64 protein-coding genes and 3 pseudogenes are annotated in these 56,718 nt (G+C 33.3%); 17 read left to right on the top strand and 50 right to left on the bottom strand.

The features are described from left to right. Positions 1-64 precede the first annotated feature (64 nt). The 15 genes from ACP5QL_RS06820 to rppA form a co-directional block, all read right to left on the bottom strand. Positions 65-1,564, bottom strand: coding sequence for a glycoside hydrolase family 32 protein (locus tag ACP5QL_RS06820; RefSeq protein WP_273333233.1), 1,500 nt, complete (start codon positions 1,562-1,564; stop codon positions 65-67). Between the two features lies 1 nt (position 1,565). After that, complete coding sequence (locus tag ACP5QL_RS06815) at positions 1,566-2,393, bottom strand: carbohydrate ABC transporter permease (RefSeq protein WP_012582925.1); 828 nt, start codon at positions 2,391-2,393, stop codon at positions 1,566-1,568. Further along, complete coding sequence (locus ACP5QL_RS06810; RefSeq protein ID WP_012582924.1) at positions 2,394-3,287, bottom strand: carbohydrate ABC transporter permease; 894 nt, start codon at positions 3,285-3,287, stop codon at positions 2,394-2,396. 79 nt (positions 3,288-3,366) lie between these two features. Beyond that, positions 3,367-4,647, bottom strand: a complete 1,281-nt coding sequence (locus ACP5QL_RS06805; RefSeq protein ID WP_273333230.1) for an ABC transporter substrate-binding protein — start codon at positions 4,645-4,647, stop codon at positions 3,367-3,369. Between the two features lie 229 nt (positions 4,648-4,876). Then, the gene (locus ACP5QL_RS06800; RefSeq protein WP_272995731.1) at positions 4,877-5,854 is read right to left on the bottom strand and encodes a LacI family DNA-binding transcriptional regulator; all 978 of its coding nucleotides are present in this window, start codon (positions 5,852-5,854) and stop codon (positions 4,877-4,879) included. A gap of 306 nt (positions 5,855-6,160) precedes the next feature. After that, the gene (hepT, locus tag ACP5QL_RS06795; protein WP_012582921.1) at positions 6,161-6,616 is read right to left on the bottom strand and encodes a type VII toxin-antitoxin system HepT family RNase toxin; all 456 of its coding nucleotides are present in this window, start codon (positions 6,614-6,616) and stop codon (positions 6,161-6,163) included. Beyond that, positions 6,613-7,020 (bottom strand): type VII toxin-antitoxin system MntA family adenylyltransferase antitoxin, encoded by a 408-nt coding sequence (gene mntA, locus ACP5QL_RS06790; RefSeq protein ID WP_272995735.1) that lies wholly within the window; start codon positions 7,018-7,020, stop codon positions 6,613-6,615. Before mntA ends, hepT begins: the two co-directional genes overlap by 4 nt. A 48-nt stretch (positions 7,021-7,068) precedes the next feature. Continuing rightward, complete coding sequence (locus ACP5QL_RS06785) at positions 7,069-7,707, bottom strand: class I SAM-dependent methyltransferase (protein ID WP_272995737.1); 639 nt, start codon at positions 7,705-7,707, stop codon at positions 7,069-7,071. 44 nt (positions 7,708-7,751) lie between these two features. Further along, on the bottom strand, positions 7,752-9,761 hold the full coding sequence (gene feoB / locus ACP5QL_RS06780) for a ferrous iron transport protein B (RefSeq protein WP_428126330.1): 2,010 nt from the start codon (positions 9,759-9,761) through the stop codon (positions 7,752-7,754). 16 nt (positions 9,762-9,777) lie between these two features. Continuing rightward, positions 9,778-9,993: a FeoA family protein gene (locus ACP5QL_RS06775; RefSeq protein ID WP_012582917.1), complete on the bottom strand. Its 216-nt coding sequence runs from the start codon at positions 9,991-9,993 to the stop codon at positions 9,778-9,780. Next, a complete protein-coding gene (locus ACP5QL_RS06770; RefSeq protein ID WP_012582916.1) occupies positions 9,990-10,613 on the bottom strand; it encodes a DtxR family transcriptional regulator in 624 nt (207 codons plus the stop codon). Before ACP5QL_RS06770 ends, ACP5QL_RS06775 begins: the two co-directional genes overlap by 4 nt. A 33-nt stretch (positions 10,614-10,646) precedes the next feature. After that, positions 10,647-10,781 carry a hypothetical protein gene (locus ACP5QL_RS06765; protein WP_278007864.1) on the bottom strand — a complete coding sequence of 45 codons (135 nt, stop codon included), beginning with the start codon at positions 10,779-10,781 and terminating at the stop codon, positions 10,647-10,649. A gap of 157 nt (positions 10,782-10,938) precedes the next feature. Next, the gene (locus ACP5QL_RS06760) at positions 10,939-11,247 is read right to left on the bottom strand and encodes a hypothetical protein (RefSeq protein ID WP_012582914.1); all 309 of its coding nucleotides are present in this window, start codon (positions 11,245-11,247) and stop codon (positions 10,939-10,941) included. A 96-nt stretch (positions 11,248-11,343) separates the two neighbouring features. Continuing rightward, complete coding sequence (locus ACP5QL_RS06755) at positions 11,344-12,354, bottom strand: sensor histidine kinase (RefSeq protein WP_273333224.1); 1,011 nt, start codon at positions 12,352-12,354, stop codon at positions 11,344-11,346. After that, complete coding sequence (rppA, locus tag ACP5QL_RS06750) at positions 12,302-12,976, bottom strand: two-component system response regulator RppA (RefSeq protein ID WP_012582912.1); 675 nt, start codon at positions 12,974-12,976, stop codon at positions 12,302-12,304. The genes ACP5QL_RS06755 and rppA overlap by 53 nt, the downstream gene beginning before the upstream one ends. Before the next feature lie 137 nt (positions 12,977-13,113). On the opposite strand from rppA, the gene ACP5QL_RS06745 reads away from it, so the two are divergent. Then, positions 13,114-14,169 (top strand): hypothetical protein, encoded by a 1,056-nt coding sequence (locus ACP5QL_RS06745; RefSeq protein WP_012582911.1) that lies wholly within the window; start codon positions 13,114-13,116, stop codon positions 14,167-14,169. Between the two features lie 104 nt (positions 14,170-14,273). Here ACP5QL_RS06745 and ACP5QL_RS06740 read toward each other — a convergent pair whose 3' ends face one another. The 8 genes from ACP5QL_RS06740 to ACP5QL_RS06705 all read right to left on the bottom strand — a co-directional run bounded on the left by ACP5QL_RS06740 (position 14,274) and on the right by ACP5QL_RS06705 (position 17,760). Continuing rightward, positions 14,274-15,062, bottom strand: coding sequence for an MBL fold metallo-hydrolase (locus ACP5QL_RS06740; RefSeq protein ID WP_012582910.1), 789 nt, complete (start codon positions 15,060-15,062; stop codon positions 14,274-14,276). Continuing rightward, complete coding sequence (locus tag ACP5QL_RS06735) at positions 15,040-15,411, bottom strand: NifB/NifX family molybdenum-iron cluster-binding protein (protein ID WP_012582909.1); 372 nt, start codon at positions 15,409-15,411, stop codon at positions 15,040-15,042. The genes ACP5QL_RS06740 and ACP5QL_RS06735 overlap by 23 nt, the downstream gene beginning before the upstream one ends. A gap of 5 nt (positions 15,412-15,416) precedes the next feature. Then, on the bottom strand, positions 15,417-16,235 hold the full coding sequence (locus ACP5QL_RS06730; RefSeq protein WP_273333220.1) for an Mrp/NBP35 family ATP-binding protein: 819 nt from the start codon (positions 16,233-16,235) through the stop codon (positions 15,417-15,419). After that, positions 16,225-16,440 carry a ferredoxin gene (locus ACP5QL_RS06725; protein ID WP_164930997.1) on the bottom strand — a complete coding sequence of 72 codons (216 nt, stop codon included), beginning with the start codon at positions 16,438-16,440 and terminating at the stop codon, positions 16,225-16,227. The genes ACP5QL_RS06730 and ACP5QL_RS06725 overlap by 11 nt, the downstream gene beginning before the upstream one ends. Next, complete coding sequence (locus tag ACP5QL_RS06720) at positions 16,437-16,757, bottom strand: hypothetical protein (protein WP_272995858.1); 321 nt, start codon at positions 16,755-16,757, stop codon at positions 16,437-16,439. Before ACP5QL_RS06720 ends, ACP5QL_RS06725 begins: the two co-directional genes overlap by 4 nt. After that, entirely contained in the window at positions 16,720-16,920 is a 201-nt protein-coding gene (locus ACP5QL_RS06715) for a hypothetical protein (protein ID WP_272995860.1), read from the bottom strand. Before ACP5QL_RS06715 ends, ACP5QL_RS06720 begins: the two co-directional genes overlap by 38 nt. A 218-nt stretch (positions 16,921-17,138) precedes the next feature. Then, positions 17,139-17,372 carry a DUF5320 family protein gene (locus tag ACP5QL_RS06710; protein ID WP_428126315.1) on the bottom strand — a complete coding sequence of 78 codons (234 nt, stop codon included), beginning with the start codon at positions 17,370-17,372 and terminating at the stop codon, positions 17,139-17,141. Between the two features lie 4 nt (positions 17,373-17,376). Continuing rightward, positions 17,377-17,760 carry a PadR family transcriptional regulator gene (locus ACP5QL_RS06705; RefSeq protein ID WP_428126312.1) on the bottom strand — a complete coding sequence of 128 codons (384 nt, stop codon included), beginning with the start codon at positions 17,758-17,760 and terminating at the stop codon, positions 17,377-17,379. Between the two features lie 166 nt (positions 17,761-17,926). Here ACP5QL_RS06705 and ACP5QL_RS06700 point away from each other — a divergent pair. Continuing rightward, positions 17,927-18,316, top strand: a pseudogene (locus ACP5QL_RS06700) (redoxin domain-containing protein); the annotation flags it as partial. 3 nt (positions 18,317-18,319) lie between these two features. Here ACP5QL_RS06700 and ACP5QL_RS06695 read toward each other — a convergent pair. The 4 genes and pseudogenes from ACP5QL_RS06695 to ACP5QL_RS06680 all read right to left on the bottom strand — a co-directional run bounded on the left by ACP5QL_RS06695 (position 18,320) and on the right by ACP5QL_RS06680 (position 21,203). Next, positions 18,320-18,721, bottom strand: coding sequence for a DUF86 domain-containing protein (locus ACP5QL_RS06695; protein ID WP_273333216.1), 402 nt, complete (start codon positions 18,719-18,721; stop codon positions 18,320-18,322). Positions 18,722-18,736: 15 nt separating this feature from the next. Continuing rightward, positions 18,737-19,196, bottom strand: a pseudogene (locus ACP5QL_RS06690) (arsenate reductase ArsC). A 2-nt stretch (positions 19,197-19,198) separates the two neighbouring features. Continuing rightward, the gene (locus ACP5QL_RS06685; protein WP_428126308.1) at positions 19,199-19,540 is read right to left on the bottom strand and encodes a DUF4388 domain-containing protein; all 342 of its coding nucleotides are present in this window, start codon (positions 19,538-19,540) and stop codon (positions 19,199-19,201) included. A 49-nt stretch (positions 19,541-19,589) separates the two neighbouring features. Continuing rightward, a complete protein-coding gene (locus ACP5QL_RS06680; protein ID WP_428126305.1) occupies positions 19,590-21,203 on the bottom strand; it encodes an alkaline phosphatase in 1,614 nt (537 codons plus the stop codon). Between the two features lie 136 nt (positions 21,204-21,339). Here ACP5QL_RS06680 and ACP5QL_RS06675 point away from each other — a divergent pair, with 136 nt between their 5' ends. Beyond that, positions 21,340-22,458 carry a glycoside hydrolase family 18 protein gene (locus ACP5QL_RS06675; protein WP_424662347.1) on the top strand — a complete coding sequence of 373 codons (1,119 nt, stop codon included), beginning with the start codon at positions 21,340-21,342 and terminating at the stop codon, positions 22,456-22,458. Positions 22,459-22,460: 2 nt separating this feature from the next. Further along, positions 22,461-23,624, top strand: coding sequence for a GNAT family N-acetyltransferase (locus tag ACP5QL_RS06670; RefSeq protein ID WP_272995946.1), 1,164 nt, complete (start codon positions 22,461-22,463; stop codon positions 23,622-23,624). 182 nt (positions 23,625-23,806) lie between these two features. On the opposite strand, the gene ACP5QL_RS06665 is transcribed toward ACP5QL_RS06670, so the two are convergent. From ACP5QL_RS06665 to ACP5QL_RS06610, 12 genes and pseudogenes are all read right to left on the bottom strand, one after another. After that, the gene (locus ACP5QL_RS06665; RefSeq protein ID WP_012582899.1) at positions 23,807-24,619 is read right to left on the bottom strand and encodes an ABC transporter permease; all 813 of its coding nucleotides are present in this window, start codon (positions 24,617-24,619) and stop codon (positions 23,807-23,809) included. Positions 24,620-24,629: 10 nt separating this feature from the next. Next, positions 24,630-25,487 (bottom strand): ABC transporter permease, encoded by an 858-nt coding sequence (locus ACP5QL_RS06660; RefSeq protein WP_273333209.1) that lies wholly within the window; start codon positions 25,485-25,487, stop codon positions 24,630-24,632. 3 nt (positions 25,488-25,490) lie between these two features. Beyond that, positions 25,491-26,597, bottom strand: a complete 1,107-nt coding sequence (locus tag ACP5QL_RS06655; RefSeq protein ID WP_272995943.1) for an ABC transporter ATP-binding protein — start codon at positions 26,595-26,597, stop codon at positions 25,491-25,493. Positions 26,598-26,660: 63 nt separating this feature from the next. Next, entirely contained in the window at positions 26,661-27,818 is a 1,158-nt protein-coding gene (locus ACP5QL_RS06650; RefSeq protein WP_012582896.1) for an ABC transporter substrate-binding protein, read from the bottom strand. A gap of 236 nt (positions 27,819-28,054) precedes the next feature. After that, on the bottom strand, positions 28,055-28,549 hold the full coding sequence (locus tag ACP5QL_RS06645; RefSeq protein WP_272995941.1) for a hypothetical protein: 495 nt from the start codon (positions 28,547-28,549) through the stop codon (positions 28,055-28,057). Between the two features lie 113 nt (positions 28,550-28,662). Then, on the bottom strand, positions 28,663-28,965 hold the full coding sequence (locus tag ACP5QL_RS06640) for a hypothetical protein (RefSeq protein WP_272995939.1): 303 nt from the start codon (positions 28,963-28,965) through the stop codon (positions 28,663-28,665). A 736-nt stretch (positions 28,966-29,701) separates the two neighbouring features. Continuing rightward, positions 29,702-31,093, bottom strand: a complete 1,392-nt coding sequence (gene lpdA, locus ACP5QL_RS06635; protein ID WP_428126294.1) for a dihydrolipoyl dehydrogenase — start codon at positions 31,091-31,093, stop codon at positions 29,702-29,704. Between the two features lie 14 nt (positions 31,094-31,107). Then, positions 31,108-31,386, bottom strand: coding sequence for a sulfurtransferase complex subunit TusB (gene tusB / locus ACP5QL_RS06630; RefSeq protein WP_428126290.1), 279 nt, complete (start codon positions 31,384-31,386; stop codon positions 31,108-31,110). A 14-nt stretch (positions 31,387-31,400) separates the two neighbouring features. Further along, positions 31,401-31,760 carry a DsrE family protein gene (locus ACP5QL_RS06625; protein ID WP_272995934.1) on the bottom strand — a complete coding sequence of 120 codons (360 nt, stop codon included), beginning with the start codon at positions 31,758-31,760 and terminating at the stop codon, positions 31,401-31,403. Positions 31,761-31,774: 14 nt separating this feature from the next. Then, positions 31,775-32,130: pseudogene (locus ACP5QL_RS06620) on the bottom strand (DsrE/DsrF/TusD sulfur relay family protein). A gap of 12 nt (positions 32,131-32,142) precedes the next feature. Then, positions 32,143-33,135, bottom strand: a complete 993-nt coding sequence (locus tag ACP5QL_RS06615) for a YeeE/YedE family protein (protein WP_012582889.1) — start codon at positions 33,133-33,135, stop codon at positions 32,143-32,145. 30 nt (positions 33,136-33,165) lie between these two features. Continuing rightward, on the bottom strand, positions 33,166-33,402 hold the full coding sequence (locus tag ACP5QL_RS06610; RefSeq protein WP_272995931.1) for a sulfurtransferase TusA family protein: 237 nt from the start codon (positions 33,400-33,402) through the stop codon (positions 33,166-33,168). 231 nt (positions 33,403-33,633) lie between these two features. Between ACP5QL_RS06610 and ACP5QL_RS06605 the strand changes: the two genes are divergently transcribed. The 7 genes from ACP5QL_RS06605 to ACP5QL_RS06575 all read left to right on the top strand — a co-directional run bounded on the left by ACP5QL_RS06605 (position 33,634) and on the right by ACP5QL_RS06575 (position 42,852). Next, positions 33,634-34,641, top strand: a complete 1,008-nt coding sequence (locus ACP5QL_RS06605; protein WP_012582887.1) for a LacI family DNA-binding transcriptional regulator — start codon at positions 33,634-33,636, stop codon at positions 34,639-34,641. Positions 34,642-34,722: 81 nt separating this feature from the next. Beyond that, positions 34,723-35,988 (top strand): ABC transporter substrate-binding protein, encoded by a 1,266-nt coding sequence (locus ACP5QL_RS06600; RefSeq protein WP_428126284.1) that lies wholly within the window; start codon positions 34,723-34,725, stop codon positions 35,986-35,988. 52 nt (positions 35,989-36,040) lie between these two features. After that, positions 36,041-36,940, top strand: a complete 900-nt coding sequence (locus ACP5QL_RS06595; RefSeq protein WP_012582885.1) for a carbohydrate ABC transporter permease — start codon at positions 36,041-36,043, stop codon at positions 36,938-36,940. Beyond that, on the top strand, positions 36,937-37,752 hold the full coding sequence (locus ACP5QL_RS06590) for a carbohydrate ABC transporter permease (protein ID WP_428126280.1): 816 nt from the start codon (positions 36,937-36,939) through the stop codon (positions 37,750-37,752). The genes ACP5QL_RS06595 and ACP5QL_RS06590 overlap by 4 nt, the downstream gene beginning before the upstream one ends. A gap of 74 nt (positions 37,753-37,826) precedes the next feature. Beyond that, complete coding sequence (locus tag ACP5QL_RS06585; protein WP_272996384.1) at positions 37,827-39,878, top strand: beta-galactosidase; 2,052 nt, start codon at positions 37,827-37,829, stop codon at positions 39,876-39,878. 413 nt (positions 39,879-40,291) lie between these two features. After that, positions 40,292-40,978, top strand: a complete 687-nt coding sequence (locus tag ACP5QL_RS06580) for a FadR/GntR family transcriptional regulator (protein WP_012582881.1) — start codon at positions 40,292-40,294, stop codon at positions 40,976-40,978. 20 nt (positions 40,979-40,998) lie between these two features. Continuing rightward, positions 40,999-42,852: a glycoside hydrolase family 127 protein gene (locus tag ACP5QL_RS06575; protein WP_428126275.1), complete on the top strand. Its 1,854-nt coding sequence runs from the start codon at positions 40,999-41,001 to the stop codon at positions 42,850-42,852. 23 nt (positions 42,853-42,875) lie between these two features. Here ACP5QL_RS06575 and ACP5QL_RS06570 read toward each other — a convergent pair whose 3' ends face one another. Genes ACP5QL_RS06570 through ACP5QL_RS06555 form a run of 4 tightly spaced genes read right to left on the bottom strand, consistent with a single transcriptional unit; the run spans position 42,876 to position 46,742 of the window. Further along, entirely contained in the window at positions 42,876-44,186 is a 1,311-nt protein-coding gene (locus ACP5QL_RS06570; protein WP_012582879.1) for a DUF3887 domain-containing protein, read from the bottom strand. 21 nt (positions 44,187-44,207) lie between these two features. Next, positions 44,208-44,978 (bottom strand): hypothetical protein, encoded by a 771-nt coding sequence (locus ACP5QL_RS06565; RefSeq protein ID WP_012582878.1) that lies wholly within the window; start codon positions 44,976-44,978, stop codon positions 44,208-44,210. Positions 44,979-44,994: 16 nt separating this feature from the next. Further along, positions 44,995-45,990 carry a hypothetical protein gene (locus tag ACP5QL_RS06560; protein WP_428126270.1) on the bottom strand — a complete coding sequence of 332 codons (996 nt, stop codon included), beginning with the start codon at positions 45,988-45,990 and terminating at the stop codon, positions 44,995-44,997. Positions 45,991-46,034: 44 nt separating this feature from the next. Next, a complete protein-coding gene (locus ACP5QL_RS06555) occupies positions 46,035-46,742 on the bottom strand; it encodes an SDR family NAD(P)-dependent oxidoreductase (RefSeq protein ID WP_012582876.1) in 708 nt (235 codons plus the stop codon). A gap of 442 nt (positions 46,743-47,184) precedes the next feature. On the opposite strand from ACP5QL_RS06555, the gene phoU reads away from it, so the two are divergent. Continuing rightward, positions 47,185-47,841: a phosphate signaling complex protein PhoU gene (phoU, locus tag ACP5QL_RS06550; RefSeq protein WP_012582863.1), complete on the top strand. Its 657-nt coding sequence runs from the start codon at positions 47,185-47,187 to the stop codon at positions 47,839-47,841. Here phoU and pstB read toward each other — a convergent pair whose 3' ends face one another. Genes pstB through ACP5QL_RS06515 form a run of 7 tightly spaced genes read right to left on the bottom strand, consistent with a single transcriptional unit; the run spans position 47,842 to position 55,177 of the window. Further along, positions 47,842-48,600, bottom strand: a complete 759-nt coding sequence (pstB, locus tag ACP5QL_RS06545) for a phosphate ABC transporter ATP-binding protein PstB (protein WP_012582862.1) — start codon at positions 48,598-48,600, stop codon at positions 47,842-47,844. It abuts the gene before it with no gap. Positions 48,601-48,620: 20 nt separating this feature from the next. Continuing rightward, positions 48,621-49,451: a phosphate ABC transporter permease PstA gene (gene pstA, locus ACP5QL_RS06540; RefSeq protein ID WP_012582861.1), complete on the bottom strand. Its 831-nt coding sequence runs from the start codon at positions 49,449-49,451 to the stop codon at positions 48,621-48,623. Further along, positions 49,448-50,356: a phosphate ABC transporter permease subunit PstC gene (gene pstC, locus ACP5QL_RS06535; protein WP_012582860.1), complete on the bottom strand. Its 909-nt coding sequence runs from the start codon at positions 50,354-50,356 to the stop codon at positions 49,448-49,450. Before pstC ends, pstA begins: the two co-directional genes overlap by 4 nt. 53 nt (positions 50,357-50,409) lie before the next feature. Continuing rightward, a complete protein-coding gene (locus ACP5QL_RS06530) occupies positions 50,410-51,678 on the bottom strand; it encodes a M28 family metallopeptidase (RefSeq protein WP_273334508.1) in 1,269 nt (422 codons plus the stop codon). After that, positions 51,675-53,222, bottom strand: a complete 1,548-nt coding sequence (locus ACP5QL_RS06525) for an MBL fold metallo-hydrolase RNA specificity domain-containing protein (RefSeq protein ID WP_012582858.1) — start codon at positions 53,220-53,222, stop codon at positions 51,675-51,677. Before ACP5QL_RS06525 ends, ACP5QL_RS06530 begins: the two co-directional genes overlap by 4 nt. A 16-nt stretch (positions 53,223-53,238) precedes the next feature. Continuing rightward, positions 53,239-54,012 carry a 4Fe-4S binding protein gene (locus ACP5QL_RS06520; protein ID WP_012582857.1) on the bottom strand — a complete coding sequence of 258 codons (774 nt, stop codon included), beginning with the start codon at positions 54,010-54,012 and terminating at the stop codon, positions 53,239-53,241. 43 nt (positions 54,013-54,055) lie between these two features. Next, positions 54,056-55,177, bottom strand: a complete 1,122-nt coding sequence (locus ACP5QL_RS06515) for a hypothetical protein (protein ID WP_012582856.1) — start codon at positions 55,175-55,177, stop codon at positions 54,056-54,058. 114 nt (positions 55,178-55,291) lie between these two features. On the opposite strand from ACP5QL_RS06515, the gene ACP5QL_RS06510 reads away from it, so the two are divergent. The 5 genes from ACP5QL_RS06510 to ACP5QL_RS06490 are packed head-to-tail and all read left to right on the top strand — an operon-like array spanning position 55,292 to position 56,552. Beyond that, positions 55,292-55,513 (top strand): DUF1659 domain-containing protein, encoded by a 222-nt coding sequence (locus ACP5QL_RS06510; protein ID WP_012582855.1) that lies wholly within the window; start codon positions 55,292-55,294, stop codon positions 55,511-55,513. 35 nt (positions 55,514-55,548) lie between these two features. Beyond that, a complete protein-coding gene (locus tag ACP5QL_RS06505) occupies positions 55,549-55,779 on the top strand; it encodes a DUF2922 domain-containing protein (protein ID WP_012582854.1) in 231 nt (76 codons plus the stop codon). A gap of 56 nt (positions 55,780-55,835) precedes the next feature. After that, on the top strand, positions 55,836-56,066 hold the full coding sequence (locus tag ACP5QL_RS06500) for a hypothetical protein (RefSeq protein ID WP_012582853.1): 231 nt from the start codon (positions 55,836-55,838) through the stop codon (positions 56,064-56,066). Next, a complete protein-coding gene (locus ACP5QL_RS06495) occupies positions 56,059-56,391 on the top strand; it encodes a YcbK family protein (protein WP_272996270.1) in 333 nt (110 codons plus the stop codon). Before ACP5QL_RS06500 ends, ACP5QL_RS06495 begins: the two co-directional genes overlap by 8 nt. A gap of 2 nt (positions 56,392-56,393) precedes the next feature. Further along, a complete protein-coding gene (locus ACP5QL_RS06490; protein WP_012582851.1) occupies positions 56,394-56,552 on the top strand; it encodes a YvrJ family protein in 159 nt (52 codons plus the stop codon). Positions 56,553-56,718: the final 166 nt, after the last annotated feature.

Raw genomic sequence — 56,718 nt, 5'->3', positions numbered from 1 at the left:
GAGCCATGACCTTTGATTAAAAGAAAACCTAGTTGAAAAAAGATCTTTAGTCTTCTTTTTAATCTCAAGTGATTTGCAAATTCCATTTTTTTAATCGAACTTTACAAGCATTTTGGGAACTAATATTTATTAAGTCATATTTCTTAAATGGATACACTCTTTTAGTTATGACTTTCTCCCCTTCGTTAATGAACATCTCTAAGGATGATTTATCCATAAAGAGTCTTAAATTTAATCTTGAACTCAAAGAATCAATAAGAAGTGATTGATTTTCATTATTATTGACACTATCTCTAATAGTCACAGTAAGTTCTAAGACTCCAAAGGAGTATTTGAAGGTTAACTTGATTAGGTCATTCCCAGAATCTTCCCTTGAAAGTAATTCTAAGTTCATCTCAGTGTTTACAAAAAACTCCGCAGTCATATCTAACTCAAAACAATTATCTTCGAGAGGAAGTCTTATATGTTCACCTTCTAAAACCCCTTCAAAAATTTGTTCGTTCTTTCTATATTTCTCAATTTCTTTTATTGGTCTAAAAAACAATTTGTTTCCTTTTAAATAAATTTCTCTTGGCAAGATAAGGGCTCCAGCCCAATTATGTCCAAGTTTATGGGTAGGAAACTCTCTTTCCCATACATCCATCCAAGCAATCATTACTCTACAACCATTTTTTCCCAAAGTCGTTTGAGGAGCATAAAAATGAGTACCATAATCTATCAGATCACAGTATTCCAAATTAAAAACTCCTTTATTCCAATCTATTAATCCAGTACAATAACGAGTTTCACTCCTTACTACTTTATTATTTTCAATATACTGAATAGAGAAAATCAAAACATCTTTATTATCAATTGAAAAAAAATCGGGACATTCCAATATGTGTTCCCTATCTATATCGCTCTTAAATAAGATATTAACAAAATTCCAGTCAATAAGATTATGAGATTCATAGAATAAAATTTGTCCTTTCCCATTTAAATCCTTAGACGCAACAAGCACATAATATTTATCTCCTCTTTTAAAAACCTTAGGATCCCTAAAGTCCTTTTTACTTGCTCCCCCTGGAATCTTGTCAAGACCTATTACAGGATTCCCTTCATACTTGATAAAATTTATAGTATCAGTAGACCATGCTAAACATTGAGTTTGCATATATTCTTCGTCACTCTTCTTGACATGTCCTGTATACAGGATATATATTTTCCCGTCCTTTTCAATAGCACTCCCCGAAAAACATCCATCTTTATCATATTCCGAATCCGGAGCCAAAGCTATGGGTAAATATTGCCATTTAACCAAATCCTCACTTATTGCATGTCCCCAATAAGTTGGTCCCCAACAAGAATTGAAGGGATTATGTTGATAAAAACAATGATAAATCCCATTAAAATATATAAATCCATTTGGATCATTAATCCATCCATATTCTCCCATCAGGTGATATACAAGTCTATATTTAGGATTTACATATTTCTTATGCTCCTTAACAAAAAGATTTGCCTTCTCCAATTGAGAATAAGCATTTTTCTTGTCAACTTTTTTAAAACTTCTTTCAAAAGCCATGTTATTTTATCGCTCCTTTCATTATACCAGCTATTATATATTTTTGCAATAATAAATATATAATAATTATTGGAATTATAGCTAACATAAGCGCAGCCATAGCTAAACCATAATCTGTATTATAGGTTCCATAAAAATAAAAAGTAGAAAGCTGCAGTGTTCTTTTCTCAGCAGATATCAATACAAGACTTGGTAATAAAAAATCGTTCCATATCCATAAACTATCAAGTATTACAATCGTATAAGTAACCGGCTTCAATAAAGGAAAAACTATTTTCCAAAAGGTTTGAAACTCACTAGCTCCGTCAACTAACGCTGCCTCCTCTAATTCATAAGGTATCCCTTTAATAAATCCATGATACATAAAAACCGCAAAAGAAGTACCAAAGCCTAAGTACATATAAATTAAAGTCCACTTGTTATTAAGTAGGTTAAGTGATCCATATATTTTAACAAGAGGAATCATTATGGACTGAAACGGGATTATCATAGAAGCAATCATCATAGAAAATACAATTTTATTTATACTCCAATTCTTACGAACAAATATATACGCAGCCATAGAGGAAAAAATAACAATTAAGGTGATGCTAAAAGATGTAATTATCAAGGTATTTAAGAAGGCATTCCAATACTTCATTTTGATTGCAGCACTAAGATAATTTGCAAAAGAAAAACTCTCCGGTAATTTAAAGGGATTTAATATAATCTCAGAGGTTTGCTTAAATGAGTTAACAATAACCATTAGAAAAGGAGACATATAAAATATTGCTATAGTTAGAATAGCTGCGAATTTCAAAAAATTTGTTAACTTTTGGACAATATTCATCTATATCTCCACCTCAGCCTTCTTACTGAAATAAACTTGAATCATGGTTATTAAAGCTACAGTAATAAATAAAATAAGTGCTTTTGCTTGACCTATAGCATACCTTTGATATAAAAAAGCCTCATTATAGACATGCATCGATACAAGCTCAGTACTTTTAAAGGGACCTCCCCTAGTTAAAGCAAGATTTAAATCATATACCATAAAACTCCTTTGTAAAGTTAAAAATATTGTAACTGTAAACGACGGAACCATAAGGGGTAAGATAATTCTTACTAACTTATGCCACTTTCCAGCACCATCAATGGTAGCAGCTTCTAATAAATCTTGAGGTATACTAACAAACCCTGCTATGTAGATCATCATCATATACCCCACATATTGCCACACAGTAACTGTTACCAATGCCCAGAATGCTTTTTGAGGTGTAGCAAGCCATGAATCATAAAAAAGAGGAATATTTAGTTTATACCCTATATAAGGAAATGCACTATTGAATATAAACTGCCAGATAAAGCCTAATATAATTCCACCTATAAGGTTTGGAGTAAAAAAGGCAACCCTAAAAAAATTCTGTCCTTTAATCCCACTTGTCAGTATATAAGCTAAAAAGAAAGCTATAAGATTAGTAAATACCATAGTATAAAATACATACTTAAAGGTCTTTAAAAACGATTCTCTAAAAGCAGAGTCAGAAATTGCCTTCACATAATTAGATAAGCCAACAAACTTACTTAAAAACTGGTTCACAGTTTCAACAGCATTAAAATCGGTAAATGTTAGATAAACTCCATATATAAACGGTAAAATTACTACTGTAAGAAAAGCTAATGTAGGTATACCGGCAAAGATTATATAAGTCCTAAGATTTCTAATATTTTTAGGTTTAATCATTCTTTCTTCCTCCCAAAAATATTCTTAGGGAGAGGATAGTTAAAATCTAAACTACCCTCTCCCCTGAGGACTACTTAAATTACTTAACTTTTCTCCAATAATCAGTTATTTCTTTGAAAAGCTGTTCTCTACTAATAACATTAGCTAAGTATTTTTGCATAGAAGCACCAACAGTAGGCCAATGATCTGGAGGCAATGTGACCAAAAATCTTAAAGTTCTTCCTTGATTCATATACTCAAATATTGATTTTGCAAGAGGATCGTTAGGAGTCAATTTTACATTTTTAAATGGAGTTATAACACTAAGTTTGTTAACCCAAGCATTCTGTCCGTTTTTATTATAAACAAGCCAGTTTAAAAATGTCCTAGCTGCTTCTTGTTGCTCTCTGCTATTCTGTTTCATATCTATTCCTATCACTTTAGTTACTCCTACAGGAATTTCTCTATTACCATAGTCATTAGGAATATTACTTACAAAAACAGGTAGGAAACCATATTGTACATTATTAGGATTAACCTCTTTAATTAACGGCCATGCCCAATTTCCCATAAACCAAAATGCAACCTTTCCAGTTGCTAAAAGTTGAGCCCCTTGTTCATAGGTTCCTGCAAGAGGTGACCTCTTTAGATAGTTGTATTTTTTCCACATATCCAAAGTATCTAATAAGCCATTCATCTTTCTGTTTTTACTCAAATCTATTTTCCCTGCTTTCAGATCTTCAATAAATTTATCAATCTTTTTAGGATCAGAAGATTGGGTAACATAACCTATAGTTAAAAAATGAGCCCCTAAAGACCAGTCTAAAGGTGATACCACAATAGGAGTTAAACCCTTCTCTTCTAATTTCTTAAATAAAGCTTCTAATTTGTTTCTTGTATCAATAGTTTTAGGATCAAATTTACCTATGACTTTTTCAATAGCCTGTTGATTATATATTAAGCCATACCCTTCAATAGTAAAAGGAAAAGCCATCACTTTCTTGTCAAAGGTTATATCATTCAAGGCTCCTTTTACTGCATCTTTTACCCACTCTTCATTAGACAGATCTAAGAAATTTTCTTTAAACTTAGGCACATCATTTACATCTATCATTGCAAGAGTAGGTGCATTACCTGATGCATACATTGTAGAAAGTTTTTCAAAAGGAGACTGGCCAACCCCAACAGGAATAATCTCTAAACTTATGTTAGGATAATCCTTAGAAAAATCCTTTGCTACTTCTTCCAAAGCAGCATTAATTTCCCCTTTTGTACTTAACAATGTAATCTTTACCTTTTCAGCTGCATTAAGACCTCCCAAATTCAAAAAGATAATAAAACTCAAAACTAAAATTAAACTTAAAACCTTCCTCAACTTCATTTATAAACACCTCCCCACTAGACTTATATTAAAATAAGAGAAGACTAAGTGGCTCTCGTCATTTAACCCCTCTAAATCACCTCCTTTTATGCTTAAAACCAACTTTTCTTACAAATAATTGTATGTCAACCGGTTAACATATAAATTCATTAAAAATCTACAGAATAAATTTTACAGTAAAAATTTTTATATGTCAACCGGTTAACAGAGAAAACAAAAAAAACTATGATTAGGTCGACTCCCTTTCAATCAAATCAATTGGAATAACATTGCTAACTTCTACATTATTTCCTTCTATTTTGTTAATAATTAAATCGATAGCCTTCTGAGCCATTTTATCTTTATATTGCCTCACAGTAGTTATGGAAGGTTTCATAATAGAAGCAATATTAACATCATCAAAACCAACAACCTTCAAACTCTCAGGAACCTTTTTTCCAAAATCTTCAGCAACTCTAATAACTACTGCTGCTATTAAATCGCTACTTGCAAAAACCCCATCAATCTCTGGATACTTCTTAAACAGTTGACTAACAATGTCTTTATATTCGTTTATGTCAAATTTGTTTAATCTGGTCTCTACCACTACATGTTTTACACTCCTTTGAGAAACTACATGCATAAATCCATAATACCTATCATTGGCAGGAGTATTTAATTGTAAAGGCCCACTAATATGTGCCAAAAATCTGCATCCTTTTTCTATTAAAAGATTTGTAGCCATAACAGCGCCTCTATAGTTATCAGAGGTAACATAAGGTATATCTTCTGACAAAAATCTGTCCAAAGCAACTATAGGTAAATTAACCTTTTTATAATCTTCCACATCTAAAGTATGACTTCCCATGATTATTCCATCTACTTGGTGTCTTTTCAACATATTGATATATTCTTTTTCTTTTTTTTCATCTAAATATGAATTACAAAGTAGGATTTTATACCCTCTTAAGTAAGCATAATACTCTATGTATTTTGCAACTTCACCAAAAAAAGGATGAGAAACATCAGGTATTATCAAGCCAATAAAATATGATCGCTTTCTATATAACGCCCTTGCAAGCTCATTAGGCTGATAATTAAGTTCTTCCATAGCCTTGTAAACTTTTTTTCTTGTCTCTTCACTTATATAACCCCTATTATTTAATACTCTTGAAACAGTTGTCACTGTTACTCCCGCACGTTTTGCTACATCCCTGATACTTGCCATTTAGAAACCTCCTATTGTTTAGGTTACTTGTTATTATTTTATATATTGAATCTTAAAATTTTGCAACAAAAATCAAGACCTAACCTGTAACCATTCTTATATTTCTTCAACATTAGGACTAATCTAAGGAATCTCATTAGCTCTTAACAAGAAGGAGTAAAGACATATTAGTTACCTCCTATGGGAACTGCAAAGGAAAGAACTCCCTATTTATGATGAGGCATCCTTTTTTAATACTGATTACAGGTCGGATTTTGAGAGAGTTACCACATAAGTAGAAAGATTAGTACAATTTTCTTAATCTTTTTATTCAAGAGTAAGACCAAATTTTTCAGGATTTTCCAGTAGATCTTTAATATATTTCAAATATTCGTCAAAATCGTTTAAATTATTTTGAATTATATAATACAACTCCTCTATTGAAACTTCAGCATAAAAATGGACAAGTCTATTTCTATATCCTGCCATTTTCACAAGTACTTCTTTTGCAAATTTTCCTGGAATAATGCCATACTCCCCCAATTTTAAAGCAATATCTTTATAAGTAGAAACTCTTATTCCTGGAATTCTTGATAGAATATGGTTGCCAATATCAAAAACCGCTTCTAATGCCCTCCTTAAATAATGTTCGGCAATAGCAAAATTTTCTCCACTTTTAAACTCCTCTAAGGAATAATCCTTAAATCTCAAAAGTTTCTCTTTTCCTTTCTCTATTTCCCTTATTCTTGAAAGAATTACTTCTTTATTTAAAGGAATAATCATTTTAACCTTTTTAGCAAAATTTTATCCTGTTCATCCATTAAGGGCTTAAAATCTATATACTCTTTTACTACTCTTTCCTTATAGTTTGCCAGAAAGTCTTTAGATATGCTATATAAAATTTCTCCTGAATTAACAACTTCAAATTTCAATGTTAAAGGTACTTTATCCAGAAAGACTATATCTATCTCTTTTTTGGGAAAGAGGGTAGAAAAAATTCCATAAAGAGTATTGTAAATTTCCAATGATAATCTAACATCTTCTAATACAGAAGGATCTATAAATACAACTCCTATATCTATATCGCTATGTTCCTTTGCTATTCCTAAAACTGTAGATCCAAAAAGATATATTATACCTATGTTCAATTCTTTTAACTTCTTTTTTATATCTATAGGAAGGTCCATAAAGTCATACCCATTAGTCTATAAAACTTTTTAGAGAATATCACGTATTTAATCTATTTTTCCACTTTTCTCTGCTGAAATAACTACAAAACTTCCTTCCCCAAAACCCTCCTTAGGTTCTTCTATCTCTTTTATCTCCTCTAAAGGCTTGAAAAGAGTTTGATAAAAAACAAAATCCCTGAAATCATGCCTTTTCAATAAGTCTACCACTTCATCTACAGAAAAGAAAGTAGCATATTTATAAAATTTATGTCCTTCTTTTTTCTTTTCTAAATAAAGTTTTCCCAAGGAACTATTTTTGTCTATTATCCCTATAATTATTTTCCCACCATCTTTCAAAACCCTTTTTGATTCCTTTATTACATTATCAGGGTTTTCTACAAAACACAATGTAATAATCAGAGCCACATAATCAAATTCTTTATCAGAAAAAGGTAAGCTCTCCCCCCTCCCCACAAAACCCTTTATTCCCCTCTCTTTAGCAATTGAAAGCATCTTTTCAGATGGATCTATACCGTATTCAATACCAAGCTCTTTTGCAAATCTTCCTGTACCAACACCTATCTCTAAACCCTTTTTGCCTTTTGGAATTACCTTCCTTAGGGCTTCTACCTCTGAAAGGTAGACCCACCTATTTTCTTCATACCACCAATCATATTCTTTAAAATATTTGTTAAAAATCTCCATATTGGATTATATTTTACCATTTAAAAATTTCTTATCAATAACCTTTATTTTGCAAAAACTCTACCTATCTGGTAAAAAAGTACACTTATAGTCCATCCTACCAAAATGCTGTAAAATACAGAAAATAGAGCCCATTTCCAATTGGTTTCCCTCTTAATTACTCCAATAGTAGCCAAACATGGCATATAAAGCAGTGACATTATCATAAAAGAGTAAGCAGAAAGAGGAGTAAAAAGATTTTGTAAAGCCTTCGCAAGATTTTCTTCTCCCCCAAATAAGGTACCTAAGGTTCCTATCACCACTTCCTTAGCCAAAATTCCAAAAAGCAAAGCTACTGCTATTTGCCAATAGGGAAATCCTGCAGGTCCTAAAAGAGGAGCTATTATTTTCCCTAATCTTCCAATAATACTTTCTTCACTACCGTATTCAGATGAAAAAGGTACACTTGCTAAGAACCAAATCAATACAACTCCAAGGAAAATTATAGTTCCGGCTTTTTTTAAGAATTCCCTACTCCTCTCCCAAGCATGAATCCATACCCCTTTTAAGGTAGGAAGCCTATAAGGAGGAAGTTCCATAATTAACGGTGAAATAGGACCTTTAAGAGAAGGAATGATAGTTCTAAAGATCTTTGCTGAGAAAATAGCAACAAAAATCCCTAAAGCATATAAAGATAGTATGATTAGACCTTGATTTTTCTCAAAGAATATTCCTGTAAAAAGAACATATATAGGCAACCTTGCAGTACAAGACATGAAGGGATTTATAAGAATTGTTAATATTCTATCCCTTTCCTCAGGAATAGTTCTTGTAGACATAATAGCAGGAACATTACAGCCAAATCCTAAAATCATAGGTATAAAAGATCTCCCAGGAAGCCCTATAGTATACATAGCTTTATCCACCACAAAAGCAGCTCTTGCCATGTATCCCACATCTTCTAAGAATGAGAGAAATAGAAATAGAACTAAAATATTCGGTAGAAAAACAATCACAGACCCTAATCCACCAATTATACCGTCTTTTATAAAAGATATTAATGGAACAGGAGCATTAATAGAGGTAAGATAATTTTCAAGAATTCCTCCTAAACCACTAAAGAAAGAATCTATATAATCTGAGAAGAAGCCTCCAATTCTAAAAGTTAGTTCAAAGGTTATCCACATAAACAAAGCAAAAATAGGAATGCCTAAATACTTATTAATAACAATCTTATCTATTTTATCTGAAATAGAAAGTTTTTCCTCTATAGGTGCAATTCTTTGAGTATATTTTCTTACAATAGCATCAATATAACCATATCTTTTTTCAATAATTGCTGTCTCCAAATCATATCCAAATTTTTGTTCGAATGTTAAAGCCTCTTTTTCTGCTAATTCTACTATTTCTTCATATCCCAAACTTCTTAGCTCTTCTTTGAAAATAGGATCTCCTTCTAAGAGCTTCAAAGCTAAAAATCTTTTATCATAAGGTAAAGAATAACCAGAAAGCTTATCCTCTAATTTTCTTATGGCTTCTTCAATATCTCCATAGTTAATTCTAAAGGGAGCTACCTCCCTATCTTTTGCCTTTACAATTTCTTCTTTAAGTTCATTAATTCCAGTACCCTTTATCCCTGAAGTTATAACCACAGGAGCTCCTAAAGCTTTTTCCATTCCTTCTATATCTACCTTTATTTTTCCCTCTATTAAATCTCCCATATTTAAATCTAATATAGCATTAGCTCCCAACTCCCTTAAAAGAACAAAAAGATAAAGACTTCTTAGAAGATTTGTAGCGTCAGCCACACAAACTACCACATCAGGTTTCTCCTTAAGTATAAAGTCCCGAGCTATCCTTTCATCAATAGAAAAGGCAGTAAGGCTATAAGTTCCAGGAAGATCAGTAACTATCACCTCGTAGTCTCTATACCTAAAGGTACCATCCTTTCTTTCCACTGTAACTCCTGGCCAGTTTCCCACATGAGCATGCCCTCCTGTAAGGGCGTTAAAAATTGTAGATTTCCCACTATTAGGGTTCCCTGCTAAAGCAACTTTTATAACTTTTTTCTCCATAGAGATTTTCCTCCTTTTAAGCACAAATAATTTTAGAAGCTAAACCCTTTCCTAAGGCTATTCTTGAATTTCCCAAGGCAATAACTATAGGTCCTCCAGAATTTGAAATTACTTTTATCCTTACCCCTGGCAAAATCCCCATCTCTGCAAGTCTTTGAACAGCACCTTTTCCTCCACGTATGGCTATAACTTTTACTTCCTGTCCCTCTTTTACAAATGATAAAGCCATCATATCCTCTCCACTAAAATCTTTTCTGCTTCTTCTTTTCTTAAAGAAAGATGATATCCTAAAATTAAAATCTCTATAGGGTCTCCTAAGGGTGCTATCTTTTCCACCTTTACAATAGTGCCGGGAACAGCTCCCATAGAAAGAAGTCTACTAATTATTCCTCCACCCCCTCTAAGTTCTACAATTTTCCCTTCCTCGCCTACTTTTAAATCCTTTAGGGTTAAAGGCATGTCTTTTTCCTCCTTTCTGGATTTAATAAATCTTTCTGTAAACTCTGTAAGCTTTTCTAAAGACTTAGGAGATAAATCATGCTCTATTCTATGGCTATCTTGTAAAGCAGTGTTTTCATCTACCCCAAGTATTTCTGTAAAAAATCTAAAAAGTAATTTTCTTCTTCTATAAAGTTCCTGAGCAACCTCTATACCATAATCAGTAAGAGTAACATACCCATACTTTTCATGTTCAACCAAACCCATATCAGAAAGAATTTTTATAGCATTCACAACTGATGGGAGTTTTACTTTCTTAAGTCTTGCAATATCCTTTATTCTCACAATTCGAGATTGCAATTCATAAATAGAGAGAATATAATCTTCAAGACTTTCTGTAAGAAAAAGATTCATCTCTAACCTCTCCTCCTTTTCCACATATGCTTCTCAAGAGACATGTCTCACATGAAAATCTTTTATATATTCCTGTAGTTCCTCTTTATCTAAACCTGTAATATCCTCTAAATCTTTTAAACTTAAAACACCTTTACTTTTAGCAAGATAAATTATTAATTCATACATCTTTTCACCTTCTAAATTAGTTTGAGCTAACATTATTAGCTTAAACTAATTATATATAAAAAATGAAAATAGTCAACATAAAAAATAAAAAACCCTCACCAAAGTCCCATTAAAAAGACTTTGGTGAGGGTCAAACTGGGAGGGTTCTACTAATCCTTTACTCTACTCCTTCAAATTGGTGATCCACATTTACTCCTTCAGGATCTTGATGCCCACCGTTTGGAAGATTGTCATCCTCAATCTCTTTTACTTCTTTTGCTTCTTCTACTTCTCCTTTTTCTATCTCTTGATCATCTTTTATTTCTTGATCGTTATCTACAGCTTTTTGTTGAGTCTGAATTGTGGTAGAGGTCTGAGTTAGTGTTGATGTTTGAGCATATACCTTTTGTTTTGTTATATTGGATACTCCAAAAACTACCACTAAGGTAAGAATAGCCACTCCTAAAAAGATAAGTAATTTTTTCATTTTTTCACCTCCTTTCCGTTCAATTTCAAGAAAGATTATAGGAAAGGAGGATGAAGACAAAATGAAGATAAAATGAATTTTAGATGAAGATTCAGATTAAATAGGAAGAAGTATTTTAAAAATAGTGCCTTCTCCTAATTTGCTCTCTACTATAATCTTTCCATTATATTTGTCAACAATACCTTTAACTATAGATAATCCTAATCCTGTCCCCTGTATCTGAGAAGAACGGGATTTATCTACTCTATAAAATCTATTAAATATAAGAGGAATCTCATCCTTAGGTATTCCTATTCCTGTATCTTCAATTTCTAATACTAAATATTTATTATCTTTTATAAACCTTACTTTTACTTTTCCTTTATATTTATTGTAATCAATGGCGTTTTTTATAAGATTAAAAAGAATCCTTCGAATCTCTTCAGGATTTCCTAATATATAAAGATCCTCCGAAGTTTGTAACTCTATATCTATTTCTTTCTTTTTAGCATAGGGAGTCATTAGTTTTATTACTTTTTCTGATATATCTTTGATAGAAATTCTTTCAAGATTAGAATCGACTTCATTGATTTCTAACCTAAAAATGTACAAAAGATCTTCAGCCAACTTAGTAAGTCTTTCTACCTCTTCTAAGTTACTCTGTAAAACAGACAATAATTGTTTTTTATTTATTTTAGGATCTTTTAAACTAACTTCTAACTCAGTTTTCATAATAGCAAGAGGAGTCCTTAATTCATGTGCTACATCAGATATAAACTTTCTTTCCCTTTCCATATTTTCTTTTATAGGCTTTAAAGTAATTCCTGAAAGAATAAAGCTAACAATTCCAACTAATCCTAAAGTAATTCCACTTACCATTACTATTTGAATTCTTAATCGTTCCAAGCTTCTTTGAGCCAAAACTAATTGCTCTTTGTCACTAATATCTCCCTCAAAATCTCCTTCTACCTCTCTAGAGTAATTGGTATAAAGCAAGTAACTAAAAAAGATAAGAATAAATAAAGTAATTATTATATAAACTAATGTCAACTTTATCCTTGATTTTATAAATATATTACTCCTTAATCCGATAACCCATTCCCCTAATGGTCTCAATAATATTTTCATCCCTTTTCCTTTCTAATTTTTTTCTCAAATTCTTTATATGAGCTTCTACTACATTACTAAGAGTATCAGATTCGTAGCCCCATACATGAGATATAATTTGTTCTTTACTTATAATCCTATTCACATTCCTCATAAGGTACTCCAAGATAGCAAATTCTTTGTTTGTTAGTAAGATCTCTATATCTCCCCTAAAAACTCTTTTAGAAACTGTATCTAAGGAAATATCTTTTACTTTTAAGACTGTAGGCATCAGATTCTTAGGTCTTCTAAGAAGAGCTCTAATCCGAGCTAACAATTCTTCATAAGAGAAAGGTTTTACTAAATAATCATCTGCCCCACTTTCAAGTCCTAAGATTTTATCCTCTACTTTATCTTTGGCAGTAAGCATTAATATAGGGGCTTGAAAATTTTTTGCTCTCAAATCTTTACATAAAGAAATGCCATCTATTTTAGGTAGCATAATGTCCAATATTACCAAATCATAACCTTCAAAATTATTTTCTATAATATATTTTGCCTCTTCGCCATCAAAAGCTAAATCTACTACATAACCCTCTTTTTCTAATCCCTTCTTAAGAGCTGTCCCTAACTTTTTCTCATCCTCAATTATTAATATTTTCATGTTAAAAATTATACTACACAAGAAATAAGAGAAAAATTTTCTCTTTAAGAGGAGAGGATACCTTTTATTCTTTATCATTGATTTTTAATTTTATAAAGATTATAATAGTTATAAGTCTAATTTAAGGGGGAAATAATATGAAAACAAAACTCATATTAATCTTCCTTTTAATCTCCCTTCTTTTAATGTCTTTTTCAGCTTCTGCTCAGCAAGGACTAACGTTACAAGATCTGCTACCTGAATCTAACAAAGTTCCTTCTTGGATAAAGCCTGGATTAGTTGCAGTTTATAAATTCCAGGGAGGATCAGGAGATCAAACATCAGCAGGTACTGGTCAAGGATATCAAATTTACGTTATAACCAATATTGAAAACAATATGGCTTATGGCATTGGCTTTGACATATTTATTGCAGCAGGATATCCCTCATATAGTTCCAGTATTAAACCCTTAAAAGGTGTTGTATATTTAGACCCTAAGGAAGTACAAGATGAGGTTAGAAAAGCTCAAGCTGCAGGATTTCCACAAGGAATGAGGCAAGAAACAGGAACTGCAGGAAATAACTTGTATTACTACCTTTTAGAATCTTCAGATTATCAATCCATGACTAGGTACTTTTTTGTTTACGACAAAAATGGTTTGATACAACAAGTAAGAATTTTAGAAAAATATGGAGATGGTTCTTCTACAGTAATAAACGTTGACCTATTAGGAGTGTACCAGACCTCATTACCCTCCATAAATACCATGCCTCCTGCTGTAAAAGCATCACCTAGTTATCAGCTCTACTCCTCAGTAAGTCTTTTTGGAGGAACAACAAGTCTTTCAAACCCTACTCCCTTTGGAACAACATCATATAGTTTAGCTAAAAGCACAGGTTCTATTCTCACCTTTTCAAGCCAAATGAATACTTCATATGGTTCTAAAGCATCTAAAAGCTATGGTAATCAATATGTAGGTCCTTTTTATATCCATCCTCAACTGCTTAAAACAAATTCTATTTTAAATATTCCCCAAATAGGATTTTCGTGGACTGTTGCAGGGAGAGGGCAATACGGAGGAATTTTAACCCAGGTGCAGTTTAGTGGATCCCCTATCGCTCAGTTTGAATATGATCCTAATTCTGGACTTTTAATAAGTTGTAATTTTCCTACAGGAGGTGGAATGTATTTCATCGCAGTCCTTTCAAGATAAAAGGATAACTAAATATATCCTTATGCTAACAAGTTATTAAGAGCCAATAACTTGTTAGCATAAGGATATTTCCTAAGTATATTCTTTGTTTAGCAAAGTAATCTCTAAGCTTTTCTAAAGTTTTCTCTTTCATTTAAAATTTTTATCATTTCCTCCCCTGAACAATGGTAAGGAATAATTTTATCGATGTTAAATTTTTGTAAGATATTTATTACTTTTTCTACTTTTGAGCTTGGTGCCTTATAAAGATGAAAGCCTCCCATAAGTAGTTTAATCTTTTTATTAAACTTTTTTATGGCATATTCTACTATATTTACGATTCCCCTATGAGCACACCCAGTGATAAGAATAATGCCGTCTCCTTCATCTATTATTAAGTTTATTTCTTCATCAAAAAAGTCCCTTAATTTTCTCCCTTCTTTTACTACATAAAAATGAGGATCTGGTTCTTCAAAATCATTTTGAAATGGGACGGATCCAAAAATATAAATGGAATCTGATATTTTTAATACTTCATCTTTAACTATTACAAATTCTAAAAAACTTTTTAAACTTTCCCAATCTACTCCAGTAAATCTTTCATCACTATACTTAGGTAAAAAAGCCTCTTCCCTAAGAAAAATCCTAAACCTCCTATGAGATTTAGAAAGATATTTTAGGCCCCCTGCATGGTCATAATGTCCATGACTTATAATTATATTTTCTACTTTTGATAGATCCTTTCCTAAAACTTCTGCATTTTTAATAAATACATCAGAGCTTCCTGTATCAAAAAGAATAGGGGACTCCCCCTCTCTCTCAATAAGCACTGAGAACCCATGCTCTGAAAAAAGAGGGGGAGATAGCCTATCATCACAAAGTACTGTAATCTTAGTCAAGAAGTTCTGATACATTAGTAAGTTCTCCTTTAAGATAAAGCTCTATTGCCTTATCCACATCAGTTTCATCGGTGACATATACCTCTATTCCTGCAGAAGTCAAATCATCATAAAGTCTTCTTCCCATTCCATGAGATATTACTACTTTACAATCTTTTAGGGCTTCTATTATTGCAGGATGAGTATATTTATGGTGCTCTGGATCATCATGGCTAAAGCCTCTTGCATGTCCTGTAAAAGTATTCAATCTATACTCTCTACTTTTTATCTCTCCATTTTCAATCTCAAAGATAACAAAACCTTTTGTTCTTCCAAAATGAGCAGAAATTTTCTTTCCATCATTAGACGCAACTGCAATCTTCATCTTCTCTACCTCCCTTTTAAAAAATTTTCAATTTTCTCCACAATCTCCATAAATACCTTTGATACTTCAGAATCTTTATGAGTGATAATAAATGGAATACCATTATCTCCGCTTTCTGCTACCCTTGGATCCAATGGGATTTTCCCAAGAAGCGGTACGTTTAAATCTTTTGCAATCTTTTCTCCTCCCCCCTTACTAAATATGTCAACCCTTGCTCCACAATGAGGACATACAAAACCACTCATATTCTCAATTATTCCAATAATAGGCATGTTTAATGCCTTTGCAAAATTTACAGCTCTCCTTACTACTTTCTGAGATAGATCTGATGGTATAGTGACGATTACCGCTCCACTTATATCAGGTATATCTTGTGCTATGCTTAATGGCTCATCACCTGTTCCAGGAGGAAGATCAATTATAAGATAGTCAAGGTCTCCCCAAATAATGCTTGATAAAAATTCTCTAATCAATGAAACCTTTAAAGGACCCCGCCATATTATTGGCGCTTCCTCATTTTCCACAAGAAAACCCGCAGATGCCACTTTAATTCCCATATTAGTTTCCGCAGGAAGTATCCCCTCATCAGCGTTATAAAGTCTTTCAGAAGTTAAATTTAAAAGTTTAGGTACACTATAACCTGTAATATCAGCATCAAGAAGTCCCACTTTGTATCCCCTTAAGGCAAAAGAGATAGCAAGATTTACTGCAACAGTACTTTTACCAACTCCACCTTTTCCACTCATTACCACAATCTTGTTCTTAATTTTGCTCATTCTTTCATTGATCTTCTCTTTTTGTTTTAAAATATCTTCATTTCTCATTCTTTTTTCTCCTCTCTTCTATCACCCTATGGTGTTCAGAACCCTCTCTAATTAAAGCAACACCACAATTGGGACATCTTTCATCTCGGCAAGGAATTCCAGGGGTATGAACTTTTTTATACCCACATTTAGGACATATGCAATAACCCTCAGGTCCTAATCCACTTCTATGTTCATGATGTTCATGATTATGAAATCCTCTCATTTTTGACCTCCTTTCCCAAAATGAGTCATAAAATACTCAACAAATAAACCTGAAAGCATAGCATATACAAAAACAAAGAGATTTAACAAAAGTACATATTTTATCCCAAGAAGAGTTATAGCAAAAGGTATCCAAGGAACTTTTATTGCCCAAGCACCTATAGTAGTTGCTATCACCCCTACTCTTACTCCTTTATTTATCATCTCCCTGAAAAATGGAAAGAAGGCATAAGCAGGCCCTACCATTAAAGTTCCCCAGATAGCACCTATTAGCATACCTTTAAAGCCACTTTCCTTTGATAGGATATCCTGACGCAATAGGTCCCATCATTATAGCTCCTATTAAATCTCCTAAGAGAATCCCCTTTAACCCTGAAAAATTTAAAAGAAAATTTCCTACTGCCTCTTTAGAAAGAAAATTTTCTAAAAGACCTATTATTACAAATATGGCAAAAAGTCTAATTGAATTTTGGATAAACATTCTTAGAGACTTTTTAAAAGTTTTTGTGAGTTTATTTCTATTTTTTTCCAAAGTAGACAATATATAAACTTAAGGTAAAACCAAATAATATAAAACCAGTTATCCAATTTTGCGTATTATCTCCCCCTTTACTCTTCTCGTATAAGGTAAATATCTCCAACATCCATTTCTAAATCTTCTTTCTAATTCGAGGAGCGGGAAAAATCCCGCCCCATTTCTTACTTAATTTCATCTAAACGTCTCTTTATGTCTTCCAAATCCGCCTCAAGATCCTTCTTCCATTCTTCCAAAAGCTCTTTTTCCTCTTCCTCGGTAAGCCCATAAGGATAATAGCCAGCGCCTCTCCACCACCATCTACGACCTAAGTTCCAGTAAGACCATGGACACCAAGGAGCGCCATAACCACCAAAGCCCCATCCACGACCCCAACCACGGCCATACCACCATCTCATCTTTTTACACCTCCTTTCCTTCTGCAAATTCTAAAAATTTTTCAATTCTATCTCTCATATCTTTGATATATTCAATAATCTCATTTTTAACCCTTTCTCCCAATGGAGTGAGAAAATATACCCTTTTAGCAGGTCCTTCCCCTGTCTCCCAACGAGATCCAATAAGACCCTCCATCTCAAGCATTCTTAAAATCCTGTATCCTGTTCCCATTCCTGAAGGTCCTTTATAAAAACTAAACTCTGGAAAATATTTCTCCATCATATTTAAAAGTTCATACCCATGGAGCTCTTCCTTAGAAAGAGCAAAAAGAACAAAAGCCCTAAGCCAAAATCCAGGAGCAAATCCCATTCCTTTTCCCATTCCCAATCCAAGTCCAAAACCTTTCAATTATTTTACCTCCATATATATGCTATTTACATATATACACCTAAAAAATATATTTATCAAGAGATTGTGTATAAATTTTTTTCAGCCTTTTTGCTCTAATACATTGAGTTATCTACTCTTTTTAAAGAGGTTTAAAAATGAATAAAAGAGAGTTAGAAATAGGCAATCAAATTATAAAGGGAAGAAAATACTTCTTTCTTTTCACCCTCTTGCATGGACTTCTGTATGCTCTAAACAAATGCTTTCTCTTGAAGAAAACTATAATAAGTTTTTAGAACTCAATACCATACCCGTGGGTATAAGTGTTGATCCTGTACCATCTAAAAAAGCATGGGCCGAAAACCTAAACTTAAAAAACCTAAAAATTCTCTCTGACTTTTGGCCCCATGGAAGGGTAGCAGAGCTATATAACATTTTCCGAGAGGAAGATGGATTTTCAGAAAGAGCAAACATAATAATAGACGAAAATGGCAAAATAGTTTTCTTCAAAATATATCCCATAAGGGAACTTCCTGATGTAAATGAGATATTAGAATTTCTTAGCAAGAACAAATAATGATCAAACAAAGTTCTTAACCTTGCTGATAAGATCCTTAAAAAAATCAAGCTTTTCAGTAAGAAGATAGAGCTTTTCGAGATCCACATCAATATAAGAGCGTTTCAACATCTCCCTTATATTTATATAGCTTATTAATTTCTCAACGGATGATTTGTCCAAGATGTTATTATCTCCTAATAATGCAATACATTCCTTATAGTTTTTAGCATTACCTAATTTTCTTTCGTCTATAATTCCACAAGCAATCTCGCCTATTCCGGTTATACACAGATAAATCCCATATTTTAATGCCCATTGAGTTATTTTATTCCTTTTTATATCTTCTAAGGAGAATCTATTTTTGAGTTCCTCAAGAGTATTGATAATTTCTTCAAGTTTTTTCACTCTATCTTTGACAATCATAAGAGACCTCTCCTTTTAAATTTTATTCAATGGGGTAAAGAAGGATACTCCTTCCTCTTTATTCTCAATAAAAAACTCTTTTACCCAATTTAAAATCTCATCTCTAACTTTTCTAAAAGCAGAAAGTTTTTCTTCATAACTTCCCTTTACGCTTGCTGGATCCATAAACCCTCTATGAATATATCTCTTACCTCCTGGAAAAAGAGGGACAATTTTCCTTGGCATTATCACAAACGGTAACTACATAGTCAAACTCCTGCCTCTTGAATTCTTCAATACTTTTGCTTCTATGATGAGAAATATCAATCCCTATTTCTTTTAAAACTTCTATTGCCAATGGATTTACCCCTTTGGGTTCTGTTCCTGCAGAATAAGCTTCATATCTATCTCTATATAAGGCATTCACAATTCCTTCTGCCATTTGAGACCTTGCAGAATTATGGGTACATATAAAGAGAATTCTCTTCTTAATCATCTTTAACCTTCAACTAAAAGAATATCTTTATTATTATTTTCATCAAAAACCTTCAGGAGTTCAAGTATTAATTTTTCAGAAGATTTATTAATTTTGTTTTCTCGCAAAATTTCCCCTTGATAAAAACTAAAGCTCAACACAGGGTAATTTAAAACAAGATGCATTAGAGCTTCTTCACCTTGCTTTCCATCTATAAAAGCATCTACTATATTTCCATTATTAAAAAATATGACACCCTCATTATGATTCACCCCCAACATAAGAATACCACTTTTATTAGAGTAGGAGAGAAAACTTATCAACGTAAGAAGATCAAAAATCTCCAAATATCCTTCAATAATCATATAAAATCCCTCCTTCAAAAAGGGGTAGGGAGAGCCCTCCCCTAAAATTTTACTTGCTTAATGCTAATTCTTTAATGTTAGCCAAGGAAAGAGTATTATCTTTATAGGGATCTGCTCCTATTAAACTCATGAGTTTTTTGTAAAGATCGGTATTGTCATAATATCCAGCAAAAATATAGGATCCAACACCAACAGCATATACAGGAACAGGCATACCAGTATGAGAATAGGAAGTCCAAGATATTCCAGCTTTTTGATTTAGGATATGAGTTATAGTTACCGTTAAAGGATCATATCCACCATATAAGAGATATGTCTTATAATCATTTGGTCTTTCCTTAGGATCCATCATGGAAAGTCTGAAAGCTTTTTCAAGCTCATCAAGTTCCATATCATTTAGAGCAAGTTGCAACCTAATTTTTGCCTCTTTGTCTCCAGATTTTGCCTTATTTTCAAGCTCCTTCTTAACTTCAGGGCTCAGCACCTCAAGTCCAAAATACTCCTTAATTTGAGGAAGAAGATCAGAAAGTTTAGCTTCTTCTTTCTTTACCCTACCTCTATAATCATTAACTATCTTTGAAAACTCATCGTAGGATATCTTTTGGTAAGAAAGAACTTCGGGGTAAATTTCATATCTTGTTCCAGCATAACCTATACTCAAACCGCCTGTTTCATGATCTGCGGTTACAATGATTAGTGTCTCAAAAGGCTTCTTCTTATAAAATTCTAATGCCACCTTTATAGCCTCATTGAAATCTAAAACATCATAAATGACCGTAGCAGCATCATTAGCATGAGCAGCCCAATCTATCTTTCCACCCTCTACCATTATGAAGAAACCATTAGGATTGTCTAAGAGTTCTATAGCTTTTCTTGTAAAGTCTGCAAGAGAAAGTCCCATATCTATTCCTCTCAAGCGGTTTATTGCATAGGGTAATGCCTTGGAAGAGTCTAATATTGGATTTATGGCAACTACTTTACTGTCTCCTTTTCTTAACTTCCAAAACTCATCAATCTTATCCACAATTCTGTATCCCTTCTCCTTTGCTATTTCATATACATCCTTTCGCTTTCCATCCTTTCCTTTTGGCTGCAAGAAACCTCCTCCTCCAAAATAATCAAATTTACTCTCAAAAAGTTCAAGAGCTATTTCATAATATTTATTTCTACTTGGTTGATGAGCATACATACCTGCAGGAGTTGCATGATCTATAGAGACACTGGTCAAAACTCCTACCTTATACCCTAAATCCCTTGCTGTTTCAGCTACAGTCTTATACTTAAACTTAAGTTGAGGATCCATATTAATTACTCCATCATTGGTCTTTTTTCCTGAAGCCATAGCAGTAATAGCAGAAGCGGAGTCGGTAATATAGCTATCGGCCGCATAAGTAGTCATCAATCCCGTATTGGGAAATTGAGTAAAACTTAATTTTTGAATAGAGGGAGACTGAGAATTTCTACTAAGAAAAGTCTCAGTTAAATAAACATGATTTAAACCCATTCCATCTCCAATAAACCAAAAAATATATTTTACAGGTTTCCCTTTGTAAAGGGAGGAGGAAGACTGAAGAGCTATCCCTAAAGGAGAGGAAAAGAAAACAAAAGTTAGGATCAGAACTGAGAGTAGCAGTGCTTTAGAAATAATTCTATCCATTTTCATCCTTAGAGACCCCCTTTCAAATTTTTCTTCCAGATTAGAGCATATACAATAAAATTTAAATAGCATTTAAAGTAAAATAAAAATTAAGAGAATGTGTGTTAAAATAAGATTAACATTTTATAAGGGAGGTTTACAAATGTCTCCAAAAAGAATAGTTGCCTACTTCCCCGAGTGGAAAGTAAAGGATGAATACCTAAATTACTCCGTAGAAGATATTCCTTGGAAACTTCTAACTCACATAAATTATGCCTTCGCCAAAATCGTAGAGGGAAAATTACATCCCATTGAGGAAGATCTTTTTTATTCCAACATGGAAAAGATAAAAGAATATAAAAAAGAGTATAGAGATGTAAAGGTGTTGATTTCTGTAGGGGGATGGACAGATTCTGGAGAATTTTCTGATGTAGCATTAAATGAGGAAAATAGGAAAAAATTTGCAAAAAGCGCTTTAGAATTAATAAAAGAATTTAATCTTGACGGGGTAGATATTGACTGGGAATTTCCTGTGAGTGGAGGACTTCCTACTAATAAAGCTCGTCCTGAAGATAAAGAAAATTTTACCCTACTTTTAAAGACTTTAAGAGACGTACTAAAAGAAGAAAACGAGAATTATCTCCTTACCATAGCAGCACCAGCAAGTTATACTCAAATCCATAATACAGAACCAGATAAATACCACATATTTCTTGATTTCATAAACCTTATGACCTACGACTTTCATGGTATATGGGACAAATATACTAACCATCATTCTCCCCTTTATGGAAATCCTAAAGACCCTGATGAAAAAAGTAGAGAAAGGGCAAATTGTGATTTTGCAGTGAAGGAGTATTTAAAATTTGGCATACCTCCAGAGAAGATTGTTCTTGGGGTACCTTTTTATGGAAAAGGATGGATATGTGAAGATGATGGACATAATGGACTTTTTGCAAAAGTAAAAGGAATCCCTTATGGAATATTTGATAACGAGGATCATCCTTCAGGAAGTAACCCCTTCTTTTTCATAAAGGGAGTTATTGAAAATGACCCCAACTACATCAAGTTCAGAGATAAGTATGCAAAAGTTCCTTGGCTTTGGAATCCAAAAGAAAAAATTATGTACTCCTATGACGATGAAGAATCTATTTTAGAAAAATGCAATTATGTGATCAAGAATAATCTTGGGGGAATCATGTTCTGGGAGGTAACTCAAGACTATCCCTTCAAGGGACATACCTTAGTAAAGCTCATTCACCAAAAATTTTGGGAGGGATAAAGATGGAGATCATAAGATTAAATCCTTCTTATATGGATGAATTAATTGAGCTTTGGAGCCAATCTTTTGCTTTTCCCTATGAGCAGGTAAGCACATGGGTAAATGAAAAGAGCATAAGAAATTGTATAGGAGCCATTGAAAATAATAGATTAGTTTCAGCCTTAAATATCATCCCTATGGAGGGTTATGTAAGAGGAGAGCTTTTTTCTTTTTCAGGAATAGGGGGAGTGGCAACTTTCCCAGAAAAAAGAGGCAAAAATTATGTACATTATCTACTAAAAGAGTCTATAAGAATCTCTAAGGAAAGTGGTAGTGCTTTTTCTTCTTTATATCCCTTTTCTTTTGAATTTTACAGAAACTTTGGTTGGGAGCTTGGAGGATTCCAAAAAAGATATAAAAGAAAAACCTACTCTATACCTAAATTTTCTGAGATGGAAAAAGTAAAAAGGATACCTCTTGAAGACTGGAAAATTATAAAACCTGTATATGACAAACACTCTAAAAATTTTTCAGGTACCATAAAAAGAACTGAAGAAAGATGGGAAAGTATAATTTTTAGAACTCGTACTTTAACCTATCTTTACATCTATGAGGACAAAGATATAGAAGGATATCTTCTTTATAGTGTAGAAAAGACAAATATAAACAAAGTTGTGGTTAGAGAAATGATATGCCTGAATAACTCTGCCTATAGAGGATTTTTAAGCCTTTTTTCAAGACAAGCCATGACCATAGAAGAAGTTGAATGGACCGTTCCTCTCAATGACCTTTTACCTTTCATTCTTCCAAATCCAAGAGGTGAATGTCTTGTTGAACCAACTTTTATGATAAGGGTCATTGATGTGGAAAAAGCTCTTTCCTCGTTAAAATATGATGAGAATATAAAAGATAAGATTGTAATAAAAATTAAAGACGAGCATGCTAACTGGAATCATGGCATATGGGAAATAGAAATAGAAAATGGAAAAGTAAAATTAGAGAAAAAAGAAAATTTAGAACCCGAGATAGAACTCAATATAAATATTTTATCTCAGATAATTGCAGGAACCATTTCATCTCAAAAAGCTTATGAGCTTGGATACATAGAGGTCAATAATTTTAATTCTCTTCATAAATTCAATAATCTATTCCCAGAATATCCAACCTTTTGTTGGGATTACTTTTAAAAAAAAGCAGATCTTGTTGCTCCTAATTCTCTTGCTAACTCTTCTTTTGTCGCCTATAAATTCGTTGTTAAATGGAGGACTGTCCCTACAAAAGAGGATAATGTAACAATTACCTTAGCCTGTAGAAACTCTAAAATAAAGGGTATATAACTTCTAAAGGGGGAACTTGGATTTTGTTCCCCCTATTTTCCTCTATAAACAAACTGAGTAGGACTTGCAAACCTTAAAGCAATCACAAGAAAGGTCATCGTAATCAAGAAATATACCACTGCAAGAGCATCAATAGCTTGGGGTGGACGAGTTCCAGCAGCGTAAGCATCGTAATAAAGGGCTACTACTACCGTTTGAGACTTGGGGCCTGCTACTAAAAAGGTTAACTCAAACATAGCAATTGTTCTTACAATAGACAAAAGAGCAGAAGTAAAAATTCCTGGTATTATTAAAGGAAGAAGTACTTTAAAAAATGTCTGAAACCTATTAGCTCCTAAAATTCTTGCTGCAGACTCATAACTAATATCTATCTGTTCAATAAAAGGCGTCAAAATTAGAGTTACATAGGGGACTACCGGCACAAGGTTTGCAAGTATAACCCCAGAGAGTTTTGTTGCAAGTCTCAATTTATAAAGTAGTGCAGCAAGAGGGATGCCATAGGTCATTGGAGGAATCAACATAGGAAGTAATAAAAAGGATAAGATTACATTTTTGAGTCTAAAATCATATCTTGCTAAAACATAGGCTGTAGGAAGTCCAATTATTAGAGCTATTAAAGCCACTGAGATCGCTACTATGAAAGTGGCGTAAAGAAGTTGAGGAAGATCATGTTCTCTTGCCATATAGGCGTACCATTCAAAGGTAAATATTTTGGGAAATAATTCTCCATACCACTCTTTACTTAAAGAGTTTAAGACTACAGTAAGTATAATCCCAAGAATATTAAAAGAATATACTATTATAGTAAACCAAAAAAGTGCTTTTGATAAACCCATTCTTTTCATTTTACTCCCCCTATCCTTTTCCTGCTACTGTAGAGCCTCTGTATAATCCTTGCCTAATAAACATGACAATAAGTATAAATATTAGCTCTACTATCCCCATAATTATAGCCACAGCTGAAGACATATGAAAATTAAATTTTTCAAAAGCCCATTGAAAAGCGGAAATAGATATTACCCTTGTAGGTCCAGAAGGCTGGCCCAGAAGTACCGCAGAAGGAAAAACTGTAAAATTCATCACAAAATTTAAAGACATAGCCATAGTAATCCCAGGAAGCCATAGAGGAAGTATAACTTTCCAAAATATATGCCACCTGTTTGCTCCAAGCACACTTGCAGCCTTCTCCAAATTAGGATCTATACCGGAGATATAACCAAGAAGCATAAGAAAGACAAAAGGAAAACCTTGAATAATAAGAGCTATCAAAACCCCCCAATAATTATGGGTCAATTTCACAGGTTTATCAGTAATTCTTAAAAACATCAAAAGTTTATTCAACCATCCATTAGGTCCCATATAAGTAAGCATACCTTCAGCAATAAATACACTTCCTAAGGTTATAGGAAGAATCAGCAACAAGGTAACAAATTTTTCGCCTCTTACTCCATGCCTCATATAATAAGCAAGAGGTATAGCAATCAATATGCTTAACAAAGTAGCAGGAATGGCTATTTTTAATGTAATCCATATGGTATTAGCATCCCAAGGATCACTAAAAAAGCGTATAAAATTTTCTAAAGTAAAATTGCCCTTTTCATCAGTTAAACTAAGATTTAGTCCATATAAAAAAGGATAAATAAACAGGAAGGATAAATAAAAAAAGGCAGGGAGCAGAAACAAGAGTATAGTAATAATATTACGTCTTCCCATAGTTTAATCCTCCCCGGAGAAGACGAGAATTCTTTCAGGAGGTATCCAGATTTTCACATTATCTCCAGGTTTTAGACTTATATCTGCATCCTTAGAAATTTCTATATTTATTCCATCAGAAGTTATGCCCCAAAACTGCTTATGTTGTCCTAAATATTCTATAACATCAATCTTTACTTCTATATTGTTTTCTGGACCTTCTCCTAACTCTATATCTTCAGGTCTTACAGATATATATGGTTTTTTATTGTTTTCAAAGATATTTCTTACATGGACTTTGTATTTCTCATGAAGAATAGCTTTTAGATTTATATTCCCCAAATTAATATGAACTTCTCTATCTCCTTCAAATCTTGAAATCTTTACCTCCCAGATATTTCTAAATCCCAAAAAATTTGCCACAAATAAGTTAGCAGGGTAAGAATAAATTTCTTCAGGAGTTCCTATTTGCTGAATTTTACCTTTATTAAGCACTACAATTCTGTCGGATAAAGCTAAAGCTTCTTGCTGATCATGAGTAACATAAATTGTAGTTATTTTCAATCTCTCATGCAGAGCTTTAAGCTCATATCTCATTTCAATTCTTAAAAGGGCATCTAAATTAGATAAAGGCTCATCAAGAAGCATCACCCTTGGTTCCATTACAATACATCTTGCAAGAGCAACTCTTTGCTGTTCTCCTCCTGAAAGCTGTCTTGGGTATTTGTTGATATGCTCCTCTAAATGGACCATTTTTAAGGCATCTATAACTTTTTCTTTAACTATATCCTTAGGTAGTTTTCTCAATTTTAAACCAAAAGCCACATTATCAAAAACGCTTAAGTGAGGAAATAAAGCATAATTTTGAAATACCATCCCAAAATTTCTTCTTTCAGGAGGAACAAATTTCTTTCCATCATCAAGACATTCATCATCAATATAAATACTCCCTCCATCTATAGGAACTAATCCAGCAATACAATTTAAAACAGTGGATTTACCAGAGCCAGAAGGACCTAATAAGGTTACAAATTCTCCATTTTTAATCGTCAGATTAAAATTATCTACAACCTTTTTGTTTCCATAATATTTATTTAATCCTGTAATTCTAAGCTCATTAAATTCCCTCATTTTTGCCCCCTATATTTCCAAGATTTTTTCTTTTACCCCCCTCCTTACTCGTCAATTTATCTTTTACTTAACCTTTGCTCCTATCATTCTATCCCACATATCAAATGCTTCTACAAGCTCCTTTGCACCAAGTTGTGTGGTTGATGGAAATTCCTTTATAGCCCTTTCATACTCTGTTCTCATGGCTGCTTTTATCTTATCCTGAGTCTCCTTTGGAGCAGCACTTAATGGTACACCCTTAATTGCAGGGCCAGGATAAAAATAGCCATCATCATAGGTTAGTGCTTGCATCTCAGCCCTCAAAAGCCATGACATAAGTTGTAGTGTAGCTCTCTTTCTTGCCTCATCAAGCCCCTTAGGCATACACATGAAGTGGGCATCTGTAACCCAAGTAGTATTCTTTAAGAAAAATGCCTTAAAATTTGAAGGAATCACACCCAATATTCTTTGATTCATATCCCAACCAAGATGGCTTGCTATAATCCATCTTGTACCTTCCGCTAATTCTCTAAAAGTTATAGCTGTCCCTGTAGGATAATAATCTATATATTTATCAAGCTCTTTAAGGTATGCCCATGTCTTTTCCCAAGTTTTAGGATCCTTTGGATTCTTATCTCCAAGAATATAAGGTAAACCCTGCAAGAAAGCTCTTCCAGGTCCAGAATTAGCAGGTCTTGCATACATAAACTTTCCTGGATTTTGCTTAGCCCATTCAAGTAATTCTTCGGCAGTTTGTGGAACCCTTTTAACCTTCTCAGGATTATAAGTAAACATAGGACCACCAGGACAATAGGTTACTACTATTCCATAACCTTTAAAAAGATCAAAAGCAGCTTTTGCTCCAGGTAAATATCTACTTTCTAAGTTTGGAAAATATTGTTTATAAGTGGGGTAAATGTTCTCCCAAAGATCCATTTCAAGACCAGAAGCCATAGCATCATATCCAGTAAGCACCATAGTAGTTGTAACATTTCCTGCCATTTGCTGTGCCTTTATCTTTGCTGGAAGTTCTGGAGCTGTAGCTTTAAGATATTCGATATCTTCGATTAAATCGGGATGAGCTTTTTTAAAAGCTTCAATGGCTGTTTTTGTTAATTGTAAATTACCTGCCACATCTATAATACTAAGTCTTACTTTTTTAGTCTGAGCTCCTAAATTAGCAATCATCAAAAATAAAAGAGTTATGGTTAGGATCACAAAAAGAATACTTTTCTTCCTCATAAGACACCTCCCACTTATTTTTAATTAAGTATACCATGTTGATAAAAGTTTAAAAATATGTCCTAAAAATTAATTTCATAAAGCCTAAAACCTGATAGAATGAAGACATATAAAGGTTTATTAAGAATTAACTAAGGATATTTTAAAACGGCAATTTTTACGCAAAAAGAAATTATTTCTATAAACTAAAAATAAAAGAGGGAGGCATTGCTGCCTTCCTCTTAAAGCTTAATTAATTACCTCAAATTCATCCTGAAGGTAAGAATATTTATACAATCAATTACTGCTCCTTTTATTACAGAGCTTCCTGAGACAAAATCTCCGAAAAACCACATTCCATTTTTCACAACTCCAGTTTGGTCAAATAATACTTCATTTCCCAGTTGATCAAATACTCTTACAGCCACTACTGCTTCTCCTTGAACTGTAGTAATTGGAACTATAGGCCATATAGGTAAAATAAGAAACACCCAATTAAAACTTCTTCTACTGTTTGCGCTTACAATTATAAGATCAAGCATATAGTTTGCTTCATCCTTATTTCCTGTAACCACATATCCCTTAGACATCAAGATATCAATTAGTTTTGCTCTTGCAGGCTCAATTAATCCACCATCTGGACTGTTTATTTTGTTAATGTAAATCTTAGGACTTGTTTGAGCAAAATTAAGGCTAAAAAGAAGGACTAAAGTTAAAAAAGCACTAAGAAAAATTTTAGAGTACCTCTTCATAAACCTTCACCTCCAAATTTTAGTCTAACCCTATAATAAAAAATATAGGGGTCAAAATTGGTCCCTTAAAAAATGAGTATAAAGAAGTTTTAGTTTTATAAAAAATTTAATAGCTATAAAATGCGGTATCGTTGATTAGAGATATAAATTCCTATAAAAAGTCCGCCAAGAATTAGTTCCAATATCAAAAAGAAAATTTCCTTATAAGACAGCACTATTCCAAAGAGTAAATAAGGGGTAAATTGAAAAACAAACAAAATTATTAACTGGATCCCCGTTATAAGCAAGAACTTATAAAAAACTTTCTTATTCTTTCTATAAAAACTCTCAAGATAAACAATAAAACCAAGAGCAATAAAAGAAAGAGCAATAAATAAAAACTTATCTATCACATTTATAAGATAAAAATCCCGCATTAGAAAAGAAAAGACCTTTAGATAAAAACCTCTTGAGTAGAGGAGTAAATATATCGTTATCCCTGATGAAATAATCCAAAAAAGATAATTAATCATACATGTACAAGGATCTGAAAATCTATATCATCAATTTTATCATAAGAACTAATCCCTGCTGACCTTGTCTCCATTATACAATTTTCTATAATGACCTTTTCACAAAACCTCTCCCAATTAGTAATTCCTGTCAAGGCAATACACTCATCTCTACATTAAGAGCAAGAATTTATAAAAAAGGTTGATATTTTGGCAATCATAAAGGAAAATAGGCTGAGATTGAGAAATTTTAATTCCTTTCCCCTCTATAGAAATATTCTCTCCTCAGAGAGTGCATACAAAAAAGAAGTCACTTCTTCCCAAAGATATGATAATATCCATTTCAAAAGTTCCCAATAAAAAAGGTGCCACAGGCTCAACGGACCCTACTCAGCCTCTCCCTTGCACCCTCTGAGACCTTTCATCCCAGATTCTTCCAGATTTCACAGAGGTACCGAGCTTTATCAATACCCCTGTTACTTTCTAGATCTCAAGTACTTAGTAAGGGTTTTTACCCCTTACCTTTCCTTGAGCCTCCGGGACTTACTTAGTCCCAGCCAAGTGCACTCAGGAGCCTTTCGGACCCCTTGATGCCTGTGGCAATTATAATTTTAACACAACTTTAAAAATTGTCAAGGGGTCCGAAAAAAAATTTTTAAAATTATCTCCTTAAGTAAATATGTACCACACTCCCAAGGGGCACTTTTACAGCCTCCATTATAGCTTCGGGTAGTGTGGGATGAGTATGAATAGTATCCGCTACATCATCAAGGGTCAGATTATTTTGTATAGCAAGGGCAAGTTCAGCGATCATTACTGAAGCCTCAGGGCCTATAATTTGAGCTCCTATTATTACTTTATCTTCTTTTCTTGCAACCACCTTTACAAAACCATCGGTAGCATTCATGGATACTGCTTTTCCATTAGCAGAAAATGGAAATTCTCCTGTTATTACATCTATACCTTGTTCTTTTGCCTCTTCCTCGGTAAGACCACAGGCTGCAATTTCTGGAGATGAGAATATGGCCCAGGGTACTACTCTATAATCCATCTTTTTATTTTCTCCTGCAATGATCTCTGCTACTACTTCTCCTTCCTTCATTGCCTTGTGAGCAAGCAAAAGTCCACCTATAACATCACCTATAGCATATACATTTTTAACATTTGTCCTTAGATATTCATCCACTACTATTCTTCCCCTATCCACATTAACTCCTATGTTTTCAAGCCCTATATTGTCTGAATTTAATTTTCTTCCTATGGAAACTAAAACCTTTTCGCTCTCCAAAACTTCTCCTGTAGATAAAGTAGAATAAACTTTTCCATCTTTTACTTCCACACTTTCTATTTTTGCTCCTACCTTAACCTCAATACCTTTTTTGTTTAATATTCTCTGAAGGTAATTTGCTACTTTTTTATCCTTCAAAGTTGGAACTACTTGAGGCATCATTTCTACTATGGTAACCTTAGTACCAAAAGTACTATAAAAGGTTGCAAATTCAATACCAATAGCACCTGCTCCTATGATTACTATATCCTTAGGTATTTCTCCAAGAGTCAAAGCATCATCAGAAGTTAAGACATTTTTTCCATCAATTTTAAAGGTAGGAATCATAGCTGGTTCTGAGCCTGTAGCAATTACAATATTTTCTCCTTGAACTATTTCTTTACCTTCGGAAGTTTCTATTTCTACTGTTTCATTGTCAATTATTCTACCTCTTCCCTTTTTTATTACTACTTTTCTTGACTTTAACAAGTATTCAACCCCTGATACAAGTTTTTTTACTACATTTTCCTTCCAAGAGTAGATACCATTTACATCAAAAGAATAAGAGTCTACATTTACACCAAAATTTTTTGCTTCCTTTACGGTATGAAATACCTCTGCACTCTTTAGAAGAGCCTTAGTAGGAATACAACCTCTATTCAGACAAGTCCCACCAAGCTCCCTTGCCTCAATGATACATACCTTTTTCCCTAAGTCTGCTGCCCTTATAGCTCCCACATAACCTCCAGATCCTGCCCCTAAAAATATCACATCAAACTTTTCCATCCCCTTTAATCCTCCTACGAAATTATTTTTTCATTCTTTTCTATTAATTCTACCCATTCTTCATAGTCTATACAAGGGAAAAGGCTTAAACTCTCAGAATATCCCCTTGCTTCTAAATCCTCTTTTAAAGCAAAAACTGAAACTCCACTTTTAATAAACTCTTTTGTAGTCTCATCTATAGCATATAAAACCCCATCCTGAACAAAAAGAATAGTGTCTCCCTCTACTGCAAGTTCTATAATTCTTTTACTAATTTCTTCCCTTGGACTTTTCTTTATAATTATTAATGCCATATCTTTTCACCCCTTTAGAAGATTATTACCCTATCAAAGGAATGGATAAATTCTGAAACTTCATTCTGAGATATAATCTTTGCTTTCCATGTGGGCTCAACATCTTCTTCTTTTATTTTTCTCTTTTCCAAATCTTCTTTCACTACATAAATTGGAGTTCCATATCTTTCAAGATATTTAAAGGACATACTCAAAGAGAGACACCCTAAATTTTCAGGATGGGTATTTTTATTTACTGCTACCACTGCATCTTCCATAAGGAGAATAGAAGGCTCCAGATCTTCTCCATACATACCAAAGGCACTTCTTAGTGCCTCATTTACCCATATAGATCCAGCTGGACTCTGGTAAACTACAAAGAGAACTCTTTTCATAAATATTTCCTCCCTTATGGCATCAAGTTTACATATCTGTCTGCATTAAATATTAAAGAAGCCATCTCTGGAACACCAGAGAATTTTGGACCTTCTACAGCATTCTCAGAACTAATACCTCTATACTCAGCACAAAGGCCACAAATATGTATTTCAACTCCCTTTTCAGAAAGTTCTTTCATCTTCAAAGGAATATTCCTATCAACCCTTAAAGGTTTTACCTTTGAGTTTATCGAAAGCACTGAATCGGCAAACAAGAAGATGGATACTTTATGACCCCTTTTAAAAGTGCTGCTTCTGCAAGATGAATAGCTGTATCCAAATCCTCATAGGTATAAGGTGGAACATTTACTTGAATAACAATATACATAATCTTAACCTCCTATTTTCTTGCATATAAATACCAATACATGAACCAATTACCAAGTACAAAAAAGATTGTAGCAAGGATAGAACTCAAAGCAAGATGGGGGAGTCCAGATAATATATGACCTATATTACAACCAGCAGCAACCCCTGCTCCAAAACCCATCAAGATCCCACCAAGAATAACTTGTAAATATGTCTTTGGATCCTTGGGAACTCTTAATTTAAATTCCTTAGAAGCAACAGCAGATATAAATGCACCTATAATTATTCCAAGAACCTCCATTCCAATCCAATTATAGGGAACTCCTGCTACAGTACCTTTCAAAAGATTTACCCATCCACCAGTAATCCCAAGGGCATAAGTCTTTTGAGATAAATATCCAAGGATCCCTACAACTCCAAGGGCAATTCCACCTGTAAGCCAGTTTAATCCCGAAACTTGCCTTTCGGTAGTCTTAGTGCCCCAAATATAAACAGCAAGAAGAATTGCAAAAATAATAGCTACAATCCAGGGATTTATACCAAAAACATTTGCAATAGTTGGACTAACCTTTCCTTCTACTGCGTTGTATATACCTGGATCTTGCATAGTTACAGTAATAGGAGATCCAAACCAAGAATTAACAAAATTCAAGACCCCACCTCTCACTGCTGCGGCAGTAACTCCAAAGGAAAGACCCGCTAAAATTGCAGTAATGTATCCCTCTCCAATTCTATAAGTCACACCACTGGCGCATCCACCTGCAAGAACCATACCCATTCCAAATAAAAATCCACCTATAATTTGAGCCAATGGAATAAAGGGAAGAGGATTAAGCTTTATCCATCCCAAAGACGCCACAAGATGAAAACCAAGGGTTTCTAAAAGAATAGCTACAGCAGCCATCTTAGCAAGGTAATTGTCTTTATTAAACTTAATATCCCTTATAGCAGAGTTAAAGCACATCCTTGATCTCTGCAAAACTACGCCAAAAAGAATACCCACTATTAAACCTTGCCAAATCATTCATAATCCCTCCCCTTTAGTTAATTTTACTTATAATTTCTTAATGAGAATTCTCCATTCGCTTGGTCCTATTTCCTCAATAGCCAAAACTTCTCCTCCTACCTCTTTAACCCCTTGAGGAATCCTTTCCTTAGAGAGAGGATAATCAATAAGAACCTCAAGAATCTCTCCAGACTGCATTGTCTTCAGCTTTCTTTTGGTTTCCACATCAGGAACTGGACAAACCTCTCCTCTCACGTCAAGGGTATAGTTAGGTTTTACATCCATAAAAAATTACCTCCAAATCGTTAAAACTTTAACGATATATTATAAATATGCTTATTTAATTAGTCAAGATATTAATATAATTAATAAAATTTGATAAAAATTAGATTAAAATATTTAGAAGTAAAATGTTCGATAAAAATATTCATGAAATTTTCATTAAAAATAACTTAAAAGTTCTATTGAATTTTTCATAAAAATTTTTTATAATTTTAAAGTAGAGGGGTGACATAGATGTCAAGAAGTAAAAAGAAAGTAACCATAAGCGATATAGCTAAAAAGGCAGGAGTCTCTGTAGGAACTGTATCAAGAGTATTGAATAAGGCAGACAATGTAAACGAAGAAATAAAAGAAAAAGTGTTAAAAGCTGCAATTACATTAGGATATGAAATGGAGATAAAAAGGAGAGGTACTCTTGGGACAGTAGGATTTGTAATAAGGGAACTGGAAAACGATCCTACTCAAAATGTTTACTTCTCAGCCATATTAAGAGGAGCGCAAAAAAGAACTGAAGAATTAGGGGGAAGATTAATATACACAGTAGTTCAAAACACCGACGATAAAATTAGAGAAGTGGTTTCAAAAGTTAAAAGCCTAAAGGTAGACGCCCTACTCTTAGTAAATTTATCCAACGCTAAATTAGTAGAAGAAATACTAAAATTATCCATACCCTCAGTAGTAATGGAAGACTATTTCCCTGAATTGGAGGTAGATTGTATAACTACTGATGCCTTTGACGGAGCATGTAAAGTCGCCAAATTTCTCTTAGAAAAACACAAAAAAATTGCCTTTATTGATGGGCCTCAAGATCAATATGATGTAGTTCAAAGAGCAGCAGGCTTTATCTTTACCTTAGAAAGAATGGGAAATCCTATAGATCCAGACCTTATTGAATATAGTGATTTATTGCCAGAAGGTGGTTATAGAGCCATGAAAAAACTTTTAGAAAAAGGAAAAAAATTCACAGCCGTATATTGCACCAACGATCATTCTGCTATTGGGGCTATAAGAGCTATTAAAGAAGAGGGATTAAGAATTCCAGAAGATATATCTATTGTGGGAAATGATGATATAGATATAGCTCAACATTTAGATCCTCCATTGACCACTGTAAGGGTATTTAGAGAAACTCTTGGCAAAGTAGCAGTAGATCACTTATATAACAGAATTATTAATCCCTATGATGTGGTTCTAAAAATTGTAATTCCTGAAGAGTTAGTAATAAGAAAAAGTACTATCTAAGGGGAGGTGATACTTTAAAAAAGTTTAAAGTCAAAAATTTTCAATTTTCTCTTTTCAAAATCTTTTAAGGGGGAGTGAGGTATGAAAAAATTTTCAATTATTCTAATTACTTTATTCGTTTTAGTTCTTTTAAGTATTGGCGGGGCTCAGGAGAAACCAAAAATCACCATATGGGCATGGGATCCTAACTTTAACATCCCAATAATGCAAGAAGCTGCACAAAGATATAAGAAAATTAATCCTAATGTAGATTTTGATATAGTAAGTATGGCTAAAGCAGATGTAGAGCAAAAATTAAATACTGTTCTTGCCTCTGGAGTAAAAACTAATCTCCCAGAAATAGTATTAATAGAAGACTACAATGCCCAAAAATATTTAACCTCTTATCCAGGTGCCTTTGCAGATCTTACTAACCATTTCAACTATAAAGAATTTGCCCCATATAAAGTACAACTTATGACTGTAAAAGGAAGAGTATATGGTGTTCCTTTTGACTCAGGAGTTACAGGTTGGTTCTATAGAAGAGATTACTTCAAACAAGCAGGACTTGATCCAGCAAAACTTCAAAATATAACTTGGGAAAAATTCATAGAAATCGGAAGAACTTTAAAACAAAAAACTGGAAAATACATGATATCTGGAGATCCATTTGATGGAGGATTAATGAGAATATTATTGCACTCCGCTGGAAGCTGGTACTTTGATAAAGATGGAAATATCATCATATCCAATAACGAAGTACTAAAAGAAGCTGTAAAACTTTACAAGACTCTAAGAGATTCTGGAATATCAAAAGAAGTTAGCGGATGGAATGAATGGGTTGCATCTTTTAATAGTGGTGAGGTTGCTTCTGTAATCACCGGAGTATGGATCATAGGTTCTATTAAGGCTGCAAAAGATCAATCTGGTAAATGGGGCGTACTTCCTATTCCAAGACTTAACGTTCCTGGAGCAGTAAATGCGTCTAACCTTGGTGGATCTAGTTGGTATGTGCTCCAAAACTCCAGGTATAGAGACGTAGCTATAGACTTCTTAAAACAAATATATGCAAAAGATGTGGATTTCTATCAGAAGATATTAATTGAAAGAGGAGCTGTAGGAACATGGCTGCCTGCTCAAAGAGGATCCGCCTATACTGCAGCTGATCCATTCTTTGGAAATCAAAAAGTATTCACCTACTTCTCTACATGGATGAGGAAGGTTCCTGCTATTAATTTTGGACTTTACACCTATGAAGCAGATGCAGCTATAATGGGAGTAATGCCTGATGTGTACAATGGGAAATTGACAATTGATGAAGCTCTCAAAAAAGCAGAAGAACAACTTAAGAATACCATAGGTAAGTAATATTTGGGGGGAAGTTTAAACTTCCCCCTTTCCAAAAGGGGGAATTTAAAAAATGAAAATTACATATAAAAGATATCTTGACCTATGGGGATGGTTATTTGTCATATTTGCTTTATTCTTATTAACTCTTTTTCTTTTATATCCTATTTTTTACTCTTTATATCTTTCTACTTTTACCACAAGAGGAATAGTTCAAACTTTTGTCGGCTTTGGAAATTACCTAAGACTAATTAAAGACTCAAATTTTATCCTTGCTCTTAAAAACACTCTTATCATTTTAATAATTCAAGTTCCTATAATGCTTTTCTTAGCTTTAATTCTTGCTGTCATATTGAATAATCAGAAGATAAAGTTTAATGGATTTTTTAGAACCGCTATTTTTCTTCCTGCAGTAACCTCTTTAGTAGCTTATACAGTGCTTTTTAAAATGATGTTTACCACCGACGGCCTGATAAATAGATTTTTAATCTCCTTAGGACTAATATCTAAGCCTATTCCATGGCTTTTGGATCCTTTTTGGGCAAAGGTAACTTTAATTTTTGCGCTTACATGGAGATGGACAGGCTATAATATGATTTTTTATCTTGCTGGCCTTCAAAACATCCCTACCGAGATATATGAAGCAGCAGAAATAGATGGTGCAAACAAATCTGTTCAATTTTTTAAAATCACTATTCCTCTGCTCAAACCAATTATCATATTTACATCTATAATGTCCACTATAGGTACTTTACAACTTTTTGATGAACCTATGAACCTTGCAGCAGGTGTAGTTACCGGATCAAGTGTAGGACCAGGAAACTCACTTCTTACTCCTTCGGTATATATTTATAATATTTGCTTTAAGTATGCACCAAACTTTGGTTATGCCTCAGCAGTCTCCTATATTTTAGTTTTAATTGTTGCTATTTTATCCTTCATCCAATTAAGAACGGTAGGTGAAAGAGAATGAAAAGGTTAAAAACAAGTACTATTTTTACTTATTTATTTCTCATAATAGTATCTTTTATCTCTCTTTTTCCATTTATATGGATGATCATCGGAACTACTAATAAATCAGTAGATATTTTGAGAGGCAAGTTTACTTTTGGAAACAATCTATTAGAAAATTTTCAAAATCTTTTAGCAAGTTATAATTTAGGAAAAATTCTCATAAATTCCCTAAAGATATCATTAATAGTTACTGTGGGTGCTTTATTGATTTCCTCCTTAGCAGCCTATGGATTTGAAATCTATGCATCCAACATTAGAGAAAAAATATACTCTATAATCCTTGGAACCATGATGATTCCCTTTGCAGCTCTCATGGTTCCACTCTTTAAATTGATGACCTCCTTCAATCTTATTGACTCCCATTGGGGAGTTATCCTACCCATGCTTTCCTCAGTATTCCTTATCTTCTTCTTTAGACAAAATTTCAAGATGTATCCAAAAGAAATTATCATGGCAGCAAGAGTTGATGGAGCAAACGAATTACAAATATTTTTCTCTATTGTTTTTCCTTCTATGAGATCTGCTTATGCAGCAGGTGCTATTTGGGCATTTATGAATAGCTGGAATTCTTACCTTTGGCCCTTAGTAATTCTACAGAGCGAAGAGAAGAAAACTATGACCTTACTTATATCCACATTAGCCTCTGGCTACACGCCAGATTTTGGCGTAATAATGACTGCTGTAGTTATAGCTACTTTACCAATGATTATTGTATTCTTTACCTTACAAAATTACTTTATACAAAGCATCTTAGGTTCCATGAAACAATAAAGAAAAGCTTTACATCAAAAAATACTTTGCTCTATCATAATAATCATATATAAAAAAACGAGGAGGTATTTTTTATGATAAATCCGAAACTGCCCTACATTTGGTATGGTGGAGACTACAATCCTGAGCAATGGGACAAAGAAGTATGGAAAGAAGATGTAAGACTTTTTAAGCTTGCAAACATAAATATTGCCACAGTGAACGTTTTCTCCTGGGCACTTTTACAACCATCAGAAGATATATATGACTTCTCTATGCTTGACGAAATCATAAACAATTTATGGGAAAATGGTATTCATATATGTCTTGCAACTTCAACAGCTTCTCAACCCCATTGGATGTCGGTAAAATATCCTGAAATTCTTCCTGTGGACATTAACGGGCATAAGAGAGAACATGGAGGAAGAGTAAATTTTTGTCCTAACAGCAAAATATATAGGTATTTTGCAGGAAAACTTGTAGAAAAACTTGCCGAAAGATATGCTAACCATCCAGGAATAGTAGCATGGCATATAGCTAACGAATATGGGACTTATTGTTTCTGTGAAAATTGTGTGAAGGAATTTAGAGATTGGCTAAAAAAGAAATATGGAACCTTAGAAGAACTTAACAAAAGATGGTACACTACCTTCTGGAGTCAGACCTTTTATGATTGGAATGAGATTAATGCACCTACTCTAAGAAGCGTAATGTTTCATCATTGGTGGACAGGAAAATTATCCACAGTAGCCCAAGGAATGGTTCTTGATTATTATCGCTTTATGTCGGAAAGTATCTTAGAATGTTATCTCAACGAATACAATATCATCAAAAAATATAACCCTAATATACCTGTAACCACAAATCTTATGGGTGCCTTTAAACCCCTTAATTACTTTGAATGGGCAAAACATATGGATGTAGTTTCCTGGGATAGTTATCCATACCTTACCGATGATTACGTAAACATCGCCTTTAGGCACTCCCTTATGAGGGGATTAAAGCAAGGTGAACCCTTTATGCTTATGGAACAAACCCCAAGCCAAACTAACTGGCAACCTTACTGCTATATAAAAAGGCCAAAAGTAATGAGGCTTCAGAGCTATCAGGCCATAGCACAAGGAGCAGATACTGTAATGTTCTTTCAGTTAAGACAATCAAGGGGTGGACCAGAAAAATTCCATGGTGCGGTAATATCTCATGCAGGACACGAAAATACAAGGGTTTTTAAAGAAGTAAAAGAATTAGGGGAAGAACTTAAAAAATTAGGAGATACTATCCTTGGAAGTAGAGTAAAATCTCAAACAGCGGTAGTTTTTGATTGGGAAAATTGGTGGGCTCTTGAAAATTCTCAAGGTCCAAGTACTGCCATAAATTATGTAGAAGGAGTTGAAAAATATTTTAGAGCCATCTTTGAAAATACCTTAGGGGTGGATGTGATAGGAGTAGAAGACAACTTTGAAAAATATAAATTAATTGTTGCTCCTCTTTTATATATGGTAAAAGAAGAATGGGCAGAAAAAATAAAGAATTATGTTAGAAAAGGTGGAATTTTTATAACCACAACCTTAAGTGGACTTGTAAATGAAAATGATTTAGTTTATCTTGGTGGATATCCTAAGCCTTTAAGAGATGTTCTTGGAATTTGGGTAGAAGAATTTGATGCCCTTCCTCCTGAAATGAAAAATGAAATTATAATACAAGATGAGTTCAAAAAAGAATTTTCAAAAGAAAAGTATGAATGCAATTTAGTATTTGACGTAATTCACTTGGAAAGTAATAATGCTAAAGCCATTGGAGTTTACAGTAAAGATTATTATCAAGGATATCCGTGTATAACGGTAAACAAATATGGGGAAGGATATGCGTACTATATTGGCACATTCCCATCGAAGGATTTTTTGAAAGAATTTGTAAAATATTTATCAAAAACACATAATATAGAGCCTATCTTAAAAGATGTTCCATATGGATTAGAAATAACTCAAAGGGTAAAAGATGGAAAAACTTTTACCTTTGTACTAAACCACACGGAAGAAATAAAAACTATAAATATAGGTTCTAAGAGAAAAGATTTACTTTCAGGAAAAGAATTTGAAGGCTTAATTGATATTCACCCAAGAGAGGTTTTAATCCTTGAGGGGTAAAACAAAAAGAGAAGGGCTTAAATGCCCTTCTCTAACTAAAATACTTGTATTCTGCAATACGTTTTGAAACTGCCCCTTTTTAGCTCTGTGAGAAGTTCACATTCCTAAATATTCTCTTTATTCCTTTTCTTGACAAAAAAAATTTTTTAAGGTATATTTAAACCTAAAGTGGTATGACCACTTTACCAATAAGGAGGTGAAATTAAAAATTTCCTTTTTAGTAAACTTTTAGGAAGGGGGATCAAAGATGAAAAGAGTATTATTAATTCTTTTGATTCTCATTGTTAGTTTAGTTTTTGTAAGTCCATCAGCAGAAGTTGTAGTTATAAAGTATGCACAGTAGAATTCACACTTATTCCAGAAGCAGAATATTCTCAGACATCAAGTAAGAAAACATTTAAAGGAGGTTTAAAATGAAGCCTGTAACAAGAACAAAGCTCACAGAAAGTATAATAAAAGCCATTATGGAATATGTAAACTCTCAAAATTTAAAGGTTGGAGATAGACTGCCCTCAGAGAGAGATCTCTCAAAAGCCCTTAAAGTTAGCAGGCCTCTACTCAGAGAGGCCATAAGAGTAATGGAGGGGCTAAATTTAATAGAAGTAAAGCCAGGGAGTGGAATATTCATTAAAAATCCCTTAGGGCCAGATTTTTCTTATTTAGTCTTGCATATTGATTTACAAGAAAAAGAGAGATTATTAGAGACATTAAAAGTAAGAAAAGTTTTAGAAAAATTAGCAATTGAGGAAACATTAAAAAATATCGATCCAGAAAAACTTAGTAGACTGGAAAAGTTATTAACAACTCTTGAAGAAGCAATAAGAAGAGGGGATTCAGGCTTAGAAGAAATTTGGAATTACTATAGTACAATTTACCAATTTTCTAATAATAAATTCCTGTTTAGTTTTTTAGATGGCTTAAAAAATATTTATCTTTCATGGATTGATCCACAAGAGAATCCAGTATTCGCAGAAAAAACTTATTCTTATCATCGAGAGTTATTTGAAGCTATAAAAAATAAAGATCTAAACAAAATCAGTTTATTAATTGATAGGTTTTACAAAATCTGGCAAGAAGAGATTGAAAAAAGGTATCGTTAATAAGATAAGGAGGTAAAACTATGCCCGATACTTTCATTATAAATACCACAAATAGTCCCTATTCAAAGCTACTCCCTGTAGCCATATCAGAAGTAAGCTTTACCGATGGGCTTCTTGCAGAAAGATTAAGAACCATAAAAGAAATCACCATACCAACCCAATACGAACTTTTGGAGCAGACTCAAAGGCTTTTTAATTTTAGAAGAGCTGCAGGGAAAACCCAAGGAGATTATTTTGGGTTTTTCTTTAACGATACTGATGTTTATAAATGGATTGAAGCAGTATCCTATACTTTAATATGGGAATGGGACGACGACTTAGACAAACTATTGGATCAGGTAATTGAAGAGATTAAATTGGCTCAAGATGAGGATGGATATTTAGACACCTATTTTACCTTTGAAAGAAAAAAGGAAAGATGGACAAACCTTAAGGATATGCACGAGTTATACTGCGCAGGACATCTTATTCAAGCAGCTGTAGCCCATCACCGAGCAACAGGGAAAACCAATCTACTTGAAGTAGCAATAAAGTTTGCAGATCATATTGACTCGGTTTTTGGTCCTGGGAAAAGAGAAGGTACTAGTGGACATCCTGAAATTGAGATGGCACTTGTGGAACTTTTCCGAGAAACAAGAGACTATAGGTACTTAAATTTAGCAAAATTCTTTATAGATGAAAGAGGAAAAGGTCTTGTCGGAGGAGATTTATATCACATAGATCATAAGCCTTTTAGAGATTTGGATGAGATAGTAGGTCATGCAGTAAGATCCCTTTACTTAAACTGTGGAGCTACAGATCTCTACTTAGAGATTGGTGATATCTCCATACTAAACGCCTTAGAGAGACTTTGGAGAAACTTTACTGAAAGAAAGATGTATATCACAGGAGGTGCTGGAGCAAGATACGAAGGAGAATCCTTTGGAGAAGAGTATGAGCTTCCCAATGAAACAGCTTATGCAGAGACCTGTGCAGCCATTGCAAGCTTCATGTGGAACTACCGAATGCTCTTTGCCATACCCGAAGGTAGATTTGCAGATATCATGGAACAAACCCTTTACAATGGATTACTTTCAGGAATCTCCTTGGACGGTATGCATTACTTTTATGTAAATCCTCTTGCTGATAATGGAAAGCATAGAAGACAAAAATGGTTTGCCTGTGCCTGTTGTCCTCCTAACATTGCAAGGCTTATTGCAAGCCTTCCAGGATATGTGTACACAAAATCTTATGAAGGTATATGGCTTCATTTATATACACCCAATAAAGCCAAAATTGAATGGAATAACAGTATTATAGAAATGGAAGTAAAAACCAATTATCCATGGGATGGAGAGATTGATATAACAATAAATAGTGATGCTCACTTCTCACTCTTTTTAAGAGTCCCTGGTTGGGCAAAAGGATATTCCATATTTGTAAACCATAAAGATGAAGAACCACAAATAGTAAATGGTTATGCAAAGATAGAAAGGGATTGGAAAAAAGGAGATAATATAAGAATAAGTTTAGATATGAAGCCAGAAATTATAGTTTCTAATCCAAAAGTAAAAGACAATATTGGAAAAATTGCGGTAAAAAGAGGCCCTATTGTTTATTGCATAGAGCAAATAGATAACAATTTCCCTATATGTGATTTAGAAGTAGATATAGAAAAAGACCTCGTCCCAATATATTCGGAAATACTTAAAGGAGTCGTAACTATAAAAGGAAAAGGATATATTCCTGAGAAGGATCTGTGGAAAAAGAATTTATACCTACCTAAAAAGGTCCTTAACTCAAAAAGAATTGAGGTAGAATTTACCTTAATACCCTATTATGCATGGGCAAATAGAGAACAGGGTCCTATGCAGGTATGGATAAGAAAGGCATAAAGGGGAGGAGTAATTTCCTCCCCCTAAAATGATTTTATCCAATTGGCAATATCTTTTATCACATACTCAGGAATATGGCTTTCCACATAATACTCTTGAGGAATGCTTTTTTCCTCTCCTTCCATAAATAGATGATTTAGCTTAGGATAGGTTTTTAAAGTAATTCTCTCAAAAGGAGAAAGCTTGCTCCACCCTTCAAAATCTTTTAAAGTTACTTGATAATCCCTTTCTCCCTGAAGAATTAATGCAGGAATCTCTAAGCTTGAAAGGGTAAGAACAGGATCATAACTTTTAAGATCTGCCCAATATTTTACAGGCGCTCCAAGAATCATAAAACTTAGTGGATATTTCTTAGAAACATCTGGATCTTTGATTTTTTGAATTTCACCTTTTATAATCTCAAGTTGAGCCTTCTCTTTTTCATCAATAGTTCCATCAATACCAAAGAGATACTCTGTTTGAGCAAGAATTAAGTCTTCAAGAGATCTTGTAGGACCTGCCATTATTATTAATCCTGTCACATCTTTGGTGTAAGTTGCAATTCTTGGAGCAAGCATTCCTCCAAGACTATGCCCCAAGATAAATATCTTGTTACTATCAATCTCTTCTTGAGTTTTCAAAAATTCTATAACAAAAAGTACATCCTCTATTACCTCTTCCCAAACTGTAAACCCATCTTTATATTCACTAAATTTTTCTGGGTAAATCTTTGTTCTTTTATCATACCTTAAGGTTGCTATACCTAAGGTTCCAAGTCCCCAAGCAATATCCCTAAAAGGCTTATTGGGCCCTATGGTTTCATCCATATCATTGGGTCCACTCCCATGGACTAAAATAACTACTGGAAAAGGACCTTTTCCCTTCGGAATTACCAGTTTTCCAGGAAGAGAAAATTCTTTTCCAATCTTAATGTCTTTTTCTACAAAAGAATTAACATCTACATAAGATGGAGGAGTATAGGACTTGCGAGGAGGCGCAGGCTGGAAAAACATACCCACTATTTTTTTATTAGCAAAAACAAGCCTTATATCCACATCCATAAGATTAAACTCGCAAGTAACAAAAACTATTCTATATACTCCTGATCCTTCCGTCCTATATCCTAATATGCTCCTAAAATCCCCCACTTGTTTTTCAAGGGATTTCCATAATTCTTCCAATTTTTCAACAGAAATCATAGATTTTACAGAAGGGTCGAAAAAATCTCTTGCCTCTTCATACCTACCACTTACAAGAAGATAGATAAATTTTTCTGAAATTGCCTTCTCATCTTCCTGAGCATAAATGATGGTGAAAAGCAAAACCATTAAAAAAATTATTAAAATCTTTCTCATTTTATCCCCCTCTTTTAATAATCATTTAGAAATATGGAGCAAACTCTCTCTTACAATAGAATAAGCAAGAAGTAAGAAAGAAGCAAGATAAAATATATCCGCCCAATTGGAGATTCCATAATCTCTAAAAATATAGACAAATAAAATATCTGCAATGGTAGTCAAAGAAACAGCAAGAATAAAGTAAGAATAGTTTTTTGCGACCTTCCCACCCCAAAGTTTTACTATTAACATAAAGGCAAGAATTATGAGGATAAAATCTCCTACAATATAAAATATATTTAAGATTTTACTTAAAATTGTCATTTCTTGAGACCTTAACACGGGAATTAAAATACCTTGCACCAAAAGGACAAGAAATATTAGAGAAATTAAAAGAATTAAAAACTTCTCTGAAACATCAAACTCAAGCCTCAAAAGCCTTATAAAATAAATAAGAAAGACAAAAGCAAATACATAAAAAAGCATATAGAAAATATCAGATATTCCAGGAAAAGGTGCTTCCTCCCCTTTAAATATGGCATAAAAATTCCATATGGAGTCTGCAATAAAAAGCAGCACCAAGCTTAAAACAACAAAAAGCCAACCCAGCCATCCACGCCATACTCTCCCAATTTTTGAAAAATAATAAATAGCAATAATTAAGGAAAGGATTTCTGCTATCTGGTAAAAGAGAGGATATAGAGATTCATTTTTTAAAAGTTTACCCTCTATAGACAAAAAGATTAAAAAAGGAACCATAAAAAGAATAAGAAAGAAAATGGAAATCCTTCTTTCTAAACTCATACTCATAATACTTCCCCTCCCCCTAAAATTCAATATTTTCTGGATTTATTCTATCAAGAAGTTCTATTATTTTCTTATCATTTTTATATTCCTCAATAAACTTTTTATATCCCTGAATGTACTTTTGATGTACAAATTCCTCTCCCCAAAGATCTGAAAGCTCTCTATTTATTCTCCTTATAACCTCCACGATTTCTCCTTCAACTTCCTCATAACTTCCCATTATCTCTTTTTTAATAACAAATTTGTTCTCTAAACACACTAATGAACTACATAAAATATTGAGTCCATCCAAAATTTTATTAGTATTCTTAATATACATACCATGACTTTCATAATATCTCATAATAAAATTGACATACTCTAAAAGTTTTTCTACCCATTTGGTTATTTCCTCTTCAATGAAAGAAAATTTTAAGGAAGGAATATTTAACTTATGAAATTCCCCACAAGATATTTGATAAAAACTAATAAAAGAATCACTTTTATTAAACAACTCAGAAAGAAAACTTATATCCTCTTTAATAATTCCATCCTTTTCCGAATAATATCCTTTAAACTTTCCATCATAAAAAAGAAAATGAACTTTATCTTCAGAATTTTCAATCAAAATATGAGAAATGCTATTTTCTTTTTTACTATCCTCAATTAACCTTTCAGGAATAAATAGATAACTTTCTTCACGAAAAATATTAGGAGTTGAAAAGTACAAAATTAATAAAGGAGGTATTAATTCCTTATCATAAGAAAAGAGAGATAAAAATCCGTTCCTTGCCAAATAATCATTTACAAATATCTCTATTGCATTACTATCTTCAGCCAATATCTCCCCATTTCTTTCCGTAAAAGCCTTAGGAATTATGCCATCATAAACAAGAACTTGAGTATTAACATTTGACACTTCTTCTACCAATACACCATTAAACCTTTCAAGCCTAAACCAGGATATAAGCTCTTTTAGGTTTATAAGGTAGACTGGTGTCCTTTTATAAATTTCCTGCCCCAAAGGAAATTTCATAAAAAATATCCCCTTCCCCTACTTAATTTAATACATTTACAAAATTAAAAGTTTATCTCTTTGCCATCTTTAAAAAATTTTCCTGTTATTTCAAAAGGTAAAGTCACTACAGCGAGAGCGCCCTTTGCAGAATCTTCAGGCAATCCAGGAGCATTCGGTCCTCCTAAGTCTGTCTTTACCCATCCTGGATCAAAAGCATTCACCGCTACTTTATCCTTAAGCTCATTAGCAAGAATAACGGTAAAACCATTCAAGGCAAACTTACTTAACCTATAACTTGCAATGTCATATTTTTTCCTTATATCATCAAAAGTGCCAGCTCCAGAACTTGTATTAATAATCCTTGGCTCTTTCCCTTTAAGTAAGAAGGGAATTAATGCCTTTACAAGTTTATAAGGAGCATAAAGGTTGACCCCCATAGTTTTTTCAAAAATTTCATCACTTTCCTCCAAAAATCCACCATAAGATAGCATAACTCCTGCATTGTTAAACAATATGTCCAAAGCATTCCACTTTTTTTCTACCTTTTCTACTATCTTTGATGTAAAATTCTCATCCTCCAAATCAGCAACTACCCCTTCAAAATCTCCAATCTCTTTTAAAAATTTCTCTGCTTCTTTTAACCTTTTCTCATCCTTTCCTACACCAATTATACTTGCTCCCTCTTTAAGGAATAATTTACATATTTCAAAACCAACACCCCTTGATGCCCCTGTAATAACCATTCTTCTTCCAGTAAGAATCCCCGCCATATTTTATCCTCCTAATGTCCCTAATTTTTTATTATACCACCTGACCTTTCTCTGTAAAGCTCCCAGCTTATCTCTCCTCTGAAATATATCCTCTCACAAAAATATTAGTGGAAATATTAATTTCCCCTTTAACCTTATGATGAAATACATCTTCTTATTCGTAAGGAATTTCATTAGCTCTCAATAGGAAGGAGTAAAGATGTGTTGAGAACAGGTAAGGCTCTACCTCCTATAGGAATTGCAAAAGTTTAATTGGACATCAATAAAGTTCCATTTATGATTATGAAGGTAAATTATGATGTTATCTGTGCTAAATAAATTCTTCCACAAGAAGGCATCCTTTTTTAATACTGATTACAGGGGTCAACAATCTACATCTTGTTGCTTAGGGGTAAAATTTTTTGTTATAATTTTTAAATGCTTTAAAAAAGGAGGGAAAGTTTTGCTAAGGCAGAGTTTTATAGAAGAGCTTAAAAAGTTAGAGAATTCATTATTAGAAATGGGGAATGTGGTAAAACAAATGCTTGAAAATAGCAAAACTGCGCTTTTAGAAAGAGATGAAGAATTAGCAAAGAAAGTAATTGAAATGGATGATATAGTAGATAAATATAATTGGGATATTGAGGATAAATGTTTAAAGCTTCTTGCCCTTCAACAGCCTATGGCTCATGATCTAAGAGTAATTGCTGCTGCCATGAAGATCATAAGTGATATTGAAAGAATGGGAGATTATTGTGTTGATATAGCGAAATTTACCATAGAACTCATAAAAATGCCTTCTCTTCCCATTAATGAAGCCTTAATAAAAATGTTTGAGCTTGTGGAAAAGATTCTTTGCGATTCCCTTGAAGCCTTTGTAAATAGGGATGTAAACTTCATAATAAGTGTAGTTGAGCAAGATGATGCCATAGATAGAACTTATTATAAAATTTATGACGAAATTGTAGAAGAAATAGAACACGCTCCTGAAACTGCCCCGCAGCAAATAAGACTACTTATGATTGCAAGATTCTTAGAAAGAGTTGCCGACCACGTAACCAACGTAGCTGAAAGAATATATTACATGGAGACGGGAGAATTAAAAGAACTCCACGAATAATTAGCCAAACTTTCCTGTAATGTAATCTTCAGTCAGCTTCTGCTTAGGATTAGTAAATATCTGAGGGGTTGGACCTACTTCAATTAACTCCCCCATATACATAAAGGCAGTATAATCAGAAACTCTTGCTGCCTGTTGCATATTGTGAGTAACAATGATTATAGTTATATGTTCTTTTAACTCCTTTATAGTTTCCTCAATTCGGTAAGTAGAAATGGGATCAAGAGCTGATGTAGGCTCATCCATAAGAAGTACCTCTGGTTTTACTGCAAGAGCTCTTGCAATACAAACTCTCTGTTGTTGACCACCAGAAAGGGCAGAAGGATAATCCTTAAGCCTGTTTTTAACCTCATCCCAAATTCCTGCCAGCTTTAAACTCTCCTCTACTATTTTATCCAATTCTTCCTTGGGCAATTTTTTATTATTAAGAATATATCCAGCAATCACATTATCATAAAGGTTCATATGATTAAAAAGATTAGGTCTTTGAAAGACCATTCCAATTCTTCTTCTCACCATAACAGGATCCACATTTTTATTATATATGTTTAGATCATCTAAAAATATTTTTCCCTCCACCCTTGCCCCTGGACTTAATTCATGAAGCCTATTAAAACATCTCAAAAGGGTAGTCTTTCCACATCCTGAGGGTCCAATTATAGCAGTAATTTGTCTCTCTTTTATAGAAAGACTAATATCCTTTAAAACCCTCATATTTCCAAACCAGGCATTGAGATTTTCAACCCTTATTTTATCCAACTTCTATTCCTCCCTTAAATCTATTTCTTCCTTCCTCCATAAAACCTTGCAATAATATTTAACACTAACACAATAAATACTAAAACAAGAGCAGATGCATATGCCATATGTCTCCAATCATCATAAGGAGATGTGGCATAGTTAAAAATAGTCACTGTAAGACTTCCTATAGGCTTTGTTAAACTTACACTCCAGTAAACATTATTAAGAGAAGTGAAAAGTAAAGGTGCAGTCTCGCCCATAGCCCTAGCTATAGCTATCATTATACCTGTAATAATTCCACTTGAGGCAGAAGGAATTACCACCTTTAAAATAGTTCTCCATTTAGGAACACCAAGAGCATAAGCAGCTTCCCTTAAAGATATTGGAACCATTTTTATAGATTCGTCGGCAGCTTTTGCAACAATAGGTAACATAATGATTGATAAGGCTATTCCACCAGCAAGAGCCGAGAAAGATTTCATAGGAACTACCACTACAAGATACACAAAAACACCAATAATAATGGTAGGAAAGCTTGTTAAAACCTCCGCAAGAAATTTAGTCCACCAAGCAAGTCTTCCCGCTCCATATTCATTTACATAGACTCCTACCATTATTCCAAGAGGAATACCAATAATACTTGCAAGTAAGGTAAGAATAAAAGTTCCTAAAAGGGCATTACCGATTCCTCCTCCAGGAACTCCAGGTGGTTTGGGAAGCTCCAAAAACATTCTAAAGTTAATATACCTTACACCCTTCAAAAATATATCTCCAAGAATCCAAAAAAGAAAAAAAGCTCCTATAAAAAAGGTTAAGATACTTATAAATAACATTATTTTGTTTATAGCTTTTCTCTTTTTATAACTCATCTTCTCTCAGTCCTCTTAAGAATATAATACCTAGCAAAACCCATAACTAAAAAAGTAATCAAAAAGAGTATGAGGGCAAGTTCCATAAGAACAGAAATCTTTAGTTTTCCTGTTGCTTCAGCAAATTCATTTATGATAACACTGGTTATGGTAACTCCTGGAGAAAATAAAGATATAGCTATATCATAAAAATTACCTATAACCATTGTAACCGCTACTGCTTCCCCAAGAGCCCTCCCAAGACCTAATATCCCCGCTGCAAAAACTCCTGACCTTGCATTACCAAGAACTACCCTCCAAATTACTTCCCATTTTGTCATTCCTAAGGCATAACCTGCTTCTCTCTGATCCTTTGGAACTGCCATTAAAATCTCCCTGGAAAGAGAAGAGATTGTAGGAATTATCATTATAGAAAGAACCAAACTTGCAGTTAAATATCCAACTCCAATAGGATAACCTTGAAAAAAGGGCAAAAATCCTAAAATCTTCTGCAAGAAAGGGCCAACCTTAAGCTGAATCAAAGGGGCAAGAGAGAAAAGTCCCCACATTCCATATATAAGGCTTGGAATCGCCCCTAAAAGTTCAATAATAAAAGAAAGAGGTCTCTGCAAAAGAGGAGGAGAAAGCTCAGAGATAAAAATTGCAATTCCTATACTCAAAGGAAAAGCAATCAAAAGAGCAAGGAAAGAAGTAACAAGGGTTCCGTAAATAGCGGGAAGGGCACCGTATTTTTCAGCCACAGGATCCCATACTTTCTCAATTAAAAATTTAATTCCAAATTTCTCAATACTAGGAAAGGAATAGATAAGAAGTTCTATAAACAGAAAGACTACAAGCGCAATTAAGATCAAGCTTGACAAAATAGCTATTATTTTAAATATTATATCCCCAAAATTTCTCCTCATATATCCTATTCACTATTTTATCCTATTATAATTTTACTTTTTAAAATTTAAAACTAATTTAAAGAATTATGGGACAGAATATCAAGAATCTCAAAAAAGGTATTTATAGTAAAAGAGAGCATATTTTTTGAAATTTTGTCAACAGTGTCGGTTTTTTTATGAAGATCTGGAATATCTTCATTTTTATCTATGGCTATGAAAAATAAAAATGGCTTCTCATACAAATGAAAGGCATATTGATCCGATTCATTAAGATAATACTCCCTTACGAAATACAGATTATTGTTAGTAAACCTAAGATTACTTACTAATTTACTTGCATAAGTATTATAACTTATAATAAGATTTTCGCCTTTTCCTACACAATCAAAATTTATATTTAACACTATATTATCCATAGGAATAGGAGGATAATCTACAAAATACTCCGAGCCAAGAAGACCTTTCTCCTCCCCATTGGTTACTAAAAATAAAAGATTATAGGGAGAAAAATTACCTCTTTCCCAGATCTCCTTAGCTATCTCTAAAAGTACCCCAACTCCCGATGCATTATCATTTGCCCCAGGAAAATAGCTACCATCATAGTCTTCCCCCACATGATCCACGTGAGCAGTGATAACTATAGTTTTTTCAGTTTTTGTCAAAGAAGGGATAAAAAAGTACAAATTAAATGCTTTTGCCATCTCTTTTTTATACTTAATTCTATAATAAGCTTTAAGTCTTCCTTCACTATGCATATAATTTGATATCTCATCAAAAACTTCAGGAGTTATATAAATTACAGGCAAATCTTCCTTAAGAAAAAACATAGACTTTTGTAGTATAATCTCAGCCCTATCCTCGGGAAGTCCAAGAATTACTCCCTTTGCTCCATAGGCATGAGCCAAAAGAATATACTTGTCTGCATATCTATCCTTAACAAAATAAAAGGTACCTTTTATATCCTTTAAATTATTCTTTATCTCTGCCTCTAAGTCGTAGCTTCCTGAAAATCTATCCCTAAAATCTTTTCTATAAATATACTTTTTCAAAACTTTTCCCTTACCCTTTAAAACTAATTCAGGGGCTCCATCATAATAAAAAACCTCTACAGGAAATTCTTGATAAAAAACATCTTTCAAACCTAACTTCTTCAATTCTCCCTCAATAAACTTCAAAGCTCTTAAGTTCTCAAAAGTTCCTGCCTGCCTTCCTTTATACTCTACTCCAGAAAGCTCCCTTATAACCATTAGAGCATAGTCTCCCCTAACATCTGATCTTATCGAAGAAAGTAGTAATAGTAAGATGACTAAAAAAGCAATTAGTTTACTAATTTTTCTCATAAATTTTTACTCCTATCACTTACCTCTTTTAAAAGATGAAGAGCAGATTTTAATAAAGAATAATTCTCTAAATCTTGAAGAATAGGAGAAGCTTTAAGCTGAGTTATATAAGAACTAAGCTCATCAAGTAAAGATTCTATATCAAAAGAAGGAGCAACTTTAGGCGCTATAATCTCTTTCTTTTCCAGATCTAAACTCTGGGTATAAGATGGGACAATGGTTTTCCTCCCTTTTAATTGCAATAGCTGACTTAAGGCTTGAGAGGCTTGAGGTTCTCCATGAACTATTAAAAATATAGGATCATTTTTAAAATATTCTGTCCACTTTATAAGATCCTTTTGATCGGCATGAGCAGAAAAACCATTTATAGTATGAATTTTTGCTCTAACAGTAATTTCTTCTCCCATCACATGAACCACTTTTTCTCCATCCACAATCCTTCTTCCTAAGGTTCCTTGTGCTTGATAGCCCACAAATATGACATGAGTATTTTCCTTCCACAAATTATGTTTTAGATGGTGCAAAATTCTTCCTCCAGTACACATTCCAGACCCTGCAATAATAATCCCTGTATCAAGCTCATTTATACTTTTTGACTCATCAGGAGTTGTCAAATATCTTAAATTTTTTAGTTCAAAGGGATTTATTCCTTCAAGAAAATACTTTTGTATTTCTCCTGAAAGAAGATTGCTATGCTTTTCATAAACCGCTGTAACTTTCTTGCCCATAGGACTGTCAAAAAATATGGGAATTTTAGAAAAAAAAGGATATTTATAGGAAAGGAGCATAAGCTCATACATAACCCTTTGAGCCCTATCTACCACAAAGGATGGTATAAGAATTTTACCCTGAGAATTTATTGCATCAAGCACTACCTTTTCAAATTCTGCTCGAGTCTCCTCTAAAGTCTTGTGCAATCTATCTCCATAGGTAGACTCTATAACTACATAATCAGCATCCTCAATAATAGAGGGCCGTCCTTCCATTACATTATTTTGAGGACCTATATCTCCTGAAAAAACAATTTTTGTATCATTACTCCAAAGCTCTAAAGAGGAAGCTCCCAATATGTGAGCCGAATCTCTAAACCTTATTTTTATATCAGAAAGATCTACCATTTCATCATAGGGGACTGGCTCAAAAAGTTTCATTGCCATCTCTACTTCCTTTTCGGTATAAAGGGGTTCTACAAGAGGCTTTCCTGATCTTAAATTTTTCCTATTTATCCTTTCTGTTTCTTCCTTCATTAACTTTACAGTATCAAGCCAAAGAATCTCACAAAGCTCTATAGTAGGGTAAGTAGCATAAATTCTACCTTTAAAGCCTTCTTTAACTAGCTTAGGAATCCTTCCTGAGTGATCCAAATGGGCATGAGTTAGAATAACTGCTTTTATTTCCGTAGGGTCAAATAAAAATGGATTTTCATTTTCTTTTTCTGACCTCCCTTGAAAAATACCACAATCCACAAGATATTTAAAATTATTTTCCAAAAGATAGCATGATCCAGTAACCTCCCCTGCAGCCCCATAAAAGGTAATTCTCATAAAATCTCACCTTCTTTTATCTAATTTTCAATTTAACCTGTCCACAGGAGAAACACTCATGACATCTTATACAATGAGGAGAATTTGGATCCTTATACACTTCAATATTTATAGGACACTTAGGCTTACAAAGGCTACATTCCGGACAGGTTGGTTTCACCTCAAGATGATAAAAAGAAATCTTATTAAATACAGAAAGAATCGTTCCAAGAGGACATACAAACCTGCAGAAAGGTCTTGAGATAAATATACTAGAGATAATAAAACCTATGAGGATAAGGATTTTAATCCCAAAAAGAAATCCGATTAAACTTCTTAAAGGAGGATGAAGAAGTATTTGAGGAATACCTGCCTCAAGGGTTCCAGCAGGACATAGTTTACAAAACCAAGGCTCCAGGGTTATATAGGGAATAATTATCACTAAAATTATAAAAATGCTCCATCTTATAAAAGTAGCAAATTTATTCTCAATTGCAAGCTTTTTTGTGGGAATTTTATAAAGAAGATCCTGAATAAATCCAAAAGGACATATCCATCCACAGAAAAATCTTCCTAAAAGAATGCCAGCAAGAAATAAAACTCCTAAGGTAAAAAAGGGAAATTTATGAAGAACAATAAAATGCTGCAAAGTACCAATAGGACATGCAAAATTTGCCAAAGGACAAGAATAACAATTAAAAACTGGCACAGGAATATACTTGCCCCAAGGCGCTAAAAAATAGGAATTAACAACAATTAAGCTTATGGTTTGCCATAAACTTCTTAAGCTAAAAAATCGCCTCCTTTTCATGAGAAAAATTATAACTCATGATTAGGAAAAAATGAACATCGCTTTATCGCAAATTTCTAATACTACATGTATAATTTAAAACTGCACTTTTACCTGGTTCCACTTCTACATAAAACCTAAAATTGTTTTTATCTATCTTCTCATATCTAAAATTACTACTCTTTATTTCTATCTCGTCTCCTGAAATATACTCCCAAACCTCTACTAAAACTTTTTCCTTCTTAGCATTTTTTATAATGATAGAAACAGATCTTTCAGTAATTTCATATTTACCCTCTATCCTCTTTTTCTCCTCAAGGATCCTTCTTTCAGAAGTAAGATCAAAATCCTGTCCCTGAACAACCTCTATCTTTTCTCCCTCCGATACATCAGAAATATTGGCGCTACCTAAGAAGACAACTCTGCCATTTTCCATAGTAAAAATATTCACTTTTCCTGAGGGAATTGGAATTCCAAGCCCTTTTTCTTTTTTATTCTCAATATTCCAGAGGATATAGACATTTTTCATATTCCCCATATATCCTAACACATATCTTTTAATAGGGTCCTCTACTACCGTATCAATAAGAGGAATTAGCTTTATAGCACCCCGAGATATACTCCACTCACCAGGAATCTCAAAAAGTTTATAACCCTCAATAGATTCTACCTCTGGTAACGAAGGTGTAGCTTCAGCTAAAAGAGGAGACATTTTTGAAACACCATACGAATCTCTTTCCATACTTAAACTTCCTAAAAGAAGAGCCATTTTAACCTTTTGAAAGTTCATATCTGATGAATTTTGTATAATTACCTCGGTAAAAAATCTTATCTTATTTCCATCAATCAAAAACATATGATTGGAGCTCCACTTAATATTGGGAACTATAATATAAATTTTTAAAATGTCTTTAGTGTCCTCTTTTGCTTCAATCCAAACCCCTAAGGAGGGATAAACAATCTCTCTTATAGTATTTCCAAAAGTGGAAAGAACAAATAAATTATTATAAGAGACGCTACCTCCAACTTCTTCAAGAGAAACAAAGTTTAATCCCTTTTTTAACTCCACTTCTTTATCAAAAGAAAAAACACCTATATTTTGTTGATAAACCACAAGAGAAGTTTGGGAAAAAACAGTGGTAATAATAAAAATCAAAAAAATTAAAATAAAAAGCTTATATTTCATCTTTTCTACCCCCCTAAAATTTTTAACCTCATTATATCACATAAAAATTTTCCTTTTTGTCACCCACCCCATGGATTTATTTATTGGAGATCAAAAAGAAAGGAGGTGAAAAAAATGCCAGTACAATCTTTACCTTACAATTCTCGTCTCATCTTAAGAGTGCAGATTGGGGTTCAATCTGGAAATCCAGTATTAAGAAACAGAAGTTTTAACAATATAAAGCCCGATGCTACTGATGAAGCAGTATATACTGTTGCTCAAGTTTTAGGAAGTTTACAAAAGTATCCTGTAGTAAAAGTAGTAAGAACCAATGACGAAGAGATTATAGAAGCCTAATTCTTTAAAAGATTAACCTAAAAGGAGGTGAAAAAATGGCAACCTATAGTTCAAGAAGATACATAAGAATGATCTTTAAAGACAGCGGTGGAAGCAATTTTACTATAAGAGTTCCAGAACCTAAGGACAATATAACGGAGCAAGAAATATTAAATGCTATGGATATTATTATAAGCCAAAATATATTCCAAGGAAGATCAGGAGACTTGGTAGAAAAAGTTGATGCAAGAGTAATAGAGACCAATATAAGTGATTATTATGACTAATAAAAAATAAAACTTGGGGCGGAGAGAATCCGCCCCATTAAAAGGGAGGAAAAACCATGTTAGAGAGCATTATTAAAAAGGTACAATTCAAATTTAGTTTCCTCTACCAAGCTTTTCCTGCCTACACTTGTAAAATCTGTGGTAAAAAGAAAAATTTCATATTTTTCATAGACGAAAATCCAATATGTCCAGAATGCTTTCCTACTTTTTTAGAAAAGCAATTTCTTCCCCTTCTCATATCAAAGATTATTTTAAGCATGGAACATAGGGAGGATAAAAATGCTTAGGATAAATGAGATAAAAGTATCCAAAAACTTTTATTTGAAGGATTTTGAATGTCCATGTTGTAATAAAGTAATGCTTCATCCCACTCTTTTGGAAAATTTGGAAAAATTAATTGCCAGTGGGCTAAAAATAAAAATTACTAGCGGATATAGATGTGAGAAGCATAACAAGGAAGTTAGAGGAGTTCCAAATTCAAAACATATGAAAGGAATGGCATGTGATATAACCTGCAATGATATTGAAAAAGCCTACGAAATGGCGCAAAAACTTGGATTTTCTTATGTAAAGATCGATAAATTAAAAAAGTATATCCATATGGAGGTGTAAAAATGACTGACATCACTCAACTTATAAGTAATTTAGGATTTCCCATTGTGGTTTCCTTGATCCTTCTTATAAGAATAGAAACAAGACTTGAAAATCTTACAAAAGCAATAAATGAATTGTCTCAAGCAATACTTAATCTCTCAGGAAAAACTTCTTCCTAACTTTATAATCTACCAGCTGAGGCATAAACTCCTCTCAGCTGGTAGGCTTTAAATTTGTTACATAATACCATTCAACAAAAACATTATTTTATCTAAACTTTTTAAGATCGACAGAAATTGTAACAAAAAATCAAAGCAAATTTTTAAAGAAAAACCTCATTATTAC

The organism is Dictyoglomus sp. (genome assembly GCF_049968615.1).
Lineage (GTDB): Bacteria > Dictyoglomota > Dictyoglomia > Dictyoglomales > Dictyoglomaceae > Dictyoglomus > Dictyoglomus turgidum.
This window is presented reverse-complemented; position numbering and strand designations above follow the sequence as displayed.

Bases quoted from the DNA above. Each gene is read 5' to 3' on its own strand.
- ACP5QL_RS06820 (WP_273333233.1), bottom strand. From the start codon at position 1,564: ATGGCTTTTGAAAGAAGTTTTAAAAAAGTTGACAAGAAAAATGCTTAT.
- ACP5QL_RS06815 (WP_012582925.1), bottom strand. From the start codon at position 2,393: ATGAATATTGTCCAAAAGTTAACAAATTTTTTGAAATTCGCAGCTATT.
- ACP5QL_RS06810 (WP_012582924.1), bottom strand. From the start codon at position 3,287: ATGATTAAACCTAAAAATATTAGAAATCTTAGGACTTATATAATCTTT.
- ACP5QL_RS06805 (WP_273333230.1), bottom strand. From the start codon at position 4,647: ATGAAGTTGAGGAAGGTTTTAAGTTTAATTTTAGTTTTGAGTTTTATT.
- ACP5QL_RS06800 (WP_272995731.1), bottom strand. From the start codon at position 5,854: ATGGCAAGTATCAGGGATGTAGCAAAACGTGCGGGAGTAACAGTGACA.
- hepT (WP_012582921.1), bottom strand. From the start codon at position 6,616: ATGATTATTCCTTTAAATAAAGAAGTAATTCTTTCAAGAATAAGGGAA.
- mntA (WP_272995735.1), bottom strand. From the start codon at position 7,020: ATGGACCTTCCTATAGATATAAAAAAGAAGTTAAAAGAATTGAACATA.
- ACP5QL_RS06785 (WP_272995737.1), bottom strand. From the start codon at position 7,707: ATGGAGATTTTTAACAAATATTTTAAAGAATATGATTGGTGGTATGAA.
- feoB (WP_428126330.1), bottom strand. From the start codon at position 9,761: ATGGAGAAAAAAGTTATAAAAGTTGCTTTAGCAGGGAACCCTAATAGT.
- ACP5QL_RS06775 (WP_012582917.1), bottom strand. From the start codon at position 9,993: ATGATGGCTTTATCATTTGTAAAAGAGGGACAGGAAGTAAAAGTTATA.
- ACP5QL_RS06770 (WP_012582916.1), bottom strand. From the start codon at position 10,613: ATGAATCTTTTTCTTACAGAAAGTCTTGAAGATTATATTCTCTCTATT.
- ACP5QL_RS06765 (WP_278007864.1), bottom strand. From the start codon at position 10,781: ATGTATGAATTAATAATTTATCTTGCTAAAAGTAAAGGTGTTTTAAGT.
- ACP5QL_RS06760 (WP_012582914.1), bottom strand. From the start codon at position 11,247: ATGAAAAAATTACTTATCTTTTTAGGAGTGGCTATTCTTACCTTAGTG.
- ACP5QL_RS06755 (WP_273333224.1), bottom strand. From the start codon at position 12,354: ATGAAAATATTATTGAGACCATTAGGGGAATGGGTTATCGGATTAAGG.
- rppA (WP_012582912.1), bottom strand. From the start codon at position 12,976: ATGAAAATATTAATAATTGAGGATGAGAAAAAGTTAGGGACAGCTCTT.
- ACP5QL_RS06745 (WP_012582911.1), top strand. From the start codon at position 13,114: ATGAAAACAAAACTCATATTAATCTTCCTTTTAATCTCCCTTCTTTTA.
- ACP5QL_RS06740 (WP_012582910.1), bottom strand. From the start codon at position 15,062: ATGTATCAGAACTTCTTGACTAAGATTACAGTACTTTGTGATGATAGG.
- ACP5QL_RS06735 (WP_012582909.1), bottom strand. From the start codon at position 15,411: ATGAAGATTGCAGTTGCGTCTAATGATGGAAAGAAAATTTCTGCTCAT.
- ACP5QL_RS06730 (WP_273333220.1), bottom strand. From the start codon at position 16,235: ATGAGAAATGAAGATATTTTAAAACAAAAAGAGAAGATCAATGAAAGA.
- ACP5QL_RS06725 (WP_164930997.1), bottom strand. From the start codon at position 16,440: ATGAGAGGATTTCATAATCATGAACATCATGAACATAGAAGTGGATTA.
- ACP5QL_RS06715 (WP_272995860.1), bottom strand. From the start codon at position 16,920: ATGTTTATCCAAAATTCAATTAGACTTTTTGCCATATTTGTAATAATA.
- ACP5QL_RS06710 (WP_428126315.1), bottom strand. From the start codon at position 17,372: ATGAGATGGTGGTATGGCCGTGGTTGGGGTCGTGGATGGGGCTTTGGT.
- ACP5QL_RS06695 (WP_273333216.1), bottom strand. From the start codon at position 18,721: ATGATTGTCAAAGATAGAGTGAAAAAACTTGAAGAAATTATCAATACT.
- ACP5QL_RS06685 (WP_428126308.1), bottom strand. From the start codon at position 19,540: ATGATTATTGAAGGATATTTGGAGATTTTTGATCTTCTTACGTTGATA.
- ACP5QL_RS06680 (WP_428126305.1), bottom strand. From the start codon at position 21,203: ATGAAAATGGATAGAATTATTTCTAAAGCACTGCTACTCTCAGTTCTG.
- ACP5QL_RS06675 (WP_424662347.1), top strand. From the start codon at position 21,340: ATGTCTCCAAAAAGAATAGTTGCCTACTTCCCCGAGTGGAAAGTAAAG.
- ACP5QL_RS06670 (WP_272995946.1), top strand. From the start codon at position 22,461: ATGGAGATCATAAGATTAAATCCTTCTTATATGGATGAATTAATTGAG.
- ACP5QL_RS06665 (WP_012582899.1), bottom strand. From the start codon at position 24,619: ATGAAAAGAATGGGTTTATCAAAAGCACTTTTTTGGTTTACTATAATA.
- ACP5QL_RS06660 (WP_273333209.1), bottom strand. From the start codon at position 25,487: ATGGGAAGACGTAATATTATTACTATACTCTTGTTTCTGCTCCCTGCC.
- ACP5QL_RS06655 (WP_272995943.1), bottom strand. From the start codon at position 26,597: ATGAGGGAATTTAATGAGCTTAGAATTACAGGATTAAATAAATATTAT.
- ACP5QL_RS06650 (WP_012582896.1), bottom strand. From the start codon at position 27,818: ATGAGGAAGAAAAGTATTCTTTTTGTGATCCTAACCATAACTCTTTTA.
- ACP5QL_RS06645 (WP_272995941.1), bottom strand. From the start codon at position 28,549: ATGAAGAGGTACTCTAAAATTTTTCTTAGTGCTTTTTTAACTTTAGTC.
- ACP5QL_RS06640 (WP_272995939.1), bottom strand. From the start codon at position 28,965: ATGCGGGATTTTTATCTTATAAATGTGATAGATAAGTTTTTATTTATT.
- lpdA (WP_428126294.1), bottom strand. From the start codon at position 31,093: ATGGAAAAGTTTGATGTGATATTTTTAGGGGCAGGATCTGGAGGTTAT.
- tusB (WP_428126290.1), bottom strand. From the start codon at position 31,386: ATGGCATTAATAATTATAAAGAAAAGTCCAAGGGAAGAAATTAGTAAA.
- ACP5QL_RS06625 (WP_272995934.1), bottom strand. From the start codon at position 31,760: ATGAAAAGAGTTCTCTTTGTAGTTTACCAGAGTCCAGCTGGATCTATA.
- ACP5QL_RS06615 (WP_012582889.1), bottom strand. From the start codon at position 33,135: ATGATTTGGCAAGGTTTAATAGTGGGTATTCTTTTTGGCGTAGTTTTG.
- ACP5QL_RS06610 (WP_272995931.1), bottom strand. From the start codon at position 33,402: ATGGATGTAAAACCTAACTATACCCTTGACGTGAGAGGAGAGGTTTGT.
- ACP5QL_RS06605 (WP_012582887.1), top strand. From the start codon at position 33,634: ATGTCAAGAAGTAAAAAGAAAGTAACCATAAGCGATATAGCTAAAAAG.
- ACP5QL_RS06600 (WP_428126284.1), top strand. From the start codon at position 34,723: ATGAAAAAATTTTCAATTATTCTAATTACTTTATTCGTTTTAGTTCTT.
- ACP5QL_RS06595 (WP_012582885.1), top strand. From the start codon at position 36,041: ATGAAAATTACATATAAAAGATATCTTGACCTATGGGGATGGTTATTT.
- ACP5QL_RS06590 (WP_428126280.1), top strand. From the start codon at position 36,937: ATGAAAAGGTTAAAAACAAGTACTATTTTTACTTATTTATTTCTCATA.
- ACP5QL_RS06585 (WP_272996384.1), top strand. From the start codon at position 37,827: ATGATAAATCCGAAACTGCCCTACATTTGGTATGGTGGAGACTACAAT.
- ACP5QL_RS06580 (WP_012582881.1), top strand. From the start codon at position 40,292: ATGAAGCCTGTAACAAGAACAAAGCTCACAGAAAGTATAATAAAAGCC.
- ACP5QL_RS06575 (WP_428126275.1), top strand. From the start codon at position 40,999: ATGCCCGATACTTTCATTATAAATACCACAAATAGTCCCTATTCAAAG.
- ACP5QL_RS06570 (WP_012582879.1), bottom strand. From the start codon at position 44,186: ATGAGAAAGATTTTAATAATTTTTTTAATGGTTTTGCTTTTCACCATC.
- ACP5QL_RS06565 (WP_012582878.1), bottom strand. From the start codon at position 44,978: ATGAGTATGAGTTTAGAAAGAAGGATTTCCATTTTCTTTCTTATTCTT.
- ACP5QL_RS06560 (WP_428126270.1), bottom strand. From the start codon at position 45,990: ATGAAATTTCCTTTGGGGCAGGAAATTTATAAAAGGACACCAGTCTAC.
- ACP5QL_RS06555 (WP_012582876.1), bottom strand. From the start codon at position 46,742: ATGGCGGGGATTCTTACTGGAAGAAGAATGGTTATTACAGGGGCATCA.
- pstA (WP_012582861.1), bottom strand. From the start codon at position 49,451: ATGAGTTATAAAAAGAGAAAAGCTATAAACAAAATAATGTTATTTATA.
- pstC (WP_012582860.1), bottom strand. From the start codon at position 50,356: ATGAGGAGAAATTTTGGGGATATAATATTTAAAATAATAGCTATTTTG.
- ACP5QL_RS06530 (WP_273334508.1), bottom strand. From the start codon at position 51,678: ATGAGAAAAATTAGTAAACTAATTGCTTTTTTAGTCATCTTACTATTA.
- ACP5QL_RS06525 (WP_012582858.1), bottom strand. From the start codon at position 53,222: ATGAGAATTACCTTTTATGGGGCTGCAGGGGAGGTTACTGGATCATGC.
- ACP5QL_RS06520 (WP_012582857.1), bottom strand. From the start codon at position 54,012: ATGAAAAGGAGGCGATTTTTTAGCTTAAGAAGTTTATGGCAAACCATA.
- ACP5QL_RS06515 (WP_012582856.1), bottom strand. From the start codon at position 55,177: ATGAAATATAAGCTTTTTATTTTAATTTTTTTGATTTTTATTATTACC.
- ACP5QL_RS06510 (WP_012582855.1), top strand. From the start codon at position 55,292: ATGCCAGTACAATCTTTACCTTACAATTCTCGTCTCATCTTAAGAGTG.
- ACP5QL_RS06505 (WP_012582854.1), top strand. From the start codon at position 55,549: ATGGCAACCTATAGTTCAAGAAGATACATAAGAATGATCTTTAAAGAC.
- ACP5QL_RS06500 (WP_012582853.1), top strand. From the start codon at position 55,836: ATGTTAGAGAGCATTATTAAAAAGGTACAATTCAAATTTAGTTTCCTC.
- ACP5QL_RS06495 (WP_272996270.1), top strand. From the start codon at position 56,059: ATGCTTAGGATAAATGAGATAAAAGTATCCAAAAACTTTTATTTGAAG.
- ACP5QL_RS06490 (WP_012582851.1), top strand. From the start codon at position 56,394: ATGACTGACATCACTCAACTTATAAGTAATTTAGGATTTCCCATTGTG.